The following is a 57,671-nucleotide window of genomic DNA, read 5'->3' as shown; positions in this document are numbered from 1 at the left end:
AACTGGTTAGGACTCAGTTTCTCCGTTATCAGCGGTCTTGTGGCAGGTGTGGTAATCGGTCAGGCAACGGAATATTACACCTCACAAAGTTATCGACCGACACAAAAGATAGCAGAGGCATCGCAGACAGGACCAGCCACCGTTATTATTAAAGGAATAGGCACGGGAATGATCTCTACGATGATACCCGTAGTCACCATATCGGTGGCTATCATGCTGAGCTATCTCTGTGCCAACGGTTTCGATATGTCGCTCTCGGCAAAGTCTATCAGTATCGGCCTTTACGGTATAGGTATTGCAGCCGTGGGCATGCTGTCAACGCTCGGCATCACCCTTGCCACCGATGCCTATGGACCCATTGCCGACAATGCCGGCGGCAATGCTGAGATGAGCGGACTGGGTGAAGAAGTGCGTGAGCGCACCGATGCCCTTGATGCCCTTGGCAATACTACTGCTGCTACAGGCAAGGGCTTTGCCATCGGATCGGCTGCCCTTACGGCTCTCGCTCTACTTGCTTCCTATATCGAAGAAATCAAGATTGCCATGATACGTGCCGTGGAAAACGGCAAACAGTATTTTGATGCAGCAGGAAATGTGTTCGACCCAACGAATGCAACGACCATAGACTTCATCAATTTCTTCCAAGTGAATCTCATCAATCCGAAGGTCCTGGTAGGTGCTTTCCTTGGAGCAATGGCTGCCTTCCTGTTCTGCGGATTGACCATGGGTGCCGTAGGTCGTGCTGCCGAATCGATGGTGCAGGAGGTGCGCCGGCAATTCCGAGAAATCAAAGGAATACTTGAAGGCAAAGCCACACCCGACTATGGTCGCTGTGTGGAGATAAGCACACGTGGTGCCCAGCGTGAGATGATCATTCCTTCGCTGCTTGCCATCGTTATCCCCATCGTGGTGGGTCTTGTGCTTGGTGTGGCTGGTGTGCTCGGTCTGCTCACTGGCGGACTTGCTGCTGGTTTCACCCTTGCCGTGTTTATGTCTAACTCTGGTGGTGCATGGGATAATGCCAAGAAGATGATAGAAGAGGGCCATTTCGACGGAAAGGGCAGTGAGAACCACAAGGCAACCATTGTTGGCGATACCGTGGGCGACCCATTCAAGGATACCTCTGGCCCCTCGCTCAATATTCTTATCAAGCTCATGTCGATGGTAAGTATCGTGATGGCAGGACTGACCATCATATTCCTTTAACGGTGTGTTGCCGCAGCATGACCTATGGACTGATCAATCAAAAAACATCAAACAACTGAATAATACATGAAGGTCAATGCTAAAGTGCCACCCAAGGCTGAAGTTTCTTCATTCTATGGTATCGTGCCGGGAAGCGTACAGCTGATCGTGCCGAAAGGCAGCGAGAAGGCTTATAGCAAAGCTACAGGATGGAGCCGATTCTATACAGCACCTGCATATGCTAAGGAAGTGAGCAATCCGAAACAGTGCATTGCCCCTGTGCCACAGGAAATCAATGTGCAGATGCGTGCCAAGGCATTGCCTGTGCATACGGCATGGCATATCGTTCTCGATGGAATATTGACGGTAGAAACCAATGGTAGAGACAGACCGTCTGTATGGCAGCGGCATCCATCTCTGCCTCTATCCATGATATGAATTAAACCCAAGTTGGTCACCATGCCGATTTGGGCTTGATTCATTCCTCTGTTTTTAGTATAATGTGTATTCCCTTTGAGTGTCATGCGTTTCCCTTTCCTGTATAAAGTGTATTCCATACCAATATCATGCACAAATGAAAAGAAAAACGGATATTCCTTTTGCAGTTCGCATCTTTTTTACTAATTTTGCAGCCGAAATGCGCCTGTGGCGGAATTGGTAGACGCGCTAGACTTAGGATCTAGTGTTTCCGACGTGCAGGTTCGAGTCCTGTCAGGCGCACCCAGAGAAATCCTAACTGCTTAGAAATGAGCAGTTAGGATTTTTGCTTTTATAAAATTGCCAACATTTTGGCAACATAATTCGTCGCTAATTTGTTGTGGTTGGCAAAGTTTATGTTGTTTTCATCCGTATTTCTCATAATTTCATTGCATTTCACTTGACATCGCCCATTTTATGAGTCACAAAATGACAAACTATAGTCAGATAGATTAGCTCATAGATTCTATAAATTGATGTATATATCATCTATATAATACAAAAATCACTATCTAACATAATAATTCAACACCTTTATTCGTTATTCTAACAGGAAATCATTACTTTTGTACAATCTAACAATTAAAGACTGATATGAGCAAAGATATAAACAGACTAAAGGTTGTCCTGGCTGAAAAGAAACGAACCAACAAATGGCTTGCCGAACAATTGGGCAAAGACCCTGCCACTGTTTCAAAATGGTGTACCAACACCATACAGCCGAATGTCGAGACATTGGTGGAGATTGCCAAATATTTGAATGTTGAGATACAAGACTTGTTTTGGCCAATTGAGAATATTGCCATTAACGATTTGTCTGAAGAATAAAAAGAAATCTTATGAAAAAAGAAGAAATACAAGCATTGTTCTCTCAATTTGAACAAGTATCATGTGTTACAAATGGCATAGAATGTTGGAGCGCAAGAGAATTATGTTCTCTATTGGGATATACCCAATGGCGTAATTTCTTGAAAGTCATTGATAAAGCAAAGGAATCGTGCAAAAATGCAGGTCATGATATAAAAGACCATTTTGCTGACGTCAGCAAAATGGTTGTACTTGGTTCAGGTGCTGAGCGTCAGATAGATGACATTATGCTAACACGCTATGCTTGCTACCTTGTCGCCCAAAATGGCGATCCTCGCAAGCCACAGATAGCATTTGCGCAAACTTACTTTGCTGTGCAAACTCGTCGCCCAGCATTACGGCAGCCCATTGTCGGTCGCTCATAGATCCAGTTCCAGAGTCGGTAAGCAGGTCGATATACACCTGTTCGGCTTTGAGTTGAAACACGTTGTAGTGCGCCTCCTTAATCCATTGTTCACGTTCTTCGCGAGTACTTCTGCGGATAGGCTCCACCATTTTGATTTTCCAAGATTCAGCAAAAGGTAATTCCATAGTCTTTGTATTTTTAGTTAAATAGGTTAAAATGATACCCCTTGAAGGGATACAATCTGTTTTCAGCGCCAAATTTAATAAATAGTTTTCATCCGCGTCCTATCTATTGACAACTTTTTTGCGTTTAATTTGTTTTTTTAACAAGTGACTATTACTTAACTCGTTCAAGATAGACCACAACTTGGAAATAAAAGGAAAACTCGGTTTCCTTTTGTATTTCGCTCGGTTTGTACTACCTTTGCATAAAAATAAAGACGAATGGCAAAGGAAGACTCTTGGCTTGATAGCGCACATCTGGCGCGGATGGATAGTACGGATGACAATGTGGAGTGGCATCCGTTGAAACCTTTTCTGCCGAAACGGGGAGAAATATTATTCTTGGGCAGCTTTCCTCCGCAACGTAAAAGGTGGTGTATGGACTTCTATTATCCCAACTTCATCAACGACCATTGGCGCATAGAGGGGGAGGTGTTCTATGGTGACAAACAGCATTTTGTGGATCAAAAGCGCAAGACATTCCGATTGGATGATATTGTCAGCCATTGCGAGAAGTATGGCATCGGTTTCTTTGATACCGCAACAGCTGTGAGACGCTTGAAGGATAATGCCAGCGATAAGTATCTTGAAGTGGTGGAGCAGACTGACGTTGCGGCACTTGTGGCACAGATGCCGATGCTGAAAGCTATTGTGGTGACGGGCGAGAAAGCTGCTGAGACCATATGCCAGCGTATGGGTATAGCCCATGTGCCGAAGGTCAATAGCCATATCATGCTCCCTCTGCAGGTGGAACTATATAGGCTGCCATCTTCTTCGCGTGCCTATCCTTTGGCTTTTGAGAAGAAGGCAGCAGCCTATAAAATGATGTTTCAACGCTATCTGTCGAAGCCTCTGCTATAATACGATGTGGTAATCTACTGATTGATTTGTGTTGAAATCCGGTGTTCACTCTCGATATCGTGTTGTAGCTTGAAAGCATCGGAATCTACAGGACGGAGGGTGAAATCGGGCGTGTTATAGGAATAAAGCAACAGTCGATAATATTCTTTTGGATGACGTTGGGGAAGCATGAAAGGTTTGGTGGCTCTTCCTTGGCGGTCGATGGAGGATAGGTAGATACGCGTATAGAGTCCGTCGTCGCGCCGTGAGGTGAAGAGAAACCATTTGCTGTTCTTTGTCCAGGCATGAAGACTCTCGGTGCGCTTGCTGTTAGCAGCCGTGAGCGGATAGGTCTGCATGGTCTTCAGATTAAGTATCCAGAGGTCGCTTTCGGGATGCCATACGGAGAAGTAGCCATAGTCAATCTGAGTATATAGGAGATAGCGGCCGTCATAGGAAGGACGAGGCCATGTGACACTTTTGCCCATTGTCCTAGCGTTGATGAGTGTATCTACTTGCGTTCCGAAACGTCCCGACATACTGTCGAAAGCCACGCGACAGAGGCTGTAACGTTCTTTATGGTAGTCGGCAGGATAGTTTTGTCGACGCGCTGTGATAAAATATAACCATTTGCCATCAGGAGAAAACACAGGCGTGTTCTCTGCCCATTCCTTTCTCATTAGCAGTGTGTCGCGAAGGATAGAATGTCTCTGAGTGTCATAGACAAAGATGTCCGATTCGGAATCATAGACCTCGATGCGCTTGCTTTTAGCTGCAGCATGAAACATCTGTAAGGTTTTGTTGGTGGAGAAGGCACAGAAACGCCCTTTCGGATGCCAATAGGGATAGACCATCGAACCACCCAACAGTTCGTTTTTTGCCTTCAAAAGTTCAATCTTCCCATTTCTCCTAATGACTGTAGCTCCATGTTCTCCACGTACATGAAAGACATATTGGTCTGGATTGGTTTGGTTGGGTGTATGACAGTTGACGCATTGGTTGGGGATGGCTGTGTTGACGATAAGAGGCGTCTCTTCAAAATTGGAAAGGTCGCGCTGGTAGATTCCCATCTTGCTGTACATGGCATAGCTAGGTGGGATGAGGCGGTAGGTTATTCCCCATTCATCGAGCGGCTGGTTGCTGACGTGGATACGGAAATCACGATAACGGGTCCACCTACCGTCACGTTCGGCACATACTTCCACGTAGAGGTCTGCACCCTTATTCTGTGTGAGCAACTGATGCCATTCTTTGATGTTGAAGTCGGCATCCTTGCCATTGGCATGCAGTTTGCCACCATGGGCACCTCTTACCACTACGTCAACAGTGGTTACCTGCGGATCGGCTATGGCAAAGTTGAGGGGAGCGATACCGACAGGGATGGTGACGTCAATATAGTCGGGATAGATCTTAGGCAGACGATTGCTCTCCTGCACATCGTGAGGTGTGGAGGAGCACGCTAAGACGAGCAATAGGAAGGCTGATAGAAGATATTTGTTCATTTGCGGTATGCTTGGAAGTTAGAAGAATGCATCTGGAGTGGCATTATAGATCAGTTGCAGTTCATGATAGAACACATGATTCCGGATGCGTTGTGGATGTTCCACCAGACGGCGCATCTTATTTGCCCAGGAACGATACATGAGTGTATGTTCAAGTATAGTGATGTATTTTAGCGCCACTTCATATTGCCCAGTAATCAGGTTAGTCTCTACCAGTCGATACAGTGAACGGGCACTCTTGTTGCAGTTGGGAATGCCCTCCATGGCTTCAAAGGCATTGCGTTGTGACATGGTGATGAATCCCACACGAAGATATACCTCGCTAATCATTTGCATGGCCGGGATGGAGTTCTGGGATCGGAAAGAGGGAGCAAGGCCCTGAAGAAGTTCTTGCCGTTCAATCATCCCTTCATGATAAAGGGCATATTTCGCCACAGCCAGAATGGCAGGATTGTCGGATGGGTGGGTATTATAGCGGTTGGCTATCGTTGCCCAGCGGTGACGTCTGGACAACATGTCGTAAATCATTTCCTCCTCGTCGCCCATCAACTCAGGAGCCCAATGGTAGTCGATGCCTTGGACGAGCATGCGGAGCGGATAAGCCACGACGCGACTGCTCGCCACTACGGAACCTGCCAACAACAGCAAAGTGCCAAGCACTACCGTAACGATGTGAAATCGCTGTGCTCTATGCAGGAAGCGTAGATGGTAGAGAGGTAACAGAACGATGGCTGGTCCTAACAGCCAGTAGCCCGCAGGGACGAGGACAATAGTCAGCCACATACTACTGCGAGGGTTGTCGGGTAGTATTGCCATTAGGGTTATGGTCAGCAACAATGCTACGGGAACTGTCATCGGTATGGTGGGCACCGTAGTAATATACCACAAGACAAGCGGAGGCAGGAGCGTAAGCCAAGACCAGCGTATTTTGTCGGTTATAACCGAACTCATAAGACGGGCAGAAATGATCTTGGTCATGACAGCCATCAAGGCGTAGCAACCAGCGCCGATGGCAGGATTGAGAAACAACTGCACGATGCACTCGCCAAGATACTGTGCAAATCCACCCGGCACGGCAAGGCGTTCGCTCAGATAGTCTTCTGTCCAAAGAAAAAGCTGCATGCTTTCGCGGAAAAATAAGAGATGAGGAGCTATCCACATCCAATAACAGAACACTGCCACTGCCAATAAAGCATTCTGCAGAGTTGGAAGAAGTTGCAAGTGCTTTTCTTTTATGTGCATCTTCGTTCTTTATTTAGCGTATAATCGATACGAGATGAAAATCTATAAAATGACCCGCCATCAATGAAAAACCGACCACAATGTCACATCATTATTGAGTGACGGAGTGGTCGGGATGGTTTCGGGATGCCTTCGGGTTATTTTACGTTGCCCACCTTGATAAGGTATTCGGCAATCTGTACTGCATTGAGGGCGGCACCTTTGCGAATCTGGTCGCCGGTGAGCCACAAGGTGTTGCCATTATCATCGGCAAGATCCTTGCGGATGCGTCCTACATAGATATCGTCTTTGCCTGCACTCTCCAAAGGCATGGGATATACGTAGTTTTGGGCATCGTCCTTAACGGTTACGCCGGGAGCAGCTTCAAGTGCTGTGCGAATCTGTTCGACGGTAAGCGGACTCTCGGTTTCAAACCATACGCTCTCAGAGTGAGAACGAAGAGATGATACACGTACACAGGTGGCACTTGTGCGTACATCCGAGTGCATGATTTTACGAGTTTCGTTGAACATCTTCATTTCCTCCTTGGTATAGTCGTTGGGTGTCATCTTGTCAATCTGTGGAATGACGTTGTATGCCAACTGGTGGGGGAACTTACTGATGTGATCGGTCTTTCCTGTCTCGATGAGGTCTTTGTACTGCTGTTGCAGTTCTGCCATAGCAGCAGCTCCAGCACCAGATGCACTCTGGTATGAAGCGATGTGAATCTTCTTGATATGGCTCAGATCGTCGATGGGCTTGAGCACAACAACCATCATGATAGTGGTGCAGTTGGGGTTGGCAATAATGCCACGTGGACGGTTGAGGGCATCCTCGGCATTCACTTCGGGAACTACCAAGGGCACATCGTCGCACATACGGAATGCACTCGAGTTGTCGATCATCACGGCACCATACTTGGTGATGGTTTCGGCAAACTCCTCAGAGGTGCCGCCGCCTGCCGATGTAAAGGCGATGTCGATATCTTTGAAATCGTCGTTATGCTGAAGCAATTTGACGGTCAGTTCTTTTCCACGAAATGTGTAAGTGGTACCTGCACTGCGCTTTGAGCCGAACAACACCAACTCGTCCATAGGGAAGTTGCGCTGGTCGAGTATTCGAAGAAATTCCTGTCCTACGGCGCCACTGGCGCCAACGATTGCTACTTTCATAATTTATCTTTTTCTTTGGTTATGTTGAATATCCGGGTGCAAAGGTACGATTATGTGAGCAGAATGCAAAGAAAAAGTGGTTTTTTCTTTTGTTTTTGTTGGTTAAAACCCTGTTTGTGGTTACATTCTTGTACTTTTTGTCATGTAAAAGCTTGAATCTATTTGAATTGGAAACGGTTTTTCGCTCGCTTATTCGTACCTTTAATCCTATGGATTTTAGGTACTCCCGCTCGGAAAAGCTCAAATATATTTGGTTTTTCGCTCGCTTATTCGTACCTTTAATCCTACGGATTTTAGGTACTCTCGCTCGGAAAAGCTCAAATATATTTGGTTTTTCGCTCGCTTATTCGTACCTTTAATCTTTCAGATTTTAGGTACTCCCGCTCGGAAAAGCTCAAATATATTTGGTTTTTCGCTCGCTTATTCGTACCTTTGAACCCTTGTAAAGACAAATATGCAGATGCTGTTATCATATTTCCCCATTACTGATCCCACGCTGATATTCTGCGTGGTGCTGCTCATCATCCTGTTTGCCCCTATCATTATGAGCAAACTGCGCATTCCACACATCATCGGTATGGTGTTGGCGGGAATGATTGTGGGTAAATACGGATTCAATATCCTACAACGCGACGATTCGTTTGAACTGTTTGGCAAGGTCGGATTGCTCTATATTATGTTTCTCGCAGGCCTTGAGATGGACATGGAGAGTGTGAAACGCAATAGCAACCGATTCTTGATATTCGGACTGCTGACCTGTTTCGTCCCTCTATCACTTACGTGGATTATGGCAGAGCATATTTTAGGGTACTCCTCGCAAGCCTCTTTCCTGCTGGGATGTATCATGGCATCGAACACACTAATAGCCTATCCTATAATCGGACGCTACGGACTGCAACGTGAGTCGAGTGTCATGCTGTCTGTCGGTTCGTCGATGATCTCACTCTTTCTGGCACTCCTTATGTTGGCAGCCTTGGCAGCTTCCTATGGAGAAGATGTGGGGGTAGGGTTCTGGCTGTTGTTTCTTACTAAGTTTGTGTGCTATTGTGGTGTCAGCGTATGGCTTATTCCAAAACTGACCCGCTTCTTCCTGCGTCGCTATAGTGATGCCGTCATGCAGTTCATCTTTGTATTGGCTATATTGTTTCTAAGTGCTGCGGCTTCAGAAGCCGTAGGAGTGGAAGGTATTGTTGGCGCATTTTTCTCAGGACTGATACTTAACCGATATATTCCCCACGTATCGCCTCTGATGAACCGCATAGAGTTTATCGGTAATGCATTGTTTATTCCCTATTTCCTGATTGGAGTGGGTATGCTTATCGATGTGAGCAGTCTGTTTGAAGGACCACACATGCTGTTTATCGTGACGATGATAGCATTCTTCGGAACCTTCGGTAAGGCAGTGGCAGCCTATCTGTCGAGTCTGCTGTTCCGCTTGCCACAGGTTGCAGGCCGTATGATGTTTGGTCTGACCAGCGCCCATGCGGCTGGTGCCATCGCCATGGTATTGGTTGGCATGCGTTTGGAGATAAGTCCTGGTGTGTATTTGGTCAACAACGAGATACTCAACGGCGTAGTTATCATGATACTCGTCACTTGTCTGATCAGTACGATGACCACCGAACAGGCAGCCCGACAAATCGTGTTGTGCGATAAGTCACATCTGCCTGTGACCAATCAGCAGCGCGATGATGAGCGCATCTTCCTTTGTGTGAAGTATCCAGAGATTGCACCGCAACTTCTCGAACTTGCGGTGATGATGCGCAACCAGAAGTTGAATCGTGAATTGGTGGCGCTCAATGTAGTGTATGATGACCAAAAAGCAGCCATCAATAGGGAACACGGATTGCAATTGTTAGAGAAACTGGAACAACGTGCCAGCGGTTATGATGTGAAGATGCAGACCCAAGTGCGCCTTGCCACCAATATTGCCAATGGCATCAAACATGCCTTCCGTGAGTTTGCAGCCTCAGAAATTATCATGGGTATGCACGTTCATACCGATAACAATCCCAAATTCTGGGGCGATTTCATACAGAGCTTGTATAATGGACTGAGCCGGCAGATTGTGCTCACACGATTCATAGAACCCCTCAATACGCTGCGTCGCATAGAAGTGGTCGTCCCGTCGCGAGCAGAATTTGAACCCGGATTCCATCGCTGGCTCGAACGCTTGTGCCGAATGGCAGGAAATCTTGATTGCCGTATAGAGTTTCATGGACGTCAAGAGTCGTTGGCACTCATCAGAGAATACATCACCAACTGGCATCCCAGTGTGCGCAGCGAATATACCTACATGGCACATTGGAACGAACTGCCCCGATTGGCAGAGACCATACGCAGCGACCACATGTTTGTAGTGGTTACTGCCCGTAAAGGAACCATCTCTTATAAATCTGCACTTGAACGCCTGCCCAATGAGCTTATGCAACATTTTTCGGGCAAGAATCTAATGATAATCTTCCCCGATCAGTATGGTGACATCAAGGAGGAGAATATGACCTTTACTGAGGCCCAGCACCATGAGGAAAGCAGTATCTATGACGCTATCCTGCGCTGGATCAACAAACAACGAACAAAGAAATTTCTGAAGAAATGATAGCTATCAACAACATCACCAAGAGTTTTGGCAAACTGCAAGTGCTCAAAGGCATAGACCTCACCATAGGAAAAGGTGAGGTGGTCAGTATTGTAGGACCAAGCGGAGCCGGCAAGACAACCTTGTTGCAGATTATAGGAACGCTCGACCGGCCCAATACTGGTTCGGTACATATAGACGGAATCGACGTGACGAGTTTGTCTAACAAAAAACTGGCAGACTTCCGCAACCGTCATATCGGTTTCGTGTTTCAGTTTCATCAACTGTTGCCCGAATTTACGGCGCTGGAAAATATCATGATACCAGCCTATATCGCAGGCACATCAAGTAGCGAAGCCAAACAGCGAGCTTCTGAACTTCTACAGTTTATGGGACTGGCAGACAGAGCCAACCACAAGCCTAACGAACTTAGTGGCGGCGAGAAACAACGTGTGGCGGTGGCACGTGCATTGATCAACAATCCTACGGTCATACTGGCAGATGAACCCAGTGGATCGCTCGATTCGAAAAACAAGGCAGAACTGCATCAGCTGTTTTTCGATTTGCGCGACAAGTACGGACAGACCTTTGTCATTGTTACCCACGACGAACAACTTGCCACGCTTACCGACCGTACCATACATCTGCGCGACGGAGAGTTGGAACAGCCCGAAACTGTTGAACCGTCGGAGCAACCAGTGGAAGGTGAAGACGCTGTAGCAGATCAACACAGCGCAGCAGAACAAACAATAGAGCAACCACAAAACGAAGAAATAAATGAAGATTAAACTCGGTGACTATAATACGCTGACGATTGTCAAGACCGTTGATTTCGGCCTGTATCTTGATGGAGGTGATGAAGGTGAGATACTTCTCCCTGCACGCTATGTGCCTAAAGATGCCAAGATAGGAGACCAACTCGAAGTGTTTATCTATCTCGATCAGGACGAACGCCCAGTAGCTACAACCCAGAAACCGATAGCCAAGGTAGGCGATTTCGCATGGCTTGAAGTGGCATGGGTCAACGAATATGGTGCTTTCCTCAACTGGGGATTGATGAAAGATTTGTTTTGCCCATTCCGCGAGCAGAAGATGCGCATGCAGAAAGGACAATATTATCTGGTCTATATCACCATCGATGAAGAGAGCTACCGACTGATGGCTACAGCCAAGGTTGACAAGTATCTTTTCCCGACCAATGATGAAATCAAACAGACTCCCTATCATGTCTATAAACATGGTGACGAGGTGGAAGTGCTGGTGTGGCAAAAGACAGATCTTGGTTTCAAGGTCATTGTAGATAACAAGTATCAGGGTCTTATCTACGAGGGACAGATTTTCCAACCCCTTCATTCGGGCGATCGCCTCAAAGCGTATATCGACCATGTGCGCCAAGACAATAAGATTGATCTGACGTTGCAACCTACTGGACGACGCCAGACCGACGAGTTCTCCGACGTGCTTCTCCATTATCTACAGGAGAATGGCGGACATTGTGATTTGGGCGATAAGAGTCCTTCGGAACTCATCCAAGATCGATTCAAAGTGAGCAAGAAGGTGTATAAGAAAGCCATCGGCGACTTGTATCGCCGCCGGCTGATTACTATTGCCGATGATGGTATCACGCTGGTTTGACGTCATCACACATATCCAACGGCAATAACGCAACATCATCAATAGAAACAAAGGTAGGCAGCACCCATGTGCTGCCTACACCTTATTAATAGATATGCCTCATTAGAGAATGCGACCTACGAAGCGGACGTTGAGTGAAGGATAAACAGAAATCTTACTGATAACCTTCAATACCTCGCCAGCATCGCTATTGGTTGTAGTCTTCTCCAGTTTGTTGTCGCGCAGATAAACTTCAGGTGTGCCCCAAAACTGTACACCGAGGTCGAAATTGCAAGTGAAGCGATGCTTCATCGGTACGGGACGTCCAAAGCCTAAACCCACATAGGGGCGAAACTTGCTCACCTTCAGCGTGGCATCTACATTACCATTCTGATCGGGAGTCAGGAAGAAATCGCCCAAATCCAAACCAATCATGTTTTCGTGGGTATTGGGGTTTGCTATTCCCTCGTTGATCAATATCTGGTTGGCCTGATTGATGACTTTCAGCGCACCATCTTCTTTGTTGTAGAGGCTGACAACCTTGTCTTTACCGAAATAAGCACCGGCAGTCAAGTGGAAACTGCTCTGTTTGAAGGGGAAGAAATCAAACAGGACGTGGGCATTGCCACCTATCATGTCGGTCTTGCCCTCTACCTTCACATCTTTAGGGATAGTAAAGCCGCTGATATAATGTTCGTACTGCTGATCTACATTTACATCAATATCCAAATCGGTCTTCACCTTAATGTTAGGGAAGATATCAACACCAGCGCGTACGGCTACATAGGGGGTGACGGGCGCAGCAAGGTCGATAGTGATACCGGTGGTACCCACTCCCGCACCAATACTAAGGTGGTTGAAAATTCCAAGATCATCGACATCCTGTGCCGAAACATGGGTAAGGCCCAACAGAGCCATGGCAACTAATAGAAGAGTCTTTTTCATTTTTTATAGGTTAATAATGTCTTTACTTTGCAAAAATAGTAAAAAAGTTTGTGATATACAACATATCTTCGGAAAATATGTGTAACTTTATCGACACAAATACATCAAACATTATGGAACTGAAAGAAATCTATACGGCAGACAATAGCCGTTACGCCGATGCAGAGGCACTCTATCAGCGCTGTGGACGCAGTGGAGTGATGCTTCCAAAAGTCAGTTTAGGATTCTGGCATAATTTCGGAGGCAACGACTCTTATGAGCGCAGTCGTGCCATCACTCACTACGCTTTCGACCATGGTATCACCCATTTCGATCTTGCCAACAACTATGGACCGCCATACGGTTCGGCAGAAGAAACTATGGGCAGACTCATGGACGATGATTTCAAGCGCTACCGCGATGAACTGTTCATATCGACCAAAGCTGGTTACGATATGTGGCCTGGACCTTATGGAGAGTGGGGCTCGCGTAAGTATCTTATGGCGAGTATCGACCAGAGCCTCAAGCGCATGCACATAGACTATGTCGATTTGTTTTATAGCCATCGCTTTGATCCCAACACCCCGATAGAGGAAACACTACAAGCCATGGTGGATATTGTGCGCCAAGGCAAAGCACTCTATTTGGGTATCAGCCGTTGGCCACTGGATGCATTGAAGAAAGCAGTGGACTATCTGAAAGCACACGACACACCATTGTTGATATTCCAAGACAAACTCAACATGTTGGATCGCACACCGCAGGAGAATGGCACGCTCGACTATTGTGCAGCAGAGGGTATCGGTTTCATATCGTTCTCACCGTTGGCGCAAGGATTGCTTACCGACCGTTATCTCAACGGAGTGCCAGCCGATAGTCGCATGGCTCAAGAGCGTTTCTTGAAACATTCGGTATTAACGCCAGAACTCCTGGCACAGTTGCAACAACTCAATCAAGAGGCTGCTGATCGTGGAGAAACATTGGCAGAAATGGCATTGGCATGGATTCTCCAACAGCATGGCGTGACAAGTGTATTGGTTGGTGCAAGTAGTGTTAAGCAGTTGGCTACCAATATGAAATGTGTGCATGCAGCAGGTTGATCCTCCTATTACAGGTTACCTGCAAACTGTGACAATATTGCACAGCATGACTGTGCACACCTAAATTTTAGTTTTTAGAAAATTTCGACCACTCGACCACCACTATAGTGTAAGACGTTATTGCACAATACTTTAAGTGGTGGTCGATTGCCTTTGTTTCGACCACCCATCGACCACCGACCAACGTTTTTACTATCGACAACCCAAACTACCAAGTGTGAGTCAGCGAATACATTAGGAAACGTTGTATAGCGATGTTGTGTAATATTGTATAAGAGTGCATAATAGATCAAAGTATTATCCAACGTTTGATAAAGGTATTATCCAACGTTTGATAAAGGTATTATCCAACGTTTGATAAAGGTATTATCCAACGTTTGATAAAAGTGTTATCCAACGTTTGATAAAAGTGTTTTCAACGTTTGATAAAAGTGTTTTCAACGTTTGATAAAGGTGTTTTCAACGTTTGATAAAGGTGTTGCCACTGTTTGAAAACTATCCTGTCATCATCGAACACCCACGTAAGTCGATGTCGTATAGGATATTATGCAAGTTGGGTGTTTGATGTTAACAAAATCATAACGTCGCGTGTGCGTGCGCGTACGTACATTATATATATGGTGCATTCGATAGCATCGAAACATTCTTCTTTTGTCTATCAACGAAAAAGACGGCATCCCGTGAAGGGTGCCGTCTTTCATCTTGCTATGTGTGATTTAGAAATCAGCTGTCTTTGGAGTACGTGGGAAAGGAATCACGTCGCGGATATTCTGCATGCCGGTGACAAACAGGATGAGGCGCTCGAAACCGAGACCGAAACCGCCGTGAGGACAACTGCCATAGCGACGGGTGTCGAGATACCACCACATATCCTTCATAGGAATCTGGCGACGCTCGATTTCAGCCATCAGTTTGTCGTAACTCTCCTCACGAACAGAACCACCAATGATTTCGCCAATCTGTGGGAACAGCACATCGGTGCCTTGAACGGTACGGCGTTCTTCGCTGTCGTTGTTCTGCTTCATATAGAAAGCCTTGATGTCGCGTGGGTAGTCGGTCATGATGACTGGCTTCTTGAAGTGTTCCTCCACAAGGAAACGCTCATGCTCGGAAGCGAGGTCCATACCCCACGATACAGGGAATTCAAACTTCTTACCGTTCTTCACAGCCTCTTCCAGAATCTCAATACCCTTGGTGTAGGGCAGACGCACGAAGCTGTCTTTCAATACGCCCTCCAAGCGCTCAATCAGCGTCTTGTCGATCATCTTGTTGAGGAAAGCAAGGTCATCCTTACAGTTTTCCAAAGCCCAACGCACGCAATACTTGATGAAGTCTTCCTCAAGGTCCATCAGATCGTTGAGGTCGATGAAGGCGACTTCTGGCTCAATCATCCAAAACTCAGCCAAGTGGCGTGGAGTATTGGAATTCTCAGCACGGAAGGTTGGACCGAAAGTATAGATGGCACCCAGTGCGGTGGCACCGAGCTCACCCTCCAACTGTCCGCTGACGGTCAGTGAAGTCTGCTTGCCAAAGAAGTCATCGTCATAGATGATGCTACCGTTCTCGTCCTTTTTCAGGTCGTAGAGATTCTTGGTGGTCACCTGGAACATCTGTCCGGCACCTTCGCAGTCGCTGGCAGTAATCAGTGGTGTGTGGAAATAGAAGAAGCCATGCTCATGGAAGTATTGGTGGATGGCAATAGCCATGTTGTGGCGTATGCGCATCACAGCACCGAAAGTATTGGTACGCAGACGGAGGTGTGCATTCTTGCGCATCACCTCAAACGACTGGCCTTTCTTCTGCATGGGATAAGTGTTATCGCAGAGACCATAGATTTCCAAGGTCTTGGCCTGAATTTCACTGCTCTGACCAGCACCCAGACTCTCTACCAAAATACCAGTGGCACAGATACATGCACCAGTGGTAATCTGCTTGAGCATTTCTTCATCAAACTGTGAAGGGTTAACAACGATTTGTACGTTGTTGATGGTGCTTCCGTCGTTGAGGGCAATGAAGTCAACGGCCTTCGAACTACGGTGGGTACGTACCCATCCCTTTACACAAACATCTTTTCCAAAGTCTGTACTCTTCAGTACATCTACTATCTTAGTTCTTTTCATCACTTGTTATATTTTCAGTGAGTCGTTGTTGGTTTATTCGTAAGCACCCATGCGCAGACGATCTACCTCTTCCTCTGTCAGGTAGCGCCAGTCGCCACGACGCAGGTTCTTCTTGGTAAGTCCGGCAAACTGTACACGGTCGAGCTTGGTTACTTTATAGCCGAGGCTCTCGAAGATACGGCGTACAATGCGGTTTTTACCAGAGTGGATCTCGATGCCCACCTGCTTCTTGTCAACAGGGTCTGCATACTGGATGTCGTCGGCTTTGATGTCACCGTCGTCGAGGGTGATACCTTCGGCAATCTGCTGCATATCATGGGCAGTCACGTTCTTATCGAGATAAACGTGATAAATCTTTTTCTTGAGGAACTTAGGATGGGTCAGTTTCGATGCCAAGTCACCATCGTTGGTGAGCAGAAGCACACCGGTGGTGTTGCGGTCGAGACGACCTACAGGATAGATGCGCTCAGGACAAGCATCCTTGACGAGATCCATCACAATCTTACGCTGTTGAGGATCGTCGCTGGTGGTCACGTAGTCTTTGGGCTTGTTGAGCAGCACATAGACTTTCTTCTCTGGAGTGACAGGAGTGTCGTGGAACTTCACTTCGTCGGTGCGCAATACCTTGGTGCCCAATTCGGTTACCACTTCTCCGTTGACGGTCACTACACCTGCCTGGATGAAATCATCAGCTTCACGACGGCTGCAAACACCGGCGTTGGCAAGGAATTTGTTCAAACGGATGGGCTCGTTGGGATCGTAGTTCTCCTCTTTATATTCTATACGCTTCTTGAAGCTGTACTTTGCATTGGGATCATAGTCTGCAGTGCGCTGACGATTATATCCGCGGTTGTTGTTATATCCGCCACGCTGCTGGTAACCACCCTGCTGCTGGTATCCGCCGCGGTTGTTGTAACCGCCACGCTGCTGATATCCACCCTGCTGCTGGTATCCACCGCGGTTGTTGTAACCGCCGCGCTGTTGGTAACCGCCGCGCTGCTGATATCCGCCTTGCTGCTGATAACCTCCCTGCTGGAAGTCGCCTTGCTGGCGTGATTGGTAGCCGCCCTGTTCTCCGTCCTGCTGATTGTTGTTGTATCCGCGATTATATCCACGGTTGTTGTTGTAACCGCCGCGCTGCTGATATCCGCCACGCTGCTGGTAACCACCGCGGTTGTTGTTATATCCTCCACGCTGCTGGTATCCACCTTGCTGACGTGGCTGGTATCCGCCCTGTTCACCATCCTGCTGATTGTTGTAGCGGGGACGATAGGAACGCTGGGCGTTATTGTTCTGAAGTCCGGCACCGAATCCTTCTGGACGGAAACCGCCTTCATCATCGTTCTGACTGCGGTTGTAGCCGCCCTGGTTATAGGTGCGTGTCTGTTGATGAATACGGGGACGTGGTGAACGCCCCTGTCGATAAGTGTTCTGTTGGTTGGAGTAACCCTCTCGGTTGCTGGCGCCCTGCTGGTTTGCAGATTGTTCTTCTGTCTTCTTCTCGTTTTCGAAATCCATAATTGTTGTTTCCTTTCTTTTTCGGGAACCTCACGGTTCCTCTTTGGGGGTTAATACTTTAAATGCCTGTATAATTCATTGGTGTAATAGCCATAAGTTCCTCTTTTACCTCATCGCTGACATCCAGACCTGCAATGAATTCGTGAATCAGTTCTGGGGTCATCTTCTGGTTAGTACGAGTCAATGCCTTCAGAGCCTCGTAGGGGTGGGGGTATGCTTCGCGGCGCAGGATAGTTTGGATGGCTTCTGCTACCACAGCCCATGTGTTGTCGAGGTCTGCCTCTATCTTCTCTTCGTTGAGAATGAGTTTGCGTAAGCCTTTCAGTGTGCTCTGTATGGCAATGACAGCATGTCCCATAGGCACGCCGACGTTGCGCAATACAGTAGAGTCGGTCAGGTCGCGCTGCAGGCGGCTGACGGGCAATTTCTGGGCTAAGAATTGCAGAATGGCATTGGCAATGCCGAGGTTGCCTTCTGAATTTTCATAGTCGATGGGGTTCACTTTATGAGGCATAGCGCTCGAACCAACCTCTCCAGCCTTGATCTTCTGCTTGAAGTATTCCATAGAGATATACATCCAGAAGTCGCGATCGAGATCGATGATGATGGTGTTGATGCGGCGCATGGCATCAAAGATAGCGCCCATCCAGTCGTAGTTAGAAATCTGAGTGGTCCACTGTTCACGCTCTAATCCGAGTTTCTCAGCCACAAACTTGTTACCGAATTCGCGCCAGTCGTATTGTGGGTAAGCCACATGGTGGGCGTTGTAATTACCGGTTGCACCACCGAATTTGGCGGTAATGGGAGTGTCTTTCAATCCACGCAACTGTTCTTCAAGGCGATAGACATATACCATAACCTCTTTACCCAAACGTGTGGGAGAAGCGGGCTGTCCGTGTGTCTTGGCGAGCATAGGAACGTTTTTCCATTGTTCGGCATAGTCGTTGAGCTGTTCGATGAGCTCTTCTACCATAGGATAATACACCTGTTCGAGTGCTTCCTTGATAGAGAGGGGAACGCTGGTGTTGTTGATGTCCTGTGAAGTCAGTCCGAAATGAATAAACTCCTTATACTTGTCGAAATTGCCAATCTTGTCGAGTTCTTCCTTGATGAAATACTCCACAGCTTTCACGTCGTGGTTGGTTGTCTTCTCGATTTCCTTTACGCGTCCGGCATTCTCTTCTGAGAAATTGCGGTAGATGTTGCGGAGTGTTTCGAATAGGTTATGGTCAAAATCCTCCAATTGTGGCAAGGGTAGCTCGCAGAGTGTGATGAAATATTCAATCTCTACGCGCACTCTGTATTTGATGAGTGCATACTCTGAGAAAAATCCTGCCAACTGTTCTGTTTTGTTTCTGTAACGTCCGTCAATAGGCGAGATGGCGGTCAATGTGTCTAATTTCATTAGTGTGTTACGCTTAGTTGTTTATATAGCTATATTACAATATATTGTCTCTATTAGGCTGCAAAGTTACGAAAAAATGTGCTAACTGATGCATGGCTTCGTGTGATATTTGCGGTCTGTGGCTGGTTTTTGTGATATTTTAGCAATTTTGAATGAAATAATAATGGGCAGAACTGAATTTCTGCCCATTAACCTTTGGTTTTGTATGATAATTGATAGGCTTTTTATCTACTATCAATCATTGGAGTTTTATGCCATGTTATTGTTTCTTATCGCTAAGCAGACGTACATTGGTCAGTTTTACGGATGCACTGGCTGTATCAATGTCTTCTCCCTTTTTGCTATAGACGAAGGTGGAGTTGCTGATATTGATATCGCGTACGCATTGCATGCCTTCTATACCATGCGCTTTGATGGCTGTCTCTGCACCACGGCAGATGATATTGTCGATATGGATATCTTGGAAATGGGGCACAAATTGTGCTTCATCACCCTTTGGAGCCAATGCTTTGGCATCGGATGCTCCTGCTGGCCGATTGACATAGTCGCACTGGAAAACAACGGCTTCGTCTTTGATGTCTGTCATGACGATATTGCTGATGTAGAGTTGGCTGGTCTCACCGCCACGGCCTACACCGCTCTTGAAGCGCAAACCGGTATCTGTTCCGGCAAAACGGCAGTTGCGTGCCACTACACGACGCACACCGGCTGCTGTCTCACTACCCAGTACAAAGGCTCCATGTGCGTGATATACTGTGTTGTTCTCTACCAGAATGTCTTCACATCCTGATACAGCAGAAGCTTTGGGACGTCCGCTCTTCAGGCAGATACCGTCGTCGCCCACATTGACTGTGGAATTGACAACCAGCACACGTTGACAGTCGGAGAGATCGATGCCGTCGCCATTCTGTGCATTCCAAGGGCAACGCACGGTGATGCCGTCGATGATGATGTCTGAAGAATAGCATGGATGTACGTGGAATCTGGGCGAGTTTTGGAAGGTAACGCCTTGGAACAAAACTCTTTTGCATTTTTCAAATCTCACAAGGTCGTTGCGCATCTGCTCCTGTGCTACGGGCGATTTGGCAATGTCAGGATAGCTGTTGCGCATCTGCCAAGGATACCAGAGTGTGCCATCTTTCATCTCCTGTCCGCCCATACTCTTAAACTGGCTCCATTCTGTATCGCTTACTTTTGATCGCTTTACGGGACGCCATTGGGCACCGTTGCCGTCAATGATACCTTCTCCGGTAATGGCAATGTCAGTACGTTTCTCGGCACGGATGCATGGATATACTCTCCGGGCTTTGGTATCTGCATCGCGATAGATGCTTTTGTCAGGTGAGAAATAGATGATGGCATTCTTTTCCAAATGCAGATCGATGTGGTCTTTCAGTTCGATAGGACCAGTCAGCCAAACGCCTGTTGGTACTATGAGGTGTCCACCGCCTTGTTGTGCCAACTTGTCGATGGCATCCTGGATGGCTTTGGTGCAGAGGGTAACACCGTCGCCTATTCCGCCTGCCTCTGTCAGCGTGATGCTTCGGCTGGGGATGTTGACCTGTTGTGGTTGGTTTAACGTGACTGGAGTCTGGTTGTAATACTTCTGATAGTCTTGCGCTGACAATAGTGCTGGCATGCAGAGTGCCAACAAAGTCAGCATAGATGTGATAGTTTTTTTCATACTTTTTTTATTTGTTTATAGTAGTGCTTATTTTCTTATTGTTGTTCTTCTAACGTTGTAGCTGTTTGTGATTGATCCGCCCAGTTTGGTAGCAATGGTAAGGCAGATGTATAGTCCCAATCCGGCACCTTGTTTGTTGGAATCGAGTTTGACGAATCTTTCAAACAACGTTTTATGATGTTTGTGGGCAATACCACATCCTGTATCGGTGACGCAGAAAGCGATACTGTCTGTTCCTTGGTCTATCTTGCGACAATCCAAAAGGATACTTCCCTTCGTGGTATTCTTAATAGCGTTGGCAAGCATTTCATTGATGGCCTGTAAAGTGCGGTGACGGTCAGTCTCTATAGTGTCGGTGTCCTGCTATTGCCTTTTCGCATAGTTCGTTTACGTTGGTCTCTTCTATCTTCAAATACAGAATAGGTGTGTGGTATGTCGGCTCCTAATTGGTGAATGGCAGATCACCGCATAGTAAAAAATGTTATTTCCCCGCTTTAGCACATTCGGCACAGATGCCTTTTACGATATATTCCGCCTCTTCCATTACAAAGCCATCGGGTAGTGGAACATGGGGTATGCGTATGCTTGTCAGACAATAGGTGCGGTTGCATTTGCGACAAGTCAGATGAACATGGCCGTCACACTGTCGGGTATCGTCAAAATGGCAGACGCAATATTTCTGCATGCCCGTTCCATCGTCAATATCATGGAGCAGATGCACACTGGCAAAGAGGGTGAGTGTGCGAAACAGGGTGGAGCGATCAACTGTAGGCAGGGCCTTTTCAACATCTGCCAGACTAAAAGCATCACTGAAACCATGGCGTATGGTGCGCCATACCATCAGGCGTACGGCTGTGACACGGATGCCGGCATTGTCGAGTGACTGTTCGTCGGAGATTTCAAGGTGGTGCATACAGTTATAATGAATAGAAAATAACGGAAGCCTAAGCTGGTAGCTGTTATGAAAATAGCTGTGACTCAGGCTTCCGTTTATAGAGTTATACTAAATGTTCGATAAGGTCTGCGCGTTCACCGGGCAGCATGTCAATGACCGGCAGTTCAACCATGGTGTAGCAACCGGGTTGCTGACGCATGGAGGCACGAGCCACATTGACCAATACCTGAGCAGTGAGCGCAGGGTTGTTGATGCTCATATCGAATTCAAAACGCTGGTTCTGAGTCTTTCCACTTACACCTTTGCGCACAAGATGTACGCCATGACCCATATCGCGAACAGCATCCACTGATTCAACGGCAAAGACGTGTGTTTCATCGTTGGCAAAGTATGGATCGGCTTTAATGGCAGCTGTCACCTCATCAAGCTTGGCACCGTCTTCCAATTCTACATATACCATGCGGCGATGTATGCCCTCGCCCAAAGGAATAGTCATAGAGAGTGCATTCTTTACACCCGCTTTCGAACGAACGCATACTGAGTGTCCCATAGACATTCCTGGTCCGAAATTGGTATAGGTCAGACCTTTTGGTGCGAGGCTCTGCATGAGCGTACGTACGATAGAGTCTGATCCTGGATCCCATCCCGCAGCAATCACACTGACAGTACCGGTTTTCTTGTTAACCTCCATCAGTCTTTCGCGATAACCACGGATATTGGTATGTATATCAAACGAATCGACGGTGTTGATGCCCAGAGGCAGAATCTGCATGGCATGTTCTTCACATGATCGAGTAGGAGTGGCAAGAATGGCTACATCTACATCTTTCAGTTCCTTGATATCCTTGACCACGGGGTATGCAGCCAGTTCTGCGGGTTTGTTGTCTGCTCCGTTTCTGCGGACGATTCCTGCAATCTCGAAGTCTTCAGCGGCTTCAAGAGCTTCTACGGCGTATTTGCCGATGTTGCCGTAACCAACTACGGCAGCGCGAATTTTCTTCATGTTTGTATCTTGTTTTGAGTTGTCTTATTGTCTGTCTGTGTGCAAAATTACACTTTTTGCATGAGAATCGTTACAGTTTGGCGGAATATTTTCTTCTCTGACCTTCAATTCTGACAATTTGAAGATTTGTGGGCGTCTCACACAATAAATCGTCACCAACAAGCGTTATAACTATTGTATTAATACAAAATTATAAGTTATGATAGATTATATTAAAGGCGAACTGGCAGAGCTCAGTCCTGCCTCAGCCACTGTTGAGGCTGCCGGTGTGGGCTATGCCATGAGCATATCGCTCACCACGTATAGTGCGATACAGGGAAAGAACACCGTGAAACTCTATGTCTATGAGGCTATCCGCGAAGATGCTTATGTGCTCTATGGATTTTCAGGTAAGAAGGAGCGCGAGATGTTTCAACTGCTTATTACTGTTAGCGGTGTGGGGGCAAATACAGCCCGAATGGTGCTGTCATCGATGAGTGTGGCAGAATTGTGTGCAGCGATCTCCACCGGTGATGAGCGACTTATCAAGAGCATCAAGGGTATCGGACTGAAAACTGCCCAACGTATCATTGTTGATCTGAAAGATAAGATAGTAGCCTTGGGCATTGCCGACGAACTGCCTGCTGGCGGATCGGTAGCTGTCGCTGTTGATACTGCTGTCAGAGACGAAGCAGTGGCAGCCCTTACTATGTTGGGATTCTCGCCTGCTCCTACGCAGAAAGTCGTGGTGCAGATATTGAAGGATCAGCCCGATGCGCCAGTGGAGCAGGTTGTGAAACTGGCATTAAAACAAATCAAATAAACAAAACAAGAAGCGATTGGCGTTTAGGGTAGGTCATATCGCCATGGTGATGCTGAGCATTGGTGCTTTTGCCATGGCTCAACAGCACAAGCAGGCACCGTTGGAAGTACCGACGGTGCCGTTGCCCGTTGTTGCCGACAGCGTGGTCGATAGTGTGGTAAAGCCCCGATGGACTCCGCAGCGCACCGCCCCCAGGTCTGTTGCCGACCTCGACACCATCCCCCTTGACCTTCGCATGCCGCGTAATATTGCGCTCCAGGTGGACTATGACGACACCGCCAACACTTATGTTGTAGGCCAGAAGATGGGAGGGCGCTATCTGACTACTCCCCTGCTGATGTCCCCTGATGAGTATGGACAGTGGTCGCTCAAACGAAGGATGGGCACCTTCTTTCGCCAGAAGAATGCCGAAAATGTGGCAACCAAGGGGAAAAACAAGTTTGATTTTGCCGACATGCATTTTGATCTCGGTCCAGCCGACAAGATATTTGGTCCCGGTGGTGTGCGCATCAAGATGATGGGAACGGCAGAACTGAAACTGGGTGGCAATATCAAGAATATCGACAATCCGTCGTTGCCAGTACGCAATCGCCGAACAAAATCCATAGACTTTGACGAGAAGATCAACCTTAATGTGACGGGAAAGGTAGGTGATAAGTTGAATATGAACCTCAACTACAACACCGATGCCACCTTCGACTTCGATACCAAGAATATCAAGTTGCGTTATGAGGGAAAGGAAGATGAGATCATCAAACTCATTGAGGCAGGCAATATCACCTTCCCTTCGCAAAACTCACTGATCAAGGGTGCATCGAGCCTCTTCGGCGTACGTACCGATATGCAGTTTGGACGGTTGAAACTGCAGACCGTCTTTTCGCAGAAGAAATCATCAACCACCAGTGTCTCATCAAAGGGAGGCGTACAGCTGACACCTTTTGAAATCAATGTGGCAGATTATGAAGAGAATCGTCACTTCTTCCTTGCCCAGTATTTTCGTGAACACTATGATGCCGCCATGCAACAGTTGCCCAATCTCACTACAGGCATCCAAATTACAAGAGTGGAGGTGTGGGTGACCAACAAGACGGGTACTACCGCCAATACTCGCAATATCATAGCCCTTGCCGATCTTGGTGAGAGTCGTTCGACGCGCTGGGGCAGTGGCGGAACCGTTTCTTCTGTTCCTGCCAATACCGCCAATGGCGAATATCAAGCCATGACCACCGACTATGTCGCAGCACGTCAGTCGGAACAAACGACGACGGTGCTTGATGGAGTGCCTCAGTTTACGGGCGGTAGCGATTACGAGAAACTCTCTTCCGCCCGTCTGCTCAATAGTTCGGAATATACAGTCAACAGTGCCCTTGGCTATATATCGCTCCATACTACCTTACAACCCGATCAGGTGCTTGCCGTAGCTTTCGAATATACCTCAGGCGGTCGGGTTTACCAAGTGGGTGAATTCGCATCCGACCACACCAATTCTTCAGAAGCTATATTCGTTAAATCGCTGAAGAATACCAGCAACCATCCGATGCAGCCCAACTGGCGGTTGATGATGAAGAATGTGTATTATCTGGCATCTCAGGTGGAGCGTACTAAGTTTCGTCTCGATATCAAGTATCAAAGCGATACTACTGGTGTATGGCTCAACTACATCCCCGTGCAGCAGGTTAAAGATACTCCCCTGTTGCGGGTATTGGGATGCGACCGTCTTGACAACAACAATCGCCCCAATAGTAATGGTTATTTCGATTATGTTGAGGACTACACCGTCGGCGACGGCCGTGTATTCCTGCCAGCAGTCGAACCCTTCGGCCAGACCTTGCGTCGCTATCTCACCTCTCATGGTGTCAGTGCCGATGAGGCTGAACGCTATGTGTTTGCCGAACTCTATGACACCACCCGAACGGCAGCACGGCAGATGGCAGAGAAGAATAAGTATATGCTTGTCGGTCAGTATCGGGGAACGTCAGCCAATGTCATCTCGCTCGGTGCTTATAATGTGCCGCAAGGGTCGGTGGTGGTGACTGCCGGCGGTGTGGTACTGACTGAAGGATCAGACTATAGTGTTGACTATGCTGTGGGTGAGGTGACCATTCTCAACCAGAGCATTATCGATGCCGGCACCAATGTCAATGTATCACTGGAGAGCGATACCGACTATGGTATGCAGCGCAAAACCATGTTAGGACTCAACTGGCAGTATGACGTCAGTAAGGCATTGCAGTTGGGCGGCACATTACAGTATCTGACCGAGCAACCGCTGACCTCGAAGGTGACTATGGGTAGCGAACCGCTGCGCAACATGTTGTGGGGACTCAACATCAACTGGCGACAGGAGAGTCAATGGCTCACCAATATGCTCAACCGTCTGCCCTTCCTCCATTGCACAAAACCCTCACAACTCTCTTTCACTGGCGAGTTCGCCCAACTCTTGGCAGGTCAGGCAGGCGGCACGCAGAGCCATGCCTCGTATATTGATGATTTCGAGAATGCCAAAAACGGCATTGACGTCAGCGACCCCAAGGCATGGGTGATGTCGAGCGTGCCGAGCATGTTTCCCGAACATGCCGACCGCGACTCAGTGACAAGTGGTTTCAACCGTGCCTTGCTGGCATGGTATAATATCGATCCTATCTTCACCTATCGCTCGTCGTCGCTCACCCCCAGCCATATCAAGAGCGACCTCCAGCAGTTGTCTAACCACTATGTGAGATCAGTCTATGTTAGCGAACTCTATCCCAACCGTCAGCAGAGCACTTACAGTGGTGTGACAGCCACGCTGCCCATCCTCGATTTGGCTTATTATCCCGAAGAGCGCGGAGCCTACAACCTCACTACCGACCTCACCGCCGATGGACACTTGCGCAATCCGCAACAGCGATGGGGAGGCATGATGCGCCGCCTGGATACCAATGATTTCGAAACCGCCAATATTGAATATGTGGAATTTTGGTTGCTCGACCCCTTTATCTATGCCGACCGCGATGGCGGTGCTGCTGATTACGGTGGCGACCTCTACATCAATCTTGGTGAGGTGAGTGAGGACGTCTTGCGCGACGGCAAGAAATTCTCGGAGAGCAATATGCCTGTTGACGGACAGGGATCGTTCATCCGCACAGCATGGGGTAAGGTGCCCCAGCAGCCGACAGAGACCTACGCCTTTGCTACAACAGCCGGAGCACGCCTCAAACAAGATGTGGGACTCAACGGACTGACTGATGAAGAGGAACGCTCCCAACCAGCGTATGTCCGCTTCTTAGAAGGTGTGCAGGTCAATGACAGTGTGCGTGCCGCCATCCATGCCGATCCCGCAAACGACAACTACCACTATTACCGTGGTCGCGATTACGATGAGCGCAAGACCTCCATCCTTGAACGCTATAAGCGAATCAACATGCCGCAAGGCAATTCGCCCGATTCCGACAGTCAGACCGAAGGCTATGATACCAGCTATAAGACCACGCCCGATGTGGAGGATATCAATCAGGACTATACGCTCAACGAATACGAACGCTATTACCAGTATCGTGTCAGCATACGCCCAGAGGATATGCGCCTGGGATATAACCATATCACCGACATTCGCGAGACAACGGTGCCGCTGCGCAACGGAACGAGTGAAACCGTCCGGTGGTATCAGTTTCGCATTCCCCTCAGCCAGTATGACCAGCGGGTGGGCAATATCAACGACTTCACCAGCATCCGCTTCATGCGCATGTTTCTCACCCAGTTTCGCCGCCCGGTGGTGTTGCGCTTCGGCTCTCTCGATTTGGTGCGTGGCGAATGGCGCATCTATCAGCAGCCCCTGACCAATGGCGCGACTACAGGAACCATCGAGGTCAGTGCGGTGAATATTGAGGAAAACAACGACAAGCGTCCCGTCAACTATGTCTTGCCGCCAGGCATCAGTCGTGTTACCGACCCCTCCCAACCGCAACTCGTGGAAGACAACGAGCAGGCGATGAACCTCGTGGTGCGTAATCTCGCACCCGCCGAGTCGAAGGCGGTCTATAAGAACACTATGCTCGACCTGCGCCGTTATAGAAATCTGCAGATGTTTGTCCATGCCAACCACCTCATTGATGATGCCACAGACTTGCAACATGGCGATTTGGCAGTATTCGTGCGGTTGGGCAGCGATTATAAAAACAACTATTATGAGTACGAGATACCGTTGACGCTGACCCCCGATCGCAACGACTACAACAAATACAGCATCGACGATCGCAGGGCTGTGTGGCCAGAGGCCAATATGCTCGATGTCAACCTCTCCGCCTTTACCCGTCTCAAGCGACAGCGCAACAAGTCAAGGGCACAGGGTGGGGCTGTGTTCACGCAAATCTACTCAGAGCCCGATGCCAGCCATACCGGTTGCACGGTAAGCATCCTCGGCAATCCGTCGCTCGGTGAGGTCAGAACGCTGATGATCGGTGTGCGCAACAAGTCGGGCACGCAAAAGTCGGGAGAGGTGTGGGTCAATGAGCTCCGTCTGCGCGACTTCAACGACAATGGAGGCTGGGCTGTGAGTGGCGCCATGAATATGCAACTCTCCGATGTGGGGACGGTCAATGTCAGTGGAAGGATGATGACCAGCGGATTTGGCGGACTCGAAGAGAGCGTGTTACAGCGCTCCACTGACGATTACAAGACCTATTCAGTCACCGCCAGTATCGAACTGGGACGCTTCTTCCCCGACAAAGCCAAGGTGTCGGCACCGCTATACTATTCGGTGACGAAAGAGGAAACCCGTCCGAAATACAATCCGCTCGATACTGACCTGACCCTCGACGAGGCACTCGATGCCGCAGCCAACAAGCAGGAGCGCGATTCCATCGAGCGTATCGCCGTCACCCGCACCACCAATACCAATCTGTCGCTGTCTAATGTGCGTGTCGGCATCCGTTCAAGAAAAGCCCCCATGCCCTACGACCCTGCCAATTTCTCGTTCTCCTACAGCCACTCCCACCGCCAGACCAGTGGCGAGACCACGGTCTATGAGAAGGAAGATCAGTGGCGTGGTGCTTTCAACTATGTCTATGAACCCGTGGTGAAGCCCTGGGTACCGTTCCGTAAGATCAAGGGCCGCTCCCAATGGGCGCAATATCCCAGACAGTTAGGAGTGAACTGGCTACCGCAGAGCATCTCGTTCAATACCGAGATGCTGCGCAACTACTACGAACTGCAAGAGCGCGACATGGAGAGCATAGGCGGCCAACAGCTACCCCTAACCTTCAGTCAGCAGTTTCTGTGGAATCGCGAGTTTGCCGTACGCTGGGATCTCACCCAGCGCCTCCACCTCGATTTCCAGTCTGCCACCCACGCACAGATAGAAGAACCCTACACCCCCGTCAACAAAGACCTCTATCCCGAACAGTATCAGGCCTGGAAAGACTCGGTATGGCAGAGCATCCGCCGCTTTGGCGAACCGCTCGACTATCAGCAGCGCTTCTCAGCTACCCTGCAGTGGCCACTCAGCCTGTTGCCCGTCTTCGACTGGGTGACCGGCACTGCCAAGTACGACGCCCACTATAGTTGGCTGCGCGGCACAGAACTCGACGACGGTACCAGTCTGGGACATACCATCACCACCAACCGACAGGTCAGCCTCTCTGCCACATTCAATATGGAGACCCTCTATAACCACGTGCCCTTTCTGCGCCGCCTCAATCAGCAGCGTGCCAAATGGCAGACTGTCGGCAGACAGCCGACAGTGCGTGGCAGAACTGCGGCAAAGAGGCCGCAGCCGAAGAGCAGAGAAGAGCGCATCCTACCCAAAAACCAAGGTACGTGGCAACGCGAAGTCAGACTGTCGGCAGACACCGTTACCATAGTGACCCACGACAAGGCCACGCGCCGACTCATTGTCACCGCACGCACTCGCGACGGGCGCACCTACCCCCTGCGCTATAAGCTGCTTGACCGCCGCCAGTTGCGCATCGACTCTCGCGACACCGCCACTATCCTGCTGTCGGTAGCCGAGCGCCCACCCTTAGACCGCCAGTGGTGGTATCGCTCCCTGCAGTCAGCCACCCAGGTACTTATGATGGTGCGCTCCGCCAGTCTCACTTATCGAGACGACTACTCGCTGTCGGTGCCCGGCTTCCTTCCCACCATAGGTGATGTTTTCGGACAGCGAGGCGGCCATCTGATGGCACCTGGTCTCGCCTTCGCCTTCGGCACGGTAGATGATACCTATGTCAGTCGAGCCCTCGACCGCGGATGGCTGCTCACAGTCGATAGCATCGCATCGCCAGCCACTGCCAACCACACCACCGACTTGCAGTTGCGCGCCGTGCTGGAACCCCTGCGCGGGTTGCGCATCGACCTCCATGCCAGTCGCACGCACACACGTGCGCGTACCATACAATATATGTATTCCGGCATGCCCACCACGCTGAGCGGATCATTCTCTATGACCACCCTGTCGCTCAAGTCGGCACTGGAATCCACGGGCAGTGCCACAGGCGGATACCGCTCCGCTTCGTTCAGCCGCTTCTGTCGGTCGCTCGAAGGCTATCGGCAGCGAGCCGCCGCGGCCTACGGTAGTGTGCCCGATGCCTATCATGCCACCGTCATGATACCCGCCTTCCTCTCCGCCTATACCAGCAGTGGAGGTAGTGGCAGCTTCTTCCCCTCGCTGGCATCGATGCTGCCCAATTGGACCGTACGCTATACGGGGCTCTCTGCGCTGTCATGGGTGGCAGACCATTTCAAGAGCATCACGCTGTCACACGCCTATCGGAGCATCTATGCCGTAGGCAGCTACTCCGCCACCAATGCTGCCACGCTTGCCGACTATAGTGTGCCGACTGTCAGTCTGAACGAAGCTTTCTCGCCATTGCTCGGCATCGACGTGTCGCTGCACAACGACCTCAGTGTGAAACTCGAATACCGCACCACGCGCATTGTCAGCCTATCCACTACGAGTGTGCAGATCAACGAGAGCCGTTCCAACGACTGGGTGCTAGGCATGGCATATACCATCAGCGACTTCAACCTCTTCGGCACCGCCGGCAATCGTAGGGTGAGCCGCGCCCAGCGCAGCCAGCGCCAACAGCCCGACAGTCAGAAGAGTGTCAAGACAGGTGTCAACCACGACCTCTCGTTGCGTCTCGACCTCTCGTTGCGTCGTCAGGCATCCCTCTCTCGCGATATTGCTACCGCTACGAGTGCCGCCAACAGCGGCAATACCGCCCTCCGCCTGTCTTTTGTGGCAGACTATACTTTGTCGCGCCTGCTCACCCTCAGCGCCTACTACGATCGGCAGACCAACACCCCCTTGCTGTCATCAGCAAGCTATCCAACCACTACCCACGATTTCGGACTGTCGCTTAAAGTCAGTCTGTCGAGGTGAGGGCGAATGGCAACTCCGCTTTCGCGTACAGTTATTTTAGTTTTCAAGAAATTTCGACCACACGACCACGGATATTTGCAATGTTTTATCTGTTAGTGTCTTATGGTGTGGTCGAAAACCTAAATCATGGGATTACGACCACACTTCGACCACAGAATGGCGTAAGCATATCTGCGATGCTCATATCTATCCATAAAAATAACAATTGTCATTCAGAAATAAAACTGATCGGTATTTGGAAATAACGTTTAATAGAGGTCCTGTCCAATGTTTGATAAAGGTATTTTCAACGTTTGATAAAGGTGTTTTCAATGTTCGAAAAAGGTGTTATCCAACGTTTGACAATGGTGTTATCTAACGTTTGACAATGGTATTGTCCAACGTTTGACAATGGTATTGTCTAACGTTTGACAAAAATATTATCAAGGTTTGAAAAAGCGCTGACAAACTCAAATACCCCACTTAGACATGGATATATATGCTTGTTCAGAGATTTATGATGCTGATAGATGGCAATCCGCGTGGTTGAAGAGCTGTTGAAGTGTGGTCGAAGCGGTGGTCGAAGTGTGGTCGAAATTTAAGGATTCGACCACCACTTAAAGTTCTAAACCACTGCGTGTTAGGTTGACGTGGTGGTCGAGTGGTCGAAATTTTTTGAAAACTAAAATAACTGTATCTGAAAGCGGTGCTGTTGATTCACCGCTCTCTTTCATCAACTAACCGAGGAACAACAGCGTGAATAGTCGTTTACCGACGACAGTCTTTCGTGTACGCGTATGTATCGCGCTGTGTATCATCAAGGTGCACAAAGTGCATTGCAGACTCGGTCTTGGAATCGTCGTGCGTTGCTGGTGTGCATGACACCTTGGTTGATGATGGAGAAACACAGGCGATGGTCGTTGGCAGCGGTGCAATAGCCAGCCAGTGCCGATACGCCTTCGAGTGTTCCGGTCTTTGCCTTGACATTGTCGGCGGCAAACGAGCCGCGCATGCGGTTGCGCAAGGTGCCATCGCTGCCCGCCACAGGGAGCGAGGGCAGAAGATGGAGATAGACCGTGCTGTTGCGGTAGGCATAGCGCAGGAGGCGCACCTCAAGGTCTGCAGAGAGATAGTTGTAGAGCGATAGTCCACTGCCGTCGGCTATGCGGTAGGGACGATGGCCCAGTCCTACCTTGGAAATCAACCGCTTGACAATGGCGGCGGCATCCTTGGCGCGCGCAGGGCGGTGGCCCTGATGGGCTGCCAACTGGTAGAACATGGCTTCGGCATAGAAATTGTCGCTCTGCTTCATCATGCGTAACAGTATCTGGTCGATGCTGTGGAAACGTGAACAGAGGTGGAAGGCGCTGTCGGGCAGTGTGCCGTCGGATATGCGCACATCGAGCACCACTCCGTCGTCAACGAGCTGGCGGATGAAGCGATCGACAAACTGCGTGTTGCGACCGATGGTCAGTGGCGACAGCGGCGGATTGTCGTCGTCCCAACACCATCCCTCGCCCAAGAGGTCGGCATCCTTCATGCTGCGGTCTGCCACGATGCTGCCGCGGATCGTGTCTACGCCCATGCAGCGGATACTCTCCACGAAGGCATTCATGTCGTCAATGTTGAAACGCGGATCGAAACCGCCCACGCAGTAGAGATCGCCCGTCAGGGTGTGGTCTTCTACCTTTCCGGTATAATAGAGTTGGGTGCGAAATTGGTAGGAGCCGCCCAACTTGTCGATGGCGGTGATGGCGGTGAGAAGCTTCATAGTCGATGCCGGACGCAACATCTGGTGCTCGTTCACCTTATATAATATAGAGTCGGCTGTCAGGTCATAGACCTCCAGACCCACAGTGCTGGTTTCAAACATAGGGTGGCGGAGCAGCGAGTCGAGGCGATACTGGATGTTCCGCGGCCATGGCAGTGCCACATCGATGGTATCGACCTGAAAGGTATCGGGCTCCTCTGTTTCCTGGGCAGAAGCAGCCACTGCTGCCCACAATAATAACAGTATAATCTTAATCTTACTCATAATATGGGTGCAAAATTACAAAATAATATGGTTTGATGGTCGATTTTCCATAAGAAATTAGTATTTTTGCACCAATATTATAACGAAACGTTATGGTTTATAAGTACGATTATCTCATAATAGGTGCAGGTGTGGCAGGTATGAGCTACGCCCTGAAGATAGCACGTGCCAATAAGGGACGCGTCTGTATGATTTGCAAAAGTTCGCTCGACGAGGCCAATACCTCGTTTGCGCAAGGTGGTGTTGCCTCTGTCACTAATCTGAAAGTGGATAACTTTGAAAAGCACATTGAAGATACAATGATAGCCGGCGACTACATCTCCGACCCTAAGGCCGTGGAACAAGTGGTGCGTAATGCACCGTCACAGATTGAAGAACTCGTCAACTGGGGAGTCAATTTCGACAAGAAAGACGGGCACTTTGACCTGCACCGCGAGGGAGGCCACTCTGAATTCCGTATTCTCCACCATGCCGACGATACCGGTGCGGAGATACAGCGAGGACTGATGGAAGCGGTGCGCAACAATCCTAACATAGATATCAAAGAGCACCATTTTGCCGTGGAGATCATCACCCAGCATCATCTTGGTGTGCGCGTCACCCGACGGTCACCACACATCCAGTGTTACGGAGCATACGTGCTCAATCCCGACACAGAGAAGGTAGATACCTATTTGGCGAAAATCACCGTGATGTGTACCGGTGGATGCGGAGCGGTATATCTCACCACGTCGAACCCCGTGATAGCCACTGGCGATGGTATCGCCATGGTCTATCGCGCCAAAGGTACGGTAGCAGATATGGAGTTCGTGCAGTTTCACCCCACCGTACTGCATAATCCGAAAGAGACACACCCTGCCTACCTCATCACCGAGGCGATGCGAGGCTATGGCGGCATACTGAAACTGCCCAACGGCGAAACCTTCATGGAGAAATACGACGAAAGGCTGTCGCTCGCACCACGTGACATCGTGGCACGCGCCATAGACAAGGAGATGAAGATACACGGACTGGACCACGTCTGTCTTGACGTGACCCATAAGCCCGCAGAAGAGACGCGCCACCATTTCCCCAATATCTATCAGAAGTGCCTGTCGATAGGTATCGACATCACCACCGACTACATCCCCGTGCGCCCTGCAGCACACTATATGTGTGGAGGCATCAAAGTAGATCTCAACGGACAGTCGAGCATTGAACGGCTCTATGCCCTTGGTGAGTGTTCATGCACCGGACTGCACGGCGGCAACCGACTGGCAAGCAACTCGCTCATCGAGGCGGTGGTCTATGCCGATGCCGCTGCCAGACACTCGCTGCAGCATATCGACGAATACGACTATAATACCAATGTGCCGGAGTGGAACGACGAGGGCACTATGACCAACGAAGAGAAAGTGCTCATCACGCAATCGGTCAAGGAAGTGACGCAGATCATGTCCAACTATGTGGGCATCGTGCGCTCTGACCTGCGCCTGCACCGGGCATGGGACCGACTCGACATGCTCTATGAGGAAACCGAACGGCTCTTCAAGCGCGTCAAGGCAAGTAGGGACATCTGCGAACTGCGCAACATGATCAATGTGGGATATCTCATCACACGATGGGCGTTGGAACGCAAGGAGTGCAGAGGTCTCCACTATACCACCGACTATCCGTTGCATGCCTACGACAAGAAATAATATGCAAATAATTTGCAGTATTCAAAATTTCTTGCTACATTTGCCTCTGATTACTAACTAAGAATGCTAAGACATGCTGCACATCGCACTGCCCGACAATAAGACAAGGAGACTGACCTTCTATCTGGCTATGGAAGAATACGTGGCCAGACACCTGAAGGCTGCCGACTGCTTCTTTATCTGGCAGGTGGAGCCCACCGTGATATTCGGCAGAAACCAGTTGATCGACAACGAGGTGAACCTTGATTTCTGTCGCCGCCATAACATACAGACCTACCGCCGTAAGAGCGGTGGGGGTTGTGTGTATGCCGATATGAACAACCTGATGCTGTCGTATATCACCGACGACGAAGGGGTGGGATTCACCTTCAACAAGTATATGGGCATGCTGGTCACGATGCTCCATCGGTTGGGCGTCGATGCCAAAGCCAATGGGCGCAACGATGTGATGCTGGGCAACAGAAAACTGTCGGGCAGCGCATTCTATCGCATACCGGGCCGGAGTATCCTGCATAGCACCCTGCTCTACGATACAGATATCGTCAACATGGTGGGGGCTATCACACCGGGAGAATTGAAACTAATCTCAAAGGGGGTGGAGAGCGTACGCCAGCGCATTGACTTGCTCAAAAACCATATCACTCTCAATGTTGACGAACTCAGAGAGTTTGCCATCAAGCACTTCTGCGACGAGACCTATTGCCTCGGAGAGAAAGAGATTGAAGAGATAGAACATATCGAAGAGGAATATCTCACCGACGATTTCATCTACGGCAACAACCCACGCTACACCGTGGTGAAGCACAAGAGGATAGAGGGCGTAGGAGAATTTGAGGTGAGAATCGATATGCGACATAATGTCATACACGATGTCAACCTGATGGGGGACTACTTCCTCATCGGCGATCTCGACAACGGACTGCTCAAAAAACTGCGGGGTGTTCCGCTTACCAGAGAGTCTATCAGATGTATTCTCCCTGACCGGATAGACGACATCATCTACAACCTTGAGAAAGAGGACTTCGTCAACCTACTGGCAGGTTGAGCAAAATACTAAAAACCCAATAACAACAATATATAAATATTCAAACAGCCTATGAACAACAAACGCACCTGTCTTTACGACAAACACGTGGCACTGGGCGCTCTCATTTCGCCCTTTGGTGGGTTCGACATGCCCATACAGTATTCCAACATCACTGACGAACACCAAGCTGTGCGTCAACATTGTGGTGTGTTCGACGTGAGCCACATGGGCGAAGTGCTCGTCAGCGGTACAGACGCTGAGCGCTACGTTAACCATATCTTCACCAATAATGTGGAAGGTCTTGCTGTCGGCAAAATTCTCTATGGCATGATGTGCTATGAGAATGGCGGAGTGGTCGATGACCTGTTGGTATATAAGATGGCGGACGACCGCTTTTTCCTGGTCATCAATGCTGCCAATATCGACAAAGACTGGGCTTGGATCCAGTTGCAAGCCGAGGGGTTCAACGTGACACTCGACAATCAGAGCGACTACTACGGACAGTTGGCAGTGCAGGGGCCGGAAGCGGAGCGCATCATGGAAGAGATACTCAATCTGCCATGCAGCGAACTGACTTTCTACACCTTTAAGACCATGGGCGACGTCATCGTGTCGCGCACCGGATATACCGGTGAGGATGGCTTTGAGATATATGCCACTCCCGATTATATCAACCAGTGTTGGGATAAACTGATGGCTGCCGGCGTGACACCTTGCGGACTGGGATGCCGCGACACCCTGCGCTTCGAAGTGGGACTGCCGCTCTACGGTGATGAACTGTCTGCCGAAATCACTCCTATCATGGCTGGACTGGGCATGTTTGTCAAACTCGATAAAGAGGAGTTTGTGGGACGTGACGCCCTTGCCAAACAGAAAGCTGAAGGTGTAGCCCAGAAACTCGTGGGTATAGAACTCCAAGACAAAGCGATTCCCCGTCATGGCTATACCGTGATGAAAGACGGACAGCCTATCGGTACTGTGACGACAGGATACCATACCATCTCTACCGACAAGAGCGTATGTATGGCACTTATCGACAGCCAGTATGCGCCACTCGGCACAGAACTGGAAGTGCAGATTCGCAAAAAGGTGTTCCCTGGAACTGTGGTCAAGAAGCGCTTCTACGACAAGCATTACAAGAAATGAGAAAATATATACAATAACTAAAAAGAACTATACGATTATGGCAAAAGTAATTGAAGGACTCTATTATAGCGAGTCACACGAGTATGTACGTGTTGAAGGTAACACCGGTTTTATCGGTATCACAGACTATGCACAGAACGCACTGGGCAATGTGGTCTATGTGGATATGCCCGATGTTGACGATGAGATAACAGCAGGTGAAGACTTCGGTGCGGTAGAGAGCGTGAAGGCTGCCAGCGATTTGCTGTCGCCCGTAAGCGGTACTGTACTGGAAGTGAACGAAGCACTCGAAGACCAGCCCGAACTCATCAATCAGGATGCTTTCGAAAACTGGATTATCAAAGTGGAACTCAGCGATACCGGAGAACTGGATCAGCTGATGGATGCCAAGGCTTACGAGGCTTTCTGCAATCAGTGATTCACGCAAAAAGCCTATATGCCTATGTCCTATAAGTATTTTCCACATACCGACGACGACCTGCAACAGATGATGCAGCGCGTCGGTATCAGCAGTCTCGATGACCTCTATGCAGAAGTGCCGGAGGCTATCCGTTTCCGTGGCGACTATGATCTGCCTGACGAAATGAGCGAGACCGAGGTGCGCCAGCTGTTTGAACAACTGGGCGCCATGAACCGTCCTATGATGTGTTTCGGCGGCGCAGGGGTCTATGACCATTATACACCGGCGGTGATTCCCAATCTGTTGAGCCGTTCTGAACTGCTGACCAGTTATACGCCGTATCAGGCGGAGATATCGCAGGGAACGCTCCACTACATCTTCGAATATCAGTCGATGATGGCTGAACTGACGGGCATGGATATCTCCAATGCTTCCATGTATGACGGCACGACTGCCTGCGCTGAAGCCATGATGATGGCGGTGGCATCGGGAAAGAAGCAAAACCGATTCTTGGTGAGCGATACAGTCAATCCCAAGACGCTGCAGGTGATGCAGACCTATGCACACTATCATGGCATCCAGCTCGGAACTGTTGCCTCACGAGACGGTGTTACCGACCGTGAAGATCTGGAACGACAGTTGGCGGAAGGTGGTGTGGCTGGTGTTCTCGTGCAACAGCCCAACTATTTCGGCATTGTGGAGGACTATAGCGGTTTTGCCGATCTCATCCATACCAATAAGGGTCTGTTTGTCATCGATAGCATTGCTGCCGACCTCGCCCTACTGAAAACACCAGGCGAATGGGGGGCTGACATCGCAGTAGGCGATGCACAGTCGCTGGGCATCCCAATGCAGTTTGGTGGTCCATACGTGGGATATCTGTGTTGCACGGAGAAACTGTTGCGTAAGATGCCGGGACGCATCGTCGGACTGACACAGGACAACAGAGGACAACGTGCTTTCGTGCTCACGCTGCAGGCACGCGAACAGCATATCCGCCGACAGAAAGCAACATCAAACATCTGTTCTAACCAGAGCCTGATGGCGCTCTTCGTCACCATATATCTATCGCTCATGGGCAAGGAGGGACTGCGCGAAGCTGCACAGCTGTCGTATGCCGGCGCCCACTATCTGTGTGACCAACTGATAGCAACAGGTCGTTTCCAACTTGTCTATCAACAGCCTTTCTTCAACGAATTTGTGGTACGCTACGACGGTGACCTCGACGGACTGCTCCAATGCCTTTCCGACGAAGGTATCTTCGGTGGTGTGAAAGTGGCAGACGACCAACTGATGATTGCCGTCACTGAGCAACGCACCAAGTCTGACATTGACCGTCTGGTCAGCCTTATCAACCTCTAATCCACAGCAAAGCCTTATGAACAACAAGTTATACGGAAATCTCATCTTCGAATTGTCGAAGCCTGGCAGAAAGGGCTATTCGCTGCCCAGAAACGAGTATGGCAACTATAACATGCCGGAAAGTATGCAACGACAACATTCTGCCGAACTGCCGGAATGTGACGAGCTGACCGTGGTACGTCACTATACCAATCTCTCGGCCAACAATTTCGGAGTGGATAACGGATTCTATCCTCTGGGGTCATGCACCATGAAGTATAACCCTAAAATCAATGAGGAAGTGTCTGCTATGCCACAGTTCACACGCTTGCATCCGCTACAACCCGCTGAAACGACACGGGGCGCAAAGGAAGTATGCCAACGGCTGAAGAAAGCGCTCTGTGCACTGACCGGACTGGCAGACTTTACACTCAAGCCTTTTGCTGGAGCGCACGGTGAACTGACAGGACTGATGGTAATCAGAGGGTATCATGAAAGTCGTGGTGATATGGCGCGTACCAAAGTCATCGTACCTGACTCGGCACATGGCACTAACCCAGCTTCGGCTGCTGTATGCGGACTGGAGATTGTGGAAGTGAAATCAACTGCCGACGGTCGTGTGTCACTCGATGATCTGAAAGCTATTGTAGAAGCGGAAGGCAACAATATTGCTGCCATGATGATGACCAATCCCAATACATTGGGACTTTTTGAAACTGATATCCCTGCTATTGCTAAACTCATCCACGACTGTGGCGGACTGATGTATTATGATGGCGCTAACCTCAACCCTATGCTCGGTGCATGTCGGCCGGGCGATATGGGCTTTGATGTGATGCATATCAATCTGCACAAGACATTCTCTACCCCTCACGGTGGTGGCGGTCCTGGCAGCGGTCCTGTCGGAGTGAGAAGCGGATTAGAACCTTTCCTTCCTTTTGTCAGTCCCTATGAAGCTGGCAATTTCGGAGTGGTTATGAAGGCTTATGCCTATATCCTCTCACTGGGTCGCCAACAGATCAAGATGGTTGGACCGTTGGCTACACTCAATGCCAACTATATCAAGGAATGTCTGAAGGATGTCTATCTGTTGCCTATCGACGGACTCTGCAAACATGAGTTTGTGTTCGACGGACTGAAAGACAAATCTACAGGGGTGACAACAATGGATGTGGCAAAGCGGTTGCTTGACTATGGGTATCACGCTCCGACCATCTATTTCCCATTGCTTTTCCACGAATCACTGATGATTGAACCTACGGAGAGTGAGTCGAAAGACACGATCGACGGATTCATCAGTGTGATGCGACAGATTGCAGAAGAAGCCAAGACTCAACCTGATACGGTCAAGTCGGCACCGCTCAAGACGCCTATCGGAAGAGTTGATGACGTCTTGGCAGCCAAGCATCCTATTGTTAACTACAAACAGATGATTCATGACAACAACTGATCTTATCATCGTCGGTGCGGGGCCTGGTGGTTACCGCGCCGCACATCTTGCCGCGCAACGAGGATTGCAGGTGGTTGTCATCGAAGCCGATCAGGTGGGTGGCACTTGCCTTAACCGTGGTTGCATACCTACCAAAACGTATGTCCACGCTCGTTCCTTCGACGAGGCTGTGGGCAGACAGCCGGAGGTGGTCACTGCATTGCGTAGCGGTGTGGAACAACTCATGGCTTCGCCAGGCATCACTCTCGTACGCGGTCGTGGTGAGTTCACCGGACCTCATACGGTTAAGGTTGGCGATGCGGAATATACCGCTCCACACATCATCATCGCTACGGGAAGTAGTAGCAAGATGATTCCTGTAGAAGGTATCGACCTTCCACAGGTGATGGACTCTACCAAACTCTTGCAGTGTCAGGAACAGCCTCGTCGCTTGTGTATCATCGGAGCTGGTGTAGTGGGCATGGAGTTTGCCAGTGTGTTCAACCGCTTCGGCACAGAGGTGACAGTCATCGAATACCTCAAGGAGTGTCTGCCTATGCTCGACAGCGATATTGCCAAACGACTCCGTAAATACCTGGAGCGCCAAGGCATCACCTTCCGCATGAAGACTACTGTCACCTCGCTCGCAGATATTGATGCTGATGCCATTCTCATTGCCACAGGTCGCAAACCCAATGTGTCGGCTGACCTTGCCGTTGCCGGCATCACCTACGACGAGCGTAAAGGCATCAGCGTAGATGAGCACTTTGAAACTAATGTCAGCGGTGTTTATGCTATTGGTGATGTCAATGGCAAACAGATGTTGGCTCATGCAGCAGAGATGCAAGGTATTCATGTGGTCAACCGACTGACGGGACATCAGGACAATATTCGTTTCGATATCATGCCTTCTGCCATCTTCACAAGTCCTGAAGCTGCCTGTGTGGGCTTGTCGGAAGATCAGTGTAAAGCCACATTGCCTGGCTACCGTTGTCGCAAAGCATTCTGGCGTGCCAACGGCAAGGCTCTGACGATGGATGCTGCCGAAGGCCTGTTGAAACTGTTGTCGGATGTTGACGACCGCATAGTGGGGTGTCATGCTTATGGTGCTCACGCTGCCGACCTGATACAGGAGGTAAGTAGTCTGATGTGTCTCAATGCTACTGTCGCTCAGTTGCGCGACATGGTACACATCCACCCAACGCTCTCTGAGGTGTTGCATGCCGCATCAGAACAGGAATAACATCATTTTACCCCAAATCAAAAGCCCCGTCAGCATGGACGGGGCTTTTGATTTGGGGTATGCTCGGCATGAGCATACAAAAAAGCTCTTATCCGGAGACAAGAGCTTTTATATGTGAATCTTATTTCAATTCTGTGATCTTCACCACTTGCATATCGTTGTAGATGAGGTTCTCGCCAGCCATACCCCAGATGAAAGTATAGTTGGAAGTTCCTGCAGCGCAGTGCACACTCCACTCTGGATTGATAACAGCCTGTTCGTTGCCTGTCCAAATCAGACGAGTCTCCTGTGGTTCACCCATGATATGGCAAACGCTCTGTCCTTCTGGAACCTTGAAGTAGAAATACACCTCCATGCGCTTGAGGTGGGTATGAGCAGGCATTGTGTTCCATACCGATCCTGATTTGAGTTCGGTAATACCCATCTGCAACTGGCAGGTGCGCACACCAGCCACACCGTTGAGAATCATCTGATGGATAACGCGGTCGTTGCTCTCGGCAGCACTTCCTGCTATAATATTCTTCGCGTCTTTCAGACTCACCTTTTTGGTGGGATAGCTCTGATGGGCACATGCACTGTTCATATAGAACTTAGCAGGATTCTGTGCGTTCTTACTTGCCACGATGATTTCCTTTACACCCTTACCTACATAGATAGCCTCCTGGAAAGCGAGGTCATAGCGCTTGCCGTCAACCGTCACGCTACCGTCACCACCTACGTTGATGATACCAATTTCGCGATTGTCGAGCAGATTGCGACCATTGTCACTCTTGCTGAGATCCACATAGAGTGGTTCGATTGATGTGAGTTTCAGTGGAGTATCGGTTGGCATAGCACCTCCCACAAGGAAACGGTCGATGGTGGTGTAGGTCCAGTTTACTTCACCTGGTGCCATGATTTTCTCAATGAGATACTCGCTACGCAAACGCTGTGTGTCGTAGCTCTTGGCATCTCTGGGGTTTGAAGCCTGTCGCACACAATAGTTTGTGTAGCTGTTTTCTGCTTTTACTTCATAGCCTTTATACTTGCACTGTGCATTCACCGAAATGGCTGCCAGGCAAATGGCTGTAGTCATTAAAATCTTTTTCATTACTTTCTATAATTATTAGTTGTTTACTTTCTTTTTCTCGTCAGCGATAATGCGCTTGCGGTTGATCAGCATCATGGCGAGGGTGATGACTACCAATACGGCAGCACCTATATATTTGAAATACTTCACCAGAGCATAGATGACATAACTAAACAGGGCGGAAACGAAATCCATACTACCTGCAAGGAATCCTTCTGGAACATGAGCGGCATTATCTTGGGTCTGCGCATATACCGAAGCGGCGGCCTTGGTAAAATCGGGAGCCATATCGGTGATAAACCAAAGTCCTATGAGTAATGCTATAAGTCCTATGATGAAACTCTTCACCACATTACCCTTGGTATAGGGAAGCATCATGGGGAAAATATAAAACAGGCCTGCCAACGATGCAAGGGGCAGAAACTGGTTGCCTGGCAGAATTACTGCTATAACGATATAGGTAGGAATCAGAAACAAAGTACCTACCAATGCGGTGGGGTGACCGATAACGAGTGCAGGACTCATACCGATGTGGATGGTCTTGCCCTTCATCTTTTTGTTGACCACCTCTTTGGTCTTCTCTGAGATAGGCATCAGTCCGTCGATAAACAGTTTGGTGATACGGGGTATCAGTTCCATCACGGCTCCCATCGTTACGCCAAGGAAGAGAATATGCTTCACAATGCGCATCACACCATCGGTAGCGGTAGAACCTGCGGGCATGGTTGCCATAAACTGATCGAACTGGGTGATGTCGCCCCAATGGGCTACAGTGGCTATCAATGCGCCTACTACCACACCGAGTACAAGGGGTTCGCCAATAACGCCGAACTTTGACTTTAAGCCCTCGGCATCGATATTGAGTTTTGAGAATCCCGGTATTTTGTCGAGCAGCCATCCAATAGCAATGGCAAACGGTGTGAAACTCTGACAGAAAGGCTGTGGCACGGAGATGCCTGGAAGGTTGTAGTATTCCTGAAAGCGCTCTGCCGTAAGGTCTGCCATCACGAGTGTGATGATGTAGCACACGATAGCTGCAAAATACCCCCATACAAGACTCTCGCCGCACACAAAATATACCACAGCACCTATGAAAGCGAAGTGCCAGTAGTTCCATAGGTCGATATTGACAGTACGTGTGGTTTTGGTGATTACCATGAGGAAGTTAACACCGAGGCACACAGGGATGATGAGTGCACCGACAGCTGTATTGTATGCTACAGCAGCGGCAGCAGGCCATCCCATATCAAACACACTCAGGTTGAGGTTGAAGATATCCTCAACAGCCTGCAGCGGATCCTTGAAATTATTGGTAAGCAAAGCTGTAACAATACCGAGGCCCACAAATCCTACGCCCACATACAGACCAGATTTGAGTGCCTTGCCAAATTTCATGCCGATACACAGACCGATAATCGTGAAAAGAATGGGCATCATCACCGATGCACCCATTTGAATGATGTAGTTGAAAATATTCATTACTTTACTTTTTTGTTTGTTTCTAATTATAATGTACCGTGACTGGCTCATGCCACGATATTTGATTTGTGATAGTAGTATGACTGCGTGACCGATATCGTGTGCCATCTTTCATCAGCGAAGAAGCATGCCACGGGATATTATCGTATCACGAATTTTATATGCACCTGCAAAATTACTTAATCTTTTTGTAAAACTCACCTTTTATCGTTTTTAAATGCGTTTTTTCGCTTACCATACCTCTTTTTCATACGAAATCATGCTTGCCAAAGACAAATGTCATGCCAAAAGTGTTGTGTTACACAACGTGGCTTTTTCGTTCTTGTGCGCAAGTGTCTTAAATTCCGATTGGCTCTTTGCGTTAACGCGAGGTTAAATTCCAAAAGTTTATATGATGTTAAAATAGTGTTAAATCGCGTTGCCTGTCATTGAGTCTGCTGTTTTTTCTCGTTATTTGTATAAAAGACGCAGGGAAAAGCCCCAAATCGTTATCAGCAAAAACAGAATAAAGACAATGACTATGAACAAAAGATGTATCACAACAACACTGGCACTACTGCTGACAGTATTGACTGTCGCAGCAGGAACGAAGATTGTGGAAACCAAGCCACTCCGACCTTTTACTGTTCTGAATATCCTTGGTAGTGCCAAAGTGGTTTATATCCAAGGTAGCGGACATAGTGTGCGTCTGGAGGGTGACAAAGAAGAAATCGATCGCCTCGAAATCAAACAAACAGATAAGCACCTCAATATCGGTTACAAGACCACCAAGATTGGCGGCATTTATTATATGGGCAATGGATCAAACAACGGTTCGGTTACCATCTATGTCACTTCGCCTGCAATCAATGTGCTCAATGTGACAGGCAGCGCAGAGGTTGAAGTCGATAAGTATAAAGTTCAAACATCCATGCTGACTATGAATGTGACAGGGTCTGGATCCATACATATGAAAAATGCCAGCGTAGGAACTGCCACATGCAATGTAGCAGGGTCAGGTTGCATAAGTGTTGATGAGCTGCAAGCTGTCAATGCTTCTCTCGTTGTGAGTGGAAGTGGTATGGTCAAGGCACAAGTGGATTGCAGTGATAAACTGAATTGCGTAGTGGCAGGATCAGGAGACGTTAGTGTATCGGGAAGAACTGCTAACTATAGTAAATCGGTCATGGGATCAGGATGTGTTAGTGACAAGAAACTGAAATATACCAATCTTAGCAATGCCACAAGATATGACGGAAAACAGGCGTATGTGATTGACAGAACAGGAAGAAACCAAGGCAATGATACGGTGAACGGCATCGTGGCAAATCCTTAAAACTATACGGCATAAGACAAGGAAGGATACTGAAGGTGAACCAACAGCAGTTTGAACATACGGCAAAACAATTGCGCATGAAGGCCTGGCAAACGGCATCGCGCATGCTGAACGATAGCGATGATGCCGACGATGTGGCGAGCGAAACAATGCTTAGGCTATGGGCTGTGCATGATACGCTACACGACGAAACACATGCCGTCAGACTGGCTGTTGTCGTGGCTCGACATACTGCCATTGACCACCAACGACGACGGCGACCATCGGTCAGTATAGACAGTGGGACAAGAGTCATTCCTCTCGATATTCCCACCACCGATACACCTGACCGGAAGATGGAATGGGAGGAAAGCGAACAATGGCTGCGACAACGCATCGAACAACTGCCACCCAGAGAAATGCAGGTGTTGAGACTCAGACAGACTGAACGACGCACCAACACTGAGATTGCAGCACTACTGGGAATAGGCGAAGCATCTGTGGCAACCATGCTATCGGCAGCACGCCGAAAACTGTTTAATGATATCAAAGAAAGGAACCGACAATGACAAACCAACAACTCATCAATCTGCTCGAAAGCTTCATGGATGGACAAACGACAGTTGAACAGGAAACACAACTGGCTGACTTCTTCCGTCAAGCAACAGATGCCGACCGTCCCGAAGGAATCTCGAACGACGATTGGCAGGCCTATTGCGAGATGTTCCGCATGTTTGAAAACGGAATGGAAGATCATACGGCAACCATTCGTCCTGTAGGAACAGACGCTTCTGAGAAGAAACATCGCATCTTGCCACTGCGCTGGATGACGGCGGCTGCCTCGGTGGCTGTGTTGCTGGTTGGCGCACTGACACTTTGGAACCATACTACCGACCAACCGCAGCCGATAGCACAAAGTCAACCGGCCATCACTCCCGTTGAAACCGATACCGTGGCAGTGGATCGACGTCAGATACCATTAGACAGTATCACACCGCCCGCCAAAACCACTAAGCGGAAGATACGTCGACTACACAGCGTTCCACCGCCTCCTAAAGAATATCTGGCTGAGACTGGAACTACCAAGACGGTGGACAAGGCCATCAGTCAGGCTGACCTCGATGAAGCCGTGGCACAGGCAGAACTCTTGCTCCAAGCCATGCAACTGCAACAGATGGTTGAACTCAACGATAGTAAGATGCAATACCTCCAGGCTATGGATGCCCTTGATGCCGAAGAGGAAGAATATGTAGAACAATAAGCAAATAACTATACAACAATGAAACAAATAATACTTACCATGGTTGCCATGTGGGCAACTGTAAGTGCCTCGGCACAGGAAACAATCCAGAATGCATATCAAAAGGTTATTGGAAACTCGACGGTTGAACTGTTGTCGCGTTCCGATTATCAGGATCGAACCGACTCGCCAACCACTTACTGTAAGTTTACGGAGTTTAAAATACCGGAGAGCAATAAAAACCTCATTAAACAAATGGAACAAGCCATGTTAAAGGATCAGGACCGTGCTTATTCCTTTTTTATAAGAAAACCTGAAGCAAAGATGAACACACTCAACACCAAGAAAGTGGTGTATGGGCCAAACAATGAGTATGGGGTGACATTGGGAAGTAATAAGTCGCATTATTACTATTCTACCTTTTTCAAGGAACCGTCTGACTCTACTCGCCGCCATGCCTATGCCTTCGTGTGGTTTAAGGAAGGAAAGGATTTCCACTGCTACTACTATCATATCTATGGTCTGACTCCAGAAGCTGCTAAAAGCGTAACGATGAACAGCCTGTCGAGTCTCGCCAAGGGAAATCGCATACGTAGCACTCTTTCTGGCAATACGCTCATCATCGAGCGCTATGACGAACAGGGCAATAAAACCCTGCAACAGGTTAGTGTGTCAGACGACAGCAAAACAGCTGACGATCTGTCGGTAGATGATGTGACTGCTAAACCGTCGAAGGTCACCAATGATGTGGAGTTTATGACTCAGTTCGGACTACTCAGAGTGGCTTTCCTCGATGCCATCAAATACCCTAGCCAGAAAATGCTGCAGGTGGGGCTCGCTACTAAGATAGTGGCACTGTGTAAAGATCACAGCAGTCTCTTGACCTATGGCGAACGGACAACATGTAAGAATACTATTTTGGATATGACTAATATCATGAACAAAACCGTTCGCGGAGATATCTATCTTGAGGGAATGCTCAAACAAGCCATAGATTATCTCGGAAAGAAATAAACATACACAACATAAACACAAAACAATGATGAAAAGATATGTATGGGCAGCCATACTGCTACTCCTATGCCCTGTAGCGAAGGCGCAGAGCGACTCTGCTGCAGTAGCCACCGACACTACTGATGTCTATAAAAATGTGGGTTTGGGCGAACTGACCGTTAAGGCACAGCGACAAATGGTGAAGACTAAAGACGACCGCGTCAGCTATGATGTGGCTTCCGACCCTGAGGCAAAGACCAATCCGCTGATAGAGATGCTTAAGAAAGTGCCGTTTGTTACCGTCGATGCTGATGGTACGATCAAGGTCAAGGGTTCGAGTGATTTCAAAATATTCAAGAATGGCAGACCTGACCAGTCTTTTACCAACAATGCCAAGGAACTTTTCAAAGGACTGCCGGCAAGTATGGTGAAACGGATCGAGGTCATCACCGAACCTGGAGCTAAATATGATGCGGAAGGACTGGTGGGCATCCTCAATATCGTGATGGACCGACAGAGCCAGATGAAAGGACTGACGGGTACTGTCAGTTCGAACGGGACATTTGGAGATAGTGGCAATCCATACAATGGCAATCTCTTTCTTACAGCACAGACGGGCAAACTCACCATCGCGCCGTATTTCGGTATGGCATTTCAGAAATGGCATCAGACAGAAACAACCGACTATGTCTATACCGACACCAACAATCGGTACCACGATGAACGGAGAACATACAATCCGGGAAGAAACATGTGGTATGGCATGGATGCCAGTCTGGAACTCGACTCCTGCAATCTCTTGACTCTGGCGGCAAGTGGATTTGCCTATCGGGTGAAAGATGATGCAATAAAAAACACCCGACTGACCGATGCTGCTGGAAATCCAATCTATAGCATGCAGATGGACAGTAGAGATGTGTTGGCGCGCTATTTCGATATCGACTTGCAACTGTCCTATCAGCATAATTTCAGCAGAAAGGGCGAACTCCTTGCCATCGACTATCTGTTTTCTACCACCCGTTCTCATAGTGACGGAAGCTTAGACCTGTCACAGTGTTTGAACTATGGAGAATATGACAGCCAGTCTTTTGACAATCATACTACCTTCAGCGAACATACCCTGCAGATTGACTATGAACGTCCGTTTGGCAAGCATCATTCATTAGATGTGGGTGGTAAGTATGTGATGCGATTCAATAATAGTGATAACCTCAGGAGGGAATACCTCAACAGCGAACTCCTACGCTCGCCAGCTACTAAGTTTGACCATAAGACCGATGTGGGGGCTGCCTATGCTGAATATAAATATCGTCTCGGTGGATTTACCCTTGCTACCGGACTGCGCTACGAGACGTCACGCATGAAGGGATCATGGCCAGACGGTTCACAAGATGATTTCAGCAGACGTTTCAACGATATCGTTCCGTCTATTCGCACGACATGGCGCATCAATGATCAAAACTCACTGAAACTCGCTTATACCATGCGATTGTCAAGACCGGGCATCAGTTATCTGAACCCGTATCATAACGAAACACCAATTTCCGTCAGCTACGGAAATCCGCATTTGGGCACGTCGAAAGCTAATAATTTCACGTTGGGATACAACCTCATGACCACTAAACTGACCATCGGTCTCAATGCTTCATTCAGCCTCTGCGATGATGCTATTGCCGCAGTGAAATGGGTGGAAGACAATCGCTTCATGTCGAGTTACGACAATAGTGGTAAGGTTAACTACTTCCAGGTCGTGCCTTATATCCAGTGGCAGATTACTCCAACCACTAAACTCGTGAGCAATAGCACCGTCACTTGGGTGGACAAAGCCAATACTTCGCTTGGACTTGCCATGCATAGATGGAACTTCGATTCCTATAATCAACTGACACAGGAACTGCCTGCCAAACTGGCTTTGACCCTGTCTGCATATTTCGATTATGGCACTCCGACAACGCTTTACAGTTATGACTGTGCATGGCAGAACTTCTCCGTGTCGCTCCGTCGCTCCTTCCTTAAAGAAGATCGACTTACCACCTTTGTGCGTTGCAGTTATCGCAATGATATCAAAACCCATTACGTGAAAGGTGACTACATCGGCAGTCAGCGTGTTGATAGTCCTAACTGGAATCTGCAGTTTGGAGTGTCTTATCGCTTCGGAAGTCTGAAAGCATCGGTCAAGAAGACTGCCAAACAAGTGAGCAACGACGATTTGATGGGACGCAAATAATAGCATAAACACGCTCAATTACCCTGATGACTGATTATGAATAAACACTCTCAAACAATATGATGCTTCCATGTTGTGTCTGTGAAGATTTGCGGAATGCATCCTTTTTCTACTCCCATGTCGGATGACATGGGAGCTTTTTTATCTGAAAAACGATAGGAAAACCAATGAAATGTTGTATCTTTGTAGATTGAATGATGATGATTAAGTATGGACAAGGTACTGTCGCCAGGCGATGCAGCCATTGTCCGCCAACGTATGAATACTAATAGACAAGATATGGAAAAAACTTTTGAACAGCGGTTGCACGATGACCTGCACCGTTATCTGCTGGGAATGAAAGTGGTGGATGAGCGTCTGCCTGAATGTCCTGATGTAGAAGGACGATGGAAACAACTGATAGAGGCTTATCTCCCTGATGGCATCAGGGAGTTTGCTGCCTATCCTACCGTTTCGCTGGGATGGATGATGTTTATCGGCATGGCTATCGCATACATGTGGGACAAAGACTGGATGCGCTATAATGCTGATCCACAGCTTTACGAACTGTTGCGCGATGCGCGTGGCTACGATGCGATGGATGATCATATCATGGAGGATGTGCTCAGACTCGATGAGAATGGACGCAGAAAAACACAGGACATCGTGGCGGAGTGTGCCTCGCGCACCGATAATATGTTGCGTCACGAACATATACAGCCTGGCACCAAAGAGGCTTTTCAGGCCTATACACAATGTCTCCACCAACTCTATCTCATGGGAATGGCCATGCAACTCTCTGCCATGGGCTACCACATGACACCGCTGAATCCTGCAAACTGATGCGGAGATTTTTAGTATAAGAATCTTGCAAAGCACAATAACCCTTGAAAACAATAATGACCGACATCGTACCATGTCGGTCATTATTATTACTAGTGATGGCTAATCCCCAACTCGGACAGGAGGGTTAATAGCGAAGGATGGAAACGCCTGCTGAACGCAGATTGGGCATGGTCATACCGATGGAAGCTCCAATATAGGTGGGGTCGCATACGGTGTAACGCTTGCCATCGACGGTCAGAAAATCGCCTTTCACATCGCCTTTAAACTGTACGGCGGTGGCGATATGGTTGGGATAGTCGAGGTAAACGACATCAAGGCCAAGCAGTTCGCGAACCAACCAACCGAAGAGTACTGAACGGTCTTCGCAGTCGCAGGCAGGATAATAGAACAGTTCTTCAACGAAAAAGGGTTTCTCAAAACCAAACTGTTCTTCATCCGTAGCATATTTGAAACCGGTCTGCACAAAGTTCAATAGCAGATTGGCAGCATCAACTTCACTCTTTCCCTGTACAAGGGGACGTAATGTGCCGAGCACCTCTTGAGCTAAACTGCCTGCTACGGGTGCCTTGGCATAGACGCCATAGTCGCATTGGGGCATGGAGGCATAGAAGTCCATCAACGATTTGGAAACATTAACGCTGACACTGACATTGCCGGCTTTGTTGGTGCGCTGCCTACTGACTACGCCGCTGTTGAGGGCTGGAACATTGTTGAGGCGCATGGCAACGGGAGTCTTGGCTTTCTTCGAATCCTGATTACACATATAGAATGTGCAGGCCTCCGTGCCGTTGATGTTATAATAGTTCAATCCCTCTTTGGTGAAATAGGGGTGACCATAGACCATGCAGTCGGTGGCAACAAACAATAACAACTGGTTGCGATCGCCACGACGTGCCATCTTCGCACGGTAACCCAGTTCGTTGAGCAAGAACTGTTGCATGACAATACAGCTGTTTTCATCGTTGCATAAGGCTTCGGCTGCGGTTTTCACAAAGAGGAATACTCCCCAGTCGTTGAGGCGGAAGTCTTTCTGTGCCTGCTGGCAGTTGGCAATAAGAGGCTTGTAGTTGGAACGGCATAATGCTTCGTAACCGTCGGCAACGGCACATTCCTGACTGCTGGTGATATTGATAACGCCTTTCATCGATGCGTCAATATAGAGTTTGGTGTTGCAATAGTTGATGGCTACACTGGGGTAGAATTCCTTTTGCAACGAACTCTGCATAGCGGGTTTGGCTTTTGGCTTGGGTTGCGGCTTAACCGGTGTCGCCTGTGGTTTCGCAGGTGTTGTCGGTTCTGCTTTAGGTGCCACGGGTTGCGGCTTAACTGGTGTAGCCTGTGGCTTCGCAGGTTCTGCTTTTGGTGTATTACCTCCAATGATCGTGGGTGTATTTTGCTTAGCCACGATCACAGTAGGTTTTGGAGTTGGCTTGGGTTGTGGTTTTGGTGTTGGTTTGTCGAAGGTCAACTGATCCACATTCTTCACCTCTACCGTAGGACGTTGCTGTCCCTCGATGGTGGTCTGATTGAGAATATCCTTGATGGTCAGTTCCACTGGTGGAGTATCTTCAGGATGTTTTTGCTCGTCGTAGATGACAGGTTTCGGAGGTTCGGGTTTGGTATGTCGCTCCACGGGTTTCTTGGCTTCTGCCTTTTTCCATGGGTGGCGCAGAAACTCGATAAACTCCTTGTTGGCATCGTCGATGAATTTGTCGAACGAGGCATTCTCTTCTTGGATGAATTTGTCAAAATCGTCAGTAACGACTTGAGCAGACAAGGGAATACTTGCCAACGCTGTTACGGCGAGAAAAACGAGTCTTTTCATTGTTGAAGGTGTTAATGGTGAACAGTCTGTGAATAATGAAAAAATCGACAATCCGAAGCATACGACTGCCTTGCGGTCGGCTTTCGGATTGTCGATATGTGGTCGGTTAATCCTGAGCTACAGGTTCACCGATGAAGTTTTCTACTTCCTTGCTCAGATCCTTGAGAGCGGCTTTCTGCTTGGCTTCGCGTGCTGCGGCCTCGCGTGCTTTCTTGGCCTGTGTCTCGTCGATAGAAAGGAATACCTGGAATTCTTTCTTACCATCCACGTTGCGAACCATGGCGAAGTGTTCTTTTACCAAACCGGCAATCTTGGTGTTGACAGCCATTTCGTAAGCCTGACCGAATTTATCAATTTCCTCGGTGGTCATGCTGCTATTGTCTGAAGAGGCAATGCTCTTGGCTTTACCTACTACCTGAGCTTTCGCACGCATAGCATAGTTGGAAACGGCACTCATTGTAGCATTGTCGCGACCAATCTTGGGATTAGAACCTATTGCAATGCCGATGAGGCTGATACGGTTTTCCTCGTCTCCTTCAATATAGGTACGATACTTGGTCAGAGCATAATCCATGGTTGAGGCTGATGCAAGCATGGTCCATCCAGCCTTCTTCCATTCCTTGGTGGTTTTCTTGATGTCCTTTGCCAGGGCTTTCGACTGTGCCGAAACCATGGTTGAACCACACAGAATCATGGCTGCAAGGAGCAGCAGGTTGAAAATACGCTGTTTCATAATCTTCTTGTTTTTTGAGTTATTATTTAATAGTTTATAAACGGTTGCGGGTTATTCTTCCCAGTTGGTGGTGTAGGGGAGTGACACCTTGATGCGCTCCACGCCATTGGTGGTGGGGTTCACCACGGTGATGGTGCCTTTGACGAAAGCGAAGCGCGACTTCTTGGTGGTGCGGGCTTTCATCGTGCCTTCTGCCAGTGCTTTGACCTGGATAATGCCTTTAGAACCGAAGATGGCGTCGATGTCGTCGAATACCAACGGGGCGGTCAGTTCGGGCACTTCAAGTTCGATGCTCTTCAGACCGATGGTAATGCCTTGACGGTTGTTGAGAGTCATGCGGATATTGATGTCGGTCAGGGTGCGGTCTTGCTTGTTGACAGCATTGGCGGTGAGGATGATCTTGCCTTCGGGCACTACGGCTTGTGCAATATTAATGGTAGCATCGGCATCCACACCGATGATGGCACGCTGTTGCAGCTTCTTGTTTTCTATGCGCAACTGTATGTCGAGGAAGTTTTCTTCTTCGGGCAAACAGTCGGTGGCGTCAAAACTGATGAGGAAGGCACCGTCCTGTGGCTCTACGCTGATTTGTCCGGCGCAGTTTGATTTAACGGTGGGCACCTTGGCAACGCGCACGGGTTTGCCTTTCAGCAATACTTGTACCAGATAGGTATTGTCGTCGGTGAAGCGTCCGGTGATGGCGAGAGCGTCATAGAGTTGGCGGTAGCGCAACATGAGCCCTTCCGCTTGTTTCACGCGGACATCATCAAAGAAGTACTCCTTCAATGCTGCCAACTGGGTGATAGCGGCTTTGATGTCTGCCACATCGGCAATATCGTCAATACCGTCTTCCAGGGCTTGGTATTGTGCCACTTTCTCAGCATCAATCTTCTCAAACTGACTTTGTAGCGTGCGCTGTTCGGTACGAGAGTAGGGGTAGAGCACCGAATACTCGTAAAACTCCTTCTTGGTTTGCTTGTCGCGCATGCGACGCCAATAGACCTCTTCCACCTTGGCTTGCGAGATACCTTTGAGGAACGGCAGGTTGGCAGACTTCATCTTAGCGATGCGGTTGTATTCGTCGCGCGATTCCACACCGTCGTTGGTCACGGTTTCGCTGGCCACGTTGCGTTGTGTCACGCTGACATTGCTGGCCACCGAGAGGATGATGCGCTCAGTCACTTCGTTCATCGCCTTGACCTGTGCCTGGGCTAAGGTGGGGGCTGTCACGCTGACCACGAGTTTGCCTTCTACGGCTGTGCCGAGCCATGCGGGCACTTTCTTGGCACTACTCTCCACCACCTTGTTTTGTGCATAGATCGTCACGATGGCGAGCATCGTGCATGCGAGGGTTATCAGTCGTTTCATAATGGTCTGTATTTATAAGTAGGTGTTATGCTACCATTCTACTGGCAGATTGCGAATCTCAATGATGGCATCGCGCACTTTCAGTTTGATGTATGAAATCTTGGGGATGAAATGGTCTGCCTTGATGAGGTAGAAGTCTTGCTTCATAGCCAGTTTCGGAGGCATATTGCGCCAGTCGTAACTGCTGTCGTTTTCGTTGACGGAGAAGTTGTAGCGCTCCAACTCCTTGGCATTCTCATCGAAGGCTGATTTGATTTCAATATCACCTTTTTCCGTGTTCATGCGGCGGTTGCAGAATTCTGTTTCGATGGTGATGCGGTTCTGTTCTTTATTGCCGTAGCAACGCAATATGCGGAAATCGAGGTCGTTCACCGAGATCGTCAGTTCGTAAGGAGGCATCTGGGGTGCCTTCTGGTCGATGACGGGAGTGGCGGGCTGTGGCTTTTCCACTTCCACGATGACGGGTTTCTCCACTTCCACGATGACGGGTTTCTCCACTTCCTTCTCTACGATGACGGTATCTGGACCGGCAGGGATATTGGCGGCAATCTCTTGCTGAAGGGCATAAGCCTGATCGTAGCAGGGAATGTTGCCTGTCACAGCCGACAGATAAATGACAGCCTCTTGATAGCGGCGTTGGTTATACAGTGCTTGTGCCTTCTGCAGGATGATGGCGCAGTTGGCGGCATAGTAGTCGGCTATCTTCTGACGGGTGGTACGTATGAATCGGGTGAAGGCGGGGTTGGTCACCTTGATATTCTGCACCAGCTTCATCAGCGCCTTGTCTTTATCGCCTACGGCATCAGCCTCCACGGGGATGGTCAGACTGTAGTACTCCGTGCCGTCGATGATATTCTTGGCGATGAGCACCAGTTCGCCTTTGGCAACTGATACGTTGCGCACCATTCCCTCGGTAGAGAGCACATCGCCCAGCGAGAGGGCTGGTTCAATGGCAAACACATTATACACGTCGGCTGCTGCTGCGCTGTTGCGGTTGAGCACCTGGTGCATCTTGAGGTCGAGTGCATCAATGACTTCTGCAGGCAAATTCTTATCCGTGGCTTTCACGGTTGAGAAATGGATGTCGCTCTGCGCATATCCTACGATGGCAAGCGTCATCATTGCTATTTGTGTGAACAGTCTTTTCATACTCTTGGTAATTATTGTTGATACTCAGTCCCTGGAATTTATTCAATGACAATCTCCAACTTCTGTCCCTGTGCGGTAATGGTGGCTTTGTAGTTGTCACCAAACTGTGTGCGGAAGAATTTGCGGAGGTCGCTGCTGAAATTAGAGATGGTGTATGAACGTCCGCGCTCTGCATTCCACAAGGGGATGTTGAGGGCGATGTGTACAAACTTATCGGTACTGTTGCTCATGTCATAGACACTCTGCTGGGCATGTTCGCGCAACCAGTCGTCGAGGGCGTCTTTGAAGTTGTTACCCGATTCAGGACTGTCTTGGTCGAAGTCCCAGTCGCTGATGCTCTGTGAGAGGGTCAGGTCAATATAGATTTCACGTCCGTCGGCTACCATCTTCTCAAACGAGCTCTTGATCTGCTCGAAGAAGTCGGCAGTAATCTTTTTCATAGAATACTCCACGAGTTCGGTATTGCCTGTACTTCCCTTGTAGTATTTGCCACTGGGGAAGGTGGCTGCAGCGAGGTTGCCGTTGGTCTGATTCTCCACAGCACTCAGGTTGAGGTTACACTCGATGTGGTTCTGGTTGTCTGCCAGTACTTTGGCATCAACCTTGACAACGATGTCGCCTGGCAACTGTTGCACAATCTTGGTCTTCAAGTCCGACTTGCTGCCCATGCGCATCATCTCATCTCTCTTGGAGTTCTGCAACTGAGTGATGAAATTGCGGGTCTTGTAACCGTGCTTGGCAAATTCAGCAGTGACACGGGTGAGGGCATATTTCAACGCCTCATTATTCTCTGCTGCTTTGCGCATCGCCTCAAAGTCGGTACCATTGCTGCTGTTCACTTCTGGCACAATGACGATGGTGGGATTGAGGGCGGCGGTAGCTTTCACCTGCTTCTTACCATCCACCCATGTGGGCGAAACAGCAATGCTGTTGTGCTGTAGGTCAGCAATCAGCGACTTCGTATTGATGGTCACCGTCACAACCACTTTCTTTTTCTTCGTCACCTTCATATCATCAACCTCCTTGGGTTCGTCGGTGAGATAGTTGATGTATCGTGACTCAGAGAAGAAACGGTAGTCGTAGTCCTTGCGGGGTACGGCTATCATGGGAGTACCACCTTTCAGTCCTGCCACACCAGAGTGAAACAGCGTGTTGAATGCTGACTTGATGGCGAGGGCGGTAGCTTCCTTTTTCTTGTCGGCAGTGCCCGATGATCGTAATGTTACATTACCGTTTTCCTCCGACACCAGTTCGGCATCGTTGGAATATACTTGTGCGAAAAGGTTGGGGCAGAGCATCAGTCCCAACAGGAAACAGATAATCTTTTTCATATCTATACTTCGTGGTTTATTGGCTTAAAACCCTCATCGGTCAGCAGGCCGACGAGGGGTGATGGCTGCATAAATCAATTTTCCTCGTTGGTCTTAGATACGGATACCGAAGAGGGTGCTGACGAATTTTGACTGAAGGGTAATGGTGACCCCCTGATCCATAGCCGCTTTGAGCTCTTTACCACCCTTCTTTACCTTGCAGAGCGAGATGTCTTCACCCTCTACCGTGCTGACTTTCAAAAGACCGATTTCCTTGTTGGCTGTACGTCCGGCAATCTGGCGACTTACCTTGATGCTAAACCAAGTTTCGGTGTCGATACCGTGTAATGTGCCCAAATCGATATAAACCTCTTTGGCTTCATCCTTCTTCAATTTGCTGATTTCGAGGATGTGACCGTATAGGGGAGCTATGTTTTCGAGCAATCTGTCGATAGCATTCGAGGTACCAACGCTTGTCACTGCACTCTGAATGGCTTTTTCCTCCGATGCATCGTGGCCGGAATTTTCGTTGGTCTCACTGGCAACGATGGTACCGTTTTGTGGATTCACAAATTTAAGGGTGTAGCTACAGGTGGCAGTATAAGTGCGCTTACCTTCTTTATCAGTTTCAGATTTAGTGGCAATCGAGTTGATTCTACCTTGAAGAATGAGGTTGGCACCAATGGTCACCATGGTCTTCATACGATCCATATCGCCTTCTGCAGAGGCTTCAGGACTCTCGCGTCGTGATTGCTCCAGTTTGAGCGATTTGTCAGAATCCACGTCAATCAGAATAATGCGCTTGCGATACTGAATGTGTTCAATCACTTTGTTGCGCAAAGCTTCAGCTTGTGAAAAACTGAGGTTCTGTGGACGGTTGAAATACTCGATGTAAACAGTCTTCTTTACTTCCGACTGTTCGTTCTGTGCGCATACGTTGGCGCAGAATCCTAAGAGAAGAATTACTGTGAAAACGAAAGAGTTGCGCAAGGTGTACTTTTCCATATTTATAAATCCTTTAAAATTGTTATTGATTCTTAGAA

Annotated in this window: 43 protein-coding genes, 1 tRNA gene and 2 pseudogenes (1 of these 46 only partly in view); 25 read left to right on the top strand and 21 right to left on the bottom strand. The window is 48.9% G+C overall.

Annotation, left to right across the window (positions count from 1 at the left end; translation table 11 throughout):
* From CIK89_RS10940 to CIK89_RS10920, 5 genes and pseudogenes are all read left to right on the top strand, one after another.
* On the top strand, positions 1-1,206 hold the 3' portion of the coding sequence (locus tag CIK89_RS10940) for a sodium-translocating pyrophosphatase (protein ID WP_094391403.1). The gene continues 999 nt to the left of window position 1, outside the view; only the last 1,206 of its 2,205 coding nucleotides appear in the window; its start codon lies beyond the left edge, outside the window; the stop codon is at positions 1,204-1,206.
* Between the two features lie 66 nt (positions 1,207-1,272).
* Entirely contained in the window at positions 1,273-1,623 is a 351-nt protein-coding gene (locus CIK89_RS10935; protein ID WP_094391402.1) for a hypothetical protein, read from the top strand.
* 201 nt (positions 1,624-1,824) lie between these two features.
* Positions 1,825-1,905 (top strand) — tRNA-Leu (locus CIK89_RS10930).
* Between the two features lie 351 nt (positions 1,906-2,256).
* On the top strand, positions 2,257-2,490 hold the full coding sequence (locus CIK89_RS10925; protein WP_094391401.1) for a helix-turn-helix transcriptional regulator: 234 nt from the start codon (positions 2,257-2,259) through the stop codon (positions 2,488-2,490).
* 11 nt (positions 2,491-2,501) lie between these two features.
* A pseudogene (locus CIK89_RS10920) lies at positions 2,502-2,867 on the top strand (BRO family protein); the annotation flags it as partial.
* Here CIK89_RS10920 and CIK89_RS13725 read toward each other — a convergent pair.
* Positions 2,830-3,060 (bottom strand): annotated as a pseudogene (locus CIK89_RS13725) (tyrosine phenol-lyase); the annotation flags it as partial. The pseudogenes CIK89_RS10920 and CIK89_RS13725 overlap by 38 nt on opposite strands.
* 303 nt (positions 3,061-3,363) lie before the next feature.
* On the opposite strand from CIK89_RS13725, the gene CIK89_RS10910 reads away from it, so the two are divergent.
* A complete protein-coding gene (locus tag CIK89_RS10910) occupies positions 3,364-3,957 on the top strand; it encodes a uracil-DNA glycosylase family protein (RefSeq protein WP_094391416.1) in 594 nt (197 codons plus the stop codon).
* Positions 3,958-3,971: 14 nt separating this feature from the next.
* Here CIK89_RS10910 and CIK89_RS10905 read toward each other — a convergent pair whose 3' ends face one another.
* The 3 genes from CIK89_RS10905 to CIK89_RS10895 all read right to left on the bottom strand — a co-directional run bounded on the left by CIK89_RS10905 (position 3,972) and on the right by CIK89_RS10895 (position 7,831).
* On the bottom strand, positions 3,972-5,438 hold the full coding sequence (locus tag CIK89_RS10905) for a PD40 domain-containing protein (protein ID WP_094391399.1): 1,467 nt from the start codon (positions 5,436-5,438) through the stop codon (positions 3,972-3,974).
* 18 nt (positions 5,439-5,456) lie between these two features.
* A complete protein-coding gene (locus tag CIK89_RS10900) occupies positions 5,457-6,680 on the bottom strand; it encodes a DUF6057 family protein (protein WP_144007407.1) in 1,224 nt (407 codons plus the stop codon).
* 137 nt (positions 6,681-6,817) lie between these two features.
* The gene (locus CIK89_RS10895) at positions 6,818-7,831 is read right to left on the bottom strand and encodes an aspartate-semialdehyde dehydrogenase (protein WP_094391397.1); all 1,014 of its coding nucleotides are present in this window, start codon (positions 7,829-7,831) and stop codon (positions 6,818-6,820) included.
* 454 nt (positions 7,832-8,285) lie between these two features.
* Between CIK89_RS10895 and CIK89_RS10890 the strand changes: the two genes are divergently transcribed.
* The 3 genes from CIK89_RS10890 to CIK89_RS10880 are packed head-to-tail and all read left to right on the top strand — an operon-like array spanning position 8,286 to position 12,044.
* On the top strand, positions 8,286-10,430 hold the full coding sequence (locus CIK89_RS10890) for a cation:proton antiporter (protein WP_094391396.1): 2,145 nt from the start codon (positions 8,286-8,288) through the stop codon (positions 10,428-10,430).
* A complete protein-coding gene (locus CIK89_RS10885; RefSeq protein ID WP_094391395.1) occupies positions 10,427-11,197 on the top strand; it encodes an ABC transporter ATP-binding protein in 771 nt (256 codons plus the stop codon). The genes CIK89_RS10890 and CIK89_RS10885 overlap by 4 nt, the downstream gene beginning before the upstream one ends.
* On the top strand, positions 11,187-12,044 hold the full coding sequence (locus CIK89_RS10880) for a S1 RNA-binding domain-containing protein (protein ID WP_094391394.1): 858 nt from the start codon (positions 11,187-11,189) through the stop codon (positions 12,042-12,044). The genes CIK89_RS10885 and CIK89_RS10880 overlap by 11 nt, the downstream gene beginning before the upstream one ends.
* Positions 12,045-12,146: 102 nt before the next feature.
* Here the strand turns inward: CIK89_RS10880 and CIK89_RS10875 are convergent, their stop codons facing one another.
* Positions 12,147-12,968 (bottom strand): hypothetical protein, encoded by an 822-nt coding sequence (locus CIK89_RS10875; RefSeq protein WP_094391393.1) that lies wholly within the window; start codon positions 12,966-12,968, stop codon positions 12,147-12,149.
* Between the two features lie 113 nt (positions 12,969-13,081).
* Between CIK89_RS10875 and CIK89_RS10870 the strand changes: the two genes are divergently transcribed.
* A complete protein-coding gene (locus CIK89_RS10870; RefSeq protein WP_094391415.1) occupies positions 13,082-14,047 on the top strand; it encodes an aldo/keto reductase in 966 nt (321 codons plus the stop codon).
* A gap of 716 nt (positions 14,048-14,763) precedes the next feature.
* On the opposite strand, the gene asnS is transcribed toward CIK89_RS10870, so the two are convergent.
* From asnS to CIK89_RS10835, 7 genes are all read right to left on the bottom strand, one after another.
* Positions 14,764-16,167 (bottom strand): asparagine--tRNA ligase, encoded by a 1,404-nt coding sequence (gene asnS / locus CIK89_RS10865; RefSeq protein WP_094391392.1) that lies wholly within the window; start codon positions 16,165-16,167, stop codon positions 14,764-14,766.
* A 33-nt stretch (positions 16,168-16,200) separates the two neighbouring features.
* On the bottom strand, positions 16,201-17,685 hold the full coding sequence (locus CIK89_RS10860) for a pseudouridine synthase (protein WP_094391391.1): 1,485 nt from the start codon (positions 17,683-17,685) through the stop codon (positions 16,201-16,203).
* Positions 17,686-17,743: 58 nt separating this feature from the next.
* Positions 17,744-19,090 carry an adenylosuccinate lyase gene (gene purB, locus CIK89_RS10855; RefSeq protein WP_094391390.1) on the bottom strand — a complete coding sequence of 449 codons (1,347 nt, stop codon included), beginning with the start codon at positions 19,088-19,090 and terminating at the stop codon, positions 17,744-17,746.
* 259 nt (positions 19,091-19,349) lie between these two features.
* The gene (locus CIK89_RS10850; protein ID WP_094391389.1) at positions 19,350-20,774 is read right to left on the bottom strand and encodes a glycoside hydrolase family 28 protein; all 1,425 of its coding nucleotides are present in this window, start codon (positions 20,772-20,774) and stop codon (positions 19,350-19,352) included.
* A 27-nt stretch (positions 20,775-20,801) separates the two neighbouring features.
* Positions 20,802-21,122: an ATP-binding protein gene (locus CIK89_RS10845; protein WP_256387829.1), complete on the bottom strand. Its 321-nt coding sequence runs from the start codon at positions 21,120-21,122 to the stop codon at positions 20,802-20,804.
* 133 nt (positions 21,123-21,255) lie between these two features.
* Positions 21,256-21,687, bottom strand: coding sequence for a Fur family transcriptional regulator (locus CIK89_RS10840; protein ID WP_094391387.1), 432 nt, complete (start codon positions 21,685-21,687; stop codon positions 21,256-21,258).
* A gap of 85 nt (positions 21,688-21,772) precedes the next feature.
* Complete coding sequence (locus CIK89_RS10835; protein WP_094391386.1) at positions 21,773-22,672, bottom strand: diaminopimelate dehydrogenase; 900 nt, start codon at positions 22,670-22,672, stop codon at positions 21,773-21,775.
* A 199-nt stretch (positions 22,673-22,871) separates the two neighbouring features.
* On the opposite strand from CIK89_RS10835, the gene ruvA reads away from it, so the two are divergent.
* Complete coding sequence (ruvA, locus tag CIK89_RS10830) at positions 22,872-23,474, top strand: Holliday junction branch migration protein RuvA (RefSeq protein WP_094391385.1); 603 nt, start codon at positions 22,872-22,874, stop codon at positions 23,472-23,474.
* Positions 23,475-23,523: 49 nt separating this feature from the next.
* Positions 23,524-30,837, top strand: coding sequence for a cell surface protein SprA (gene sprA, locus CIK89_RS10825; RefSeq protein ID WP_371593459.1), 7,314 nt, complete (start codon positions 23,524-23,526; stop codon positions 30,835-30,837).
* 796 nt (positions 30,838-31,633) lie between these two features.
* Here sprA and dacB read toward each other — a convergent pair.
* Positions 31,634-32,851: a D-alanyl-D-alanine carboxypeptidase/D-alanyl-D-alanine-endopeptidase gene (gene dacB / locus CIK89_RS10820; RefSeq protein WP_094391383.1), complete on the bottom strand. Its 1,218-nt coding sequence runs from the start codon at positions 32,849-32,851 to the stop codon at positions 31,634-31,636.
* 92 nt (positions 32,852-32,943) lie between these two features.
* Here dacB and nadB point away from each other — a divergent pair, with 92 nt between their 5' ends.
* From nadB to CIK89_RS10785, 7 genes are all read left to right on the top strand, one after another.
* Positions 32,944-34,530 carry an L-aspartate oxidase gene (nadB, locus tag CIK89_RS10815; protein WP_094391382.1) on the top strand — a complete coding sequence of 529 codons (1,587 nt, stop codon included), beginning with the start codon at positions 32,944-32,946 and terminating at the stop codon, positions 34,528-34,530.
* A gap of 73 nt (positions 34,531-34,603) precedes the next feature.
* On the top strand, positions 34,604-35,575 hold the full coding sequence (locus CIK89_RS10810) for a lipoate protein ligase C-terminal domain-containing protein (protein ID WP_094391381.1): 972 nt from the start codon (positions 34,604-34,606) through the stop codon (positions 35,573-35,575).
* A 51-nt stretch (positions 35,576-35,626) separates the two neighbouring features.
* Positions 35,627-36,703: a glycine cleavage system aminomethyltransferase GcvT gene (gene gcvT / locus CIK89_RS10805; protein ID WP_094391380.1), complete on the top strand. Its 1,077-nt coding sequence runs from the start codon at positions 35,627-35,629 to the stop codon at positions 36,701-36,703.
* 37 nt (positions 36,704-36,740) lie between these two features.
* A complete protein-coding gene (gene gcvH / locus CIK89_RS10800) occupies positions 36,741-37,121 on the top strand; it encodes a glycine cleavage system protein GcvH (protein WP_094391379.1) in 381 nt (126 codons plus the stop codon).
* Between the two features lie 24 nt (positions 37,122-37,145).
* Complete coding sequence (gene gcvPA, locus CIK89_RS10795) at positions 37,146-38,465, top strand: aminomethyl-transferring glycine dehydrogenase subunit GcvPA (protein WP_094391414.1); 1,320 nt, start codon at positions 37,146-37,148, stop codon at positions 38,463-38,465.
* Positions 38,466-38,481: 16 nt separating this feature from the next.
* Entirely contained in the window at positions 38,482-39,894 is a 1,413-nt protein-coding gene (gene gcvPB / locus CIK89_RS10790) for an aminomethyl-transferring glycine dehydrogenase subunit GcvPB (RefSeq protein ID WP_094391378.1), read from the top strand.
* The gene (locus CIK89_RS10785) at positions 39,881-41,116 is read left to right on the top strand and encodes an NAD(P)/FAD-dependent oxidoreductase (RefSeq protein WP_094391377.1); all 1,236 of its coding nucleotides are present in this window, start codon (positions 39,881-39,883) and stop codon (positions 41,114-41,116) included. Before gcvPB ends, CIK89_RS10785 begins: the two co-directional genes overlap by 14 nt.
* 121 nt (positions 41,117-41,237) lie before the next feature.
* On the opposite strand, the gene kduI is transcribed toward CIK89_RS10785, so the two are convergent.
* Together kduI and CIK89_RS10775 are read right to left on the bottom strand one after the other, a co-directional pair.
* On the bottom strand, positions 41,238-42,206 hold the full coding sequence (gene kduI, locus CIK89_RS10780; protein WP_094391376.1) for a 5-dehydro-4-deoxy-D-glucuronate isomerase: 969 nt from the start codon (positions 42,204-42,206) through the stop codon (positions 41,238-41,240).
* 15 nt (positions 42,207-42,221) lie between these two features.
* Complete coding sequence (locus tag CIK89_RS10775; protein ID WP_094391375.1) at positions 42,222-43,664, bottom strand: PTS galactitol transporter subunit IIC; 1,443 nt, start codon at positions 43,662-43,664, stop codon at positions 42,222-42,224.
* A 520-nt stretch (positions 43,665-44,184) separates the two neighbouring features.
* Between CIK89_RS10775 and CIK89_RS10770 the strand changes: the two genes are divergently transcribed.
* From CIK89_RS10770 to CIK89_RS10745, 6 genes are all read left to right on the top strand, one after another.
* Positions 44,185-44,979, top strand: coding sequence for a GIN domain-containing protein (locus CIK89_RS10770; RefSeq protein WP_158215016.1), 795 nt, complete (start codon positions 44,185-44,187; stop codon positions 44,977-44,979).
* Between the two features lie 35 nt (positions 44,980-45,014).
* A complete protein-coding gene (locus CIK89_RS10765; RefSeq protein ID WP_158215015.1) occupies positions 45,015-45,527 on the top strand; it encodes an RNA polymerase sigma factor in 513 nt (170 codons plus the stop codon).
* Positions 45,524-46,219 carry a hypothetical protein gene (locus tag CIK89_RS10760; protein ID WP_094391372.1) on the top strand — a complete coding sequence of 232 codons (696 nt, stop codon included), beginning with the start codon at positions 45,524-45,526 and terminating at the stop codon, positions 46,217-46,219. The genes CIK89_RS10765 and CIK89_RS10760 overlap by 4 nt, the downstream gene beginning before the upstream one ends.
* An 18-nt stretch (positions 46,220-46,237) precedes the next feature.
* Positions 46,238-47,212: a hypothetical protein gene (locus CIK89_RS10755; RefSeq protein WP_094391371.1), complete on the top strand. Its 975-nt coding sequence runs from the start codon at positions 46,238-46,240 to the stop codon at positions 47,210-47,212.
* Between the two features lie 25 nt (positions 47,213-47,237).
* Positions 47,238-49,418 (top strand): TonB-dependent receptor domain-containing protein, encoded by a 2,181-nt coding sequence (locus CIK89_RS10750; protein WP_094391370.1) that lies wholly within the window; start codon positions 47,238-47,240, stop codon positions 49,416-49,418.
* A 210-nt stretch (positions 49,419-49,628) separates the two neighbouring features.
* Positions 49,629-50,240 carry a hypothetical protein gene (locus tag CIK89_RS10745; protein ID WP_371593451.1) on the top strand — a complete coding sequence of 204 codons (612 nt, stop codon included), beginning with the start codon at positions 49,629-49,631 and terminating at the stop codon, positions 50,238-50,240.
* Positions 50,241-50,367: 127 nt separating this feature from the next.
* Here CIK89_RS10745 and CIK89_RS10740 read toward each other — a convergent pair whose 3' ends face one another.
* From CIK89_RS10740 to CIK89_RS10715, 6 genes are all read right to left on the bottom strand, one after another.
* Positions 50,368-52,068 carry a hypothetical protein gene (locus CIK89_RS10740; RefSeq protein WP_094391369.1) on the bottom strand — a complete coding sequence of 567 codons (1,701 nt, stop codon included), beginning with the start codon at positions 52,066-52,068 and terminating at the stop codon, positions 50,368-50,370.
* Positions 52,069-52,174: 106 nt separating this feature from the next.
* A complete protein-coding gene (locus CIK89_RS10735; RefSeq protein WP_094391368.1) occupies positions 52,175-52,801 on the bottom strand; it encodes a hypothetical protein in 627 nt (208 codons plus the stop codon).
* Positions 52,802-52,852: 51 nt separating this feature from the next.
* Positions 52,853-54,169: a plethodontid receptivity factor PRF gene (locus tag CIK89_RS10730; protein WP_094391367.1), complete on the bottom strand. Its 1,317-nt coding sequence runs from the start codon at positions 54,167-54,169 to the stop codon at positions 52,853-52,855.
* A gap of 30 nt (positions 54,170-54,199) precedes the next feature.
* Positions 54,200-55,318: a hypothetical protein gene (locus CIK89_RS10725; protein ID WP_094391366.1), complete on the bottom strand. Its 1,119-nt coding sequence runs from the start codon at positions 55,316-55,318 to the stop codon at positions 54,200-54,202.
* A 38-nt stretch (positions 55,319-55,356) separates the two neighbouring features.
* A complete protein-coding gene (locus tag CIK89_RS10720) occupies positions 55,357-56,649 on the bottom strand; it encodes a DUF6175 family protein (protein WP_094391365.1) in 1,293 nt (430 codons plus the stop codon).
* 93 nt (positions 56,650-56,742) lie between these two features.
* Entirely contained in the window at positions 56,743-57,633 is an 891-nt protein-coding gene (locus tag CIK89_RS10715) for a hypothetical protein (protein ID WP_094391364.1), read from the bottom strand.
* Between the last annotated feature and the right edge of the window lie 38 nt (positions 57,634-57,671).

It is taken from the genome of Prevotella sp. P4-119, assembly GCF_002251345.1.
GTDB lineage: Bacteria > Bacteroidota > Bacteroidia > Bacteroidales > Bacteroidaceae > Prevotella.
This window is presented reverse-complemented; position numbering and strand designations above follow the sequence as displayed.

Excerpts from the sequence above, each read along its gene's own strand:
- CIK89_RS10905 (WP_094391399.1), bottom strand. The coding sequence starts at position 5,438 with ATGAACAAATATCTTCTATCAGCCTTCCTATTGCTCGTCTTAGCGTGC.
- nadB (WP_094391382.1), top strand. The coding sequence starts at position 32,944 with ATGGTTTATAAGTACGATTATCTCATAATAGGTGCAGGTGTGGCAGGT.
- purB (WP_094391390.1), bottom strand. The coding sequence starts at position 19,090 with ATGAAATTAGACACATTGACCGCCATCTCGCCTATTGACGGACGTTAC.
- CIK89_RS10730 (WP_094391367.1), bottom strand. The coding sequence starts at position 54,169 with ATGAAACGACTGATAACCCTCGCATGCACGATGCTCGCCATCGTGACG.
- CIK89_RS10910 (WP_094391416.1), top strand. The coding sequence starts at position 3,364 with ATGGATAGTACGGATGACAATGTGGAGTGGCATCCGTTGAAACCTTTT.
- CIK89_RS10760 (WP_094391372.1), top strand. The coding sequence starts at position 45,524 with ATGACAAACCAACAACTCATCAATCTGCTCGAAAGCTTCATGGATGGA.
- CIK89_RS10875 (WP_094391393.1), bottom strand. The coding sequence starts at position 12,968 with ATGAAAAAGACTCTTCTATTAGTTGCCATGGCTCTGTTGGGCCTTACC.
- sprA (WP_371593459.1), top strand. The coding sequence starts at position 23,524 with ATGCTGAGCATTGGTGCTTTTGCCATGGCTCAACAGCACAAGCAGGCA.
- CIK89_RS10735 (WP_094391368.1), bottom strand. The coding sequence starts at position 52,801 with ATGAAACAGCGTATTTTCAACCTGCTGCTCCTTGCAGCCATGATTCTG.
- gcvPB (WP_094391378.1), top strand. The coding sequence starts at position 38,482 with ATGAACAACAAGTTATACGGAAATCTCATCTTCGAATTGTCGAAGCCT.
- dacB (WP_094391383.1), bottom strand. The coding sequence starts at position 32,851 with ATGAGTAAGATTAAGATTATACTGTTATTATTGTGGGCAGCAGTGGCT.
- gcvPA (WP_094391414.1), top strand. The coding sequence starts at position 37,146 with ATGTCCTATAAGTATTTTCCACATACCGACGACGACCTGCAACAGATG.
- CIK89_RS10755 (WP_094391371.1), top strand. The coding sequence starts at position 46,238 with ATGAAACAAATAATACTTACCATGGTTGCCATGTGGGCAACTGTAAGT.
- CIK89_RS10740 (WP_094391369.1), bottom strand. The coding sequence starts at position 52,068 with ATGAAAAGACTCGTTTTTCTCGCCGTAACAGCGTTGGCAAGTATTCCC.
- CIK89_RS10880 (WP_094391394.1), top strand. The coding sequence starts at position 11,187 with ATGAAGATTAAACTCGGTGACTATAATACGCTGACGATTGTCAAGACC.
- gcvH (WP_094391379.1), top strand. The coding sequence starts at position 36,741 with ATGGCAAAAGTAATTGAAGGACTCTATTATAGCGAGTCACACGAGTAT.
- CIK89_RS10870 (WP_094391415.1), top strand. The coding sequence starts at position 13,082 with ATGGAACTGAAAGAAATCTATACGGCAGACAATAGCCGTTACGCCGAT.
- ruvA (WP_094391385.1), top strand. The coding sequence starts at position 22,872 with ATGATAGATTATATTAAAGGCGAACTGGCAGAGCTCAGTCCTGCCTCA.
- CIK89_RS10775 (WP_094391375.1), bottom strand. The coding sequence starts at position 43,664 with ATGAATATTTTCAACTACATCATTCAAATGGGTGCATCGGTGATGATG.
- CIK89_RS10720 (WP_094391365.1), bottom strand. The coding sequence starts at position 56,649 with ATGAAAAAGATTATCTGTTTCCTGTTGGGACTGATGCTCTGCCCCAAC.
- CIK89_RS10890 (WP_094391396.1), top strand. The coding sequence starts at position 8,286 with ATGCAGATGCTGTTATCATATTTCCCCATTACTGATCCCACGCTGATA.
- CIK89_RS10850 (WP_094391389.1), bottom strand. The coding sequence starts at position 20,774 with ATGAAAAAAACTATCACATCTATGCTGACTTTGTTGGCACTCTGCATG.
- CIK89_RS10745 (WP_371593451.1), top strand. The coding sequence starts at position 49,629 with ATGGACAAGGTACTGTCGCCAGGCGATGCAGCCATTGTCCGCCAACGT.
- CIK89_RS10925 (WP_094391401.1), top strand. The coding sequence starts at position 2,257 with ATGAGCAAAGATATAAACAGACTAAAGGTTGTCCTGGCTGAAAAGAAA.
- CIK89_RS10810 (WP_094391381.1), top strand. The coding sequence starts at position 34,604 with ATGCTGCACATCGCACTGCCCGACAATAAGACAAGGAGACTGACCTTC.
- asnS (WP_094391392.1), bottom strand. The coding sequence starts at position 16,167 with ATGAAAAGAACTAAGATAGTAGATGTACTGAAGAGTACAGACTTTGGA.
- CIK89_RS10895 (WP_094391397.1), bottom strand. The coding sequence starts at position 7,831 with ATGAAAGTAGCAATCGTTGGCGCCAGTGGCGCCGTAGGACAGGAATTT.
- gcvT (WP_094391380.1), top strand. The coding sequence starts at position 35,627 with ATGAACAACAAACGCACCTGTCTTTACGACAAACACGTGGCACTGGGC.
- CIK89_RS10935 (WP_094391402.1), top strand. The coding sequence starts at position 1,273 with ATGAAGGTCAATGCTAAAGTGCCACCCAAGGCTGAAGTTTCTTCATTC.
- CIK89_RS10715 (WP_094391364.1), bottom strand. The coding sequence starts at position 57,633 with ATGGAAAAGTACACCTTGCGCAACTCTTTCGTTTTCACAGTAATTCTT.
- CIK89_RS10725 (WP_094391366.1), bottom strand. The coding sequence starts at position 55,318 with ATGAAAAGACTGTTCACACAAATAGCAATGATGACGCTTGCCATCGTA.
- CIK89_RS10885 (WP_094391395.1), top strand. The coding sequence starts at position 10,427 with ATGATAGCTATCAACAACATCACCAAGAGTTTTGGCAAACTGCAAGTG.
- CIK89_RS10860 (WP_094391391.1), bottom strand. The coding sequence starts at position 17,685 with ATGGATTTCGAAAACGAGAAGAAGACAGAAGAACAATCTGCAAACCAG.
- CIK89_RS10785 (WP_094391377.1), top strand. The coding sequence starts at position 39,881 with ATGACAACAACTGATCTTATCATCGTCGGTGCGGGGCCTGGTGGTTAC.
- CIK89_RS10840 (WP_094391387.1), bottom strand. The coding sequence starts at position 21,687 with ATGCACCACCTTGAAATCTCCGACGAACAGTCACTCGACAATGCCGGC.
- CIK89_RS10835 (WP_094391386.1), bottom strand. The coding sequence starts at position 22,672 with ATGAAGAAAATTCGCGCTGCCGTAGTTGGTTACGGCAACATCGGCAAA.
- CIK89_RS10770 (WP_158215016.1), top strand. The coding sequence starts at position 44,185 with ATGAACAAAAGATGTATCACAACAACACTGGCACTACTGCTGACAGTA.
- kduI (WP_094391376.1), bottom strand. The coding sequence starts at position 42,206 with ATGAAAAAGATTTTAATGACTACAGCCATTTGCCTGGCAGCCATTTCG.
- CIK89_RS10900 (WP_144007407.1), bottom strand. The coding sequence starts at position 6,680 with ATGCACATAAAAGAAAAGCACTTGCAACTTCTTCCAACTCTGCAGAAT.
- CIK89_RS10750 (WP_094391370.1), top strand. The coding sequence starts at position 47,238 with ATGATGAAAAGATATGTATGGGCAGCCATACTGCTACTCCTATGCCCT.